Genomic DNA, 57671 nt, shown 5'->3' with positions numbered 1-57671 from the left:
CGCTGCGAAGCGATAATGCGTTGCGCGGCAGGCTTTTCGCGCTGATCGGATCGTCGAGTGCTTTCTCCGATCATCTGGTCGCCGATCCCGCAGCATGGCGAATTCTGCGGCGAGACAAGCTACCCGCGCGCGAGGAGTTGATCGCGGATCTGCTGGCCTCGGTGCGGGGCGTGCCCGCGCAGAGTCCGAATCCGGATGCGCTGCTGTACTCGGCCGAAGTCTCCGGTCCGGAGGCAATCCCGCTGCTGCGCAAGCGATATCGCGATCAGCTCATGCTGCTGGCCGCACTGGATCTGGCGGCCACCGTCGAGAACGAACCGGTGCTGCCGTATCAGGTGGTCGGCCGCCATCTCACCGATCTCGCCGATGCCGCGTTGACCGCCGCCCTCGCGGTGGCGGTGGCGCGGGTCTGCAAGGACGCGCCGGTTCCGGTGCGACTGGCCGTGATCGCGATGGGTAAGAGCGGTGCGCGCGAACTCAACTATGTCAGCGATGTGGACGTGGTCTTCGTCGCTGAACCCGCCGATGCCACCGCCACCCGATTGGCCGCCGAGCTGATGACCGTGGGCAGCGCGGCATTCTTCGAGGTCGATGCGGCACTGCGGCCCGAGGGTAAGGCGGGCGCGCTGGTACGCACCCTGGACTCGCACATTGCCTACTACAAGCGGTGGGCCAGGACCTGGGAGTTCCAGGCACTGCTCAAGGCCCGGCCGATGACCGGCGATCTGGCGCTGGGGGAGCGGTACCGCGACGCCCTGATGCCGATGGTGTGGACCGCGTCCGAACGCCCCGATTTCGTCGCCGATGTGCAGGCTATGCGGCGCCGGGTGGAGAATCTGGTCCCCGCCGATCTGCGCGAACGCGAACTCAAACTCGGCCACGGCAGCCTGCGCGATGTCGAATTCGCCGTGCAGCTGCTGCAATTGGTGCACGGACGGGTGGATGAGACACTGCACGTGCAGGGCACCGTCGAAGCGCTGACGGCCTTGGCCGCAGGCGGTTACATCGGCCGCGACGACGCCGCGAATCTCACGGCCTCGTATGAATTCCTGCGACTGCTCGAGCACCGGCTGCAATTGCAGCGGCTCAAGCGCACCCACACCCTGCCCGCCGGCGATGACGAGGAGGGCATGCGCTGGCTGGCCCGCGCCGCCCATATCCGGCCCGACGGCCGACAGGACGCGGTGGGTGTGCTCGGCACTGAGATTCGGCGTAATGCGGTGCGGGTGCGGCGATTACACGCCAAACTCTTCTATCGGCCGCTGCTCGAATCGGTGGTCAAGATGGAGCCCGCCGCGCTGCGGCTGAGTCCGGACGCGGCGATCCGGCAGCTGGCGGCGCTGGGCTATGCGGCCCCGGAAAACGCACTGGGACATCTGAAGGCGCTCACCGGCGGGGTGTCACGCAAGGGCCGGATTCAGGCGCTGCTGTTGCCGACGCTGCTCGAATGGCTCGGGGACACCCCGAATCCCGATGCCGGACTGCTCGCCTACCGGCGGGTGTCGGAGGGGCTCGACGACCAGATCTGGTTCCTGCGCGAATTGCGCGATGAGGGCGCGATCGCGCAGCGGTTGATGATCGTGCTCGGCTCCTCGGAATATCTGCCGGATCTGCTGATCAATGCGCCGGACACGATCCGGATGTACGCCGACGGCCCCGGCGGGCCGCTGCTGCTCAGCCCGCAGCCGGAAGATGTCGCGCGCGGGATCCTGACCGCGTCGGCACGCTACGACGATCCGAAACGTGCGGTGGCGGCGGCTCGTTCGCTGCGCCGACACGAATTGGCGCGGGTCGCCTCGGCCGATCTGCTCGGCATGCTGGACGTGCCGCAGGTGTGCCGGGCGCTGTCCGCGGTCTGGGTCGCGGTGCTGGAAGCCGCACTGCGCGCGGTGGTTCGGGCCAGTGCGGCCGAACTCGGCGCACCGGCACCGGCCGATATCGCGGTGATCGGCATGGGCCGTCTCGGCGGTATGGAACTGGGCTACGGTTCCGACGCCGATGTGCTGTTCGTCTGTGATCCGCGGCCCGGCCAGGACGAGACCAAGGCCGTGAAATGGGCGATCGGCATTGCGGAAAAGGTGCAGCGGTTGCTCGGCGCGCCGAGCACCGACCCGCCGCTGCAGGTCGATGCCGGATTGCGGCCGGAGGGGCGCAACGGGGCGCTGGTGCGCACGCTGGCCGCCTACGCCGCCTATTACCAGCAGTGGGCCCAGCCGTGGGAGGTACAGGCGCTGCTGCGCGCCCATCAGGTGGCCGGAGATCAGGACCTCGGTGTCCGGTTTCTGCACATCATCGACAAGGTGCGTTATCCGGATGGCGGGGTGTCGGCGGAGGCGGTGCGCGAGATCCGCCGGATCAAGGCCCGGGTGGACGCCGAACGCCTGCCGCGCGGTGCGAACCCGGCGACCCACACCAAACTCGGTCGCGGCGGCCTTGCCGATATCGAATGGACCGTGCAGCTGATGCAGCTGCGCTACGCCCACGATGTGCTCGGACTGCACAACACCTCGACGCTGCAATCGCTGGATATCATTCAGGAAACCAAATTGCTTGCGGCCGAGGATGTTTCGTTGCTGCGCGAGGCCTGGCTCACGGCCACCAAGGCGCGCAACGCCCTGGTGCTGGTGCGCGGTAAGCCCGCCGATCAACTCCCCGGCCCGGGCCGTCTACTATCGGCCGTCGCGCGCGTGGCGGGCTGGCCCAATGATGACGGCAGCGAGTTCCTCGACAACTACATGCGCGTGACCAGGCGTGCAAAAGCGGTGGTGGAGCGCGTCTTCGGCGGCTGACGCCGCAGCCGAATTCGACGGCTGCCGCCGTTCAGGGCAGGGTGATGCCGACGCGGTCGGCGCGCTTGCGCCCCCATTCGTAGAGGGCGGTGAGGACCGGGACCAAACTCCAGCCCTCCTCGGTCAGGTCGTATTCGACCTGGGGCGGCACGGTGTCGAAGATGGTGCGGCGGATCAGTCCGTCGGTCTCCAGATCGCGCAGCTGCTGGACGAGCATCTTCTCGCTGGTGCTCGGCATCAGGCGGCGGAGTTCGCCGTAGCGGCGCACGCCCTCCTTGAGATGGGCCAGGATGACCGGCTTCCACTTGCCGTCGATGAGGTCGACGGTCACCTCCACCGCGCAGTAGTAGCGCTTGTCCGGCATTGCTCGCCTCCCGGTACTCACCAAAAAGTGCGTTCTTGTAACACTGTAATCATCGGGCTTTCATGGAACTCGTCCTGCGGCGCGGCCGCACCACATTCTGCACATGGAGCGCGATTCCCATGAAAGTCATTGTTTTCGACAGCTTCAAGCCCGGCGTGACGATGGAGACCATCACCCCGTATCTCCCCGAAGAGGTCGCCAATGTGTGGCGGCTGTGGAAGGCGGGCATCGTCCGCGAGAACTACGCGCGTGCCGATGAGCCCGGCGTGGTGATCGTCTTCGAGGTCGACAGCGTCGAGGAGGCCAAACGCTACGTCGCCGATTTCCCGCTGACCAAGGCCGGGCATCTGGAATGGACCTATGTTCCGGTGCAGGCGCCGCTGCCGCTCGAGGCGCTGATGGATCCGTCCGTCGATGTCGCCGAGCCCTACGACCGGACGAAGGTGGGGTCGGCCTGATGCAATACGCGTACGGCCTCAGCATTCCGCAGACCCTCGCGGATGCCTGCGACCCGACCAGGATGGCGCTGATCATCTACGACATGCAGGTCGGCATCGTGCGGCAGTTGCCCGACGGCGACAAGATCGTCGAAGCCTGCCTGCAACTGCGGGATGCGGCGCGGGAGAACGGATTTCGCGTCTTCTACACCCGGCACATGTCGCTGCCGCCGGCGGCCTCCGGTGTCTCGCAACTGCGCACGGCCATGGAGTGGCAGCGGGTCGACAATCCGAACGAGGTGCACTCCAGCTTTCCGCAGGGCTCGCCCCAGTACGAGCTCGTCCCCGAGTTGACGCCGGGGCCGAACGAGGTGGTCATCGACAAGATCACCATGTCGGCCTTCGCGGCCACCCCGCTGGATTTCGCGTTGCGCGACTTGGGTATCGACACCTACGCCATTGCGGGCATTGCCCTGGAGGTCGGCATCGAACCCACCGTCCGGCACAGCCTGGACCTGGGCTACCTGCCCATTCTGGTGACCGACGCGTGCGGCGCGGGGCACCCCGCCGCGGCCGAACGCTCCTTGGCCACACTGGCTTTCGCGGGTGGCTCGCTCACCACGGACGCCGCCGTCCTCGCCGAGCAGATGAACCGCCACTGAGCGCGAGCCGCACCGGACCGACCGCGGTCAGCACCTGAAAGCGCCGCACGAAAGCGCGCAGTGCCATGCGGTCCTCATCGTCGGGCGGGCGGTACCCCCGCTCGGCGGTGACGGATACGGTGCTCCCGTTGCGCACCCGCAACTGGTCCCAACACACCGGCAGCACCGGCGCGTGCACACTGTGCCCATTGCACGTCACCGTGATCCGTGAGGTGAACCGGCCCGCGGTATGCGCAAGATCCTCCGCGGCGTCGGCGGTCAGCACCCCGGTCGCTGTGAACTCCTCGACATACATCGTGACCACCTCACTCTCTGCTGGCGAGTGTACGAGGGGCACGGCGTCCACGGAATCTCCACAATCGCCGCACCTCGTCTCCACGGCCGCCGGTTAGGGTCGGAGCATGCGTAAATGGGTGGACCGGGTGCTGCTCGGGCTGGGGTGGTGCGCCCTCGGGGCGGGAGTTCTGGGGATCGTATTGCATTTCGGAACGTGGCGACGGCAGGTCTCGGTGCTGTTGGCGGCGGGAGCGTCGTATTTGATGCTCGGTGCGGTGCTGGGGCTGGTGTTGCTGCTGATCGCGCGGGGATGGAAGAGTGCGGCGGCGGCCGGGGTGATCGTCGCGGCGGTGTTGTGGACGCAGGTGCCGATGTTCGTGCCGGAGGGGCGGGCGGCGAGTGGGCCGGAAGTTTCGGTCATGCAGTCGAATCTGCTATTAGGGGAGGCGGATGCGGCGGCGGTGGTTCGGGCGGTGCGGGAGAACCGCGTCGAGGTGCTCACCGTCGACGAGCTGACATCGGAGGTCGCACAGCGACTCGCGGCGGCCGGAATCGAGGAGTTGCTGCCACATCAGTTCCTACAGCCCCGTAGCCTCGGCAACGGTACCGGGATCTACAGCCGATATCCGTTACGGGACACCAAGAAATACGACGACTTCTGGATGAACAATCTGTCCGCCACCATGGAGCATCCACAGCGCGGGCCGGTCGCGGTGTTCGCATTCCATCCGGTCCCGCCGTCGGTCGACTTCGCGGCGTGGAGTTCGGAGCTCGACCGGATTCGCGAAATACTGGACGCGCAACAGGGTCCTGCGATCGTCGGTGCGGATTTCAATGCCACACGCGATCATTCGGCATTCCGTGATCTGCTGCGCGGACGGTTCGTCGCGGCGGCGGATCAGGCGGGGGCCGGGCCGCTGCTCACCTATCCGGCCGACCGCCGGTGGGGTCCGGTGATCGGCATCGACCACATCCTGGTCGCCGACGGCACGGCAGCGCAGGTGCGCTCGCTCACCATTCCCGGATCGGATCACCGCGCGATACTGGCCCAGGTGCAGTTGAACGCCTGACGGAGCGAATGCGCCCAGACGTATACGCGCGCAGCGGTTTCTGCGATTACCATGTGATCGCTCGACGGGCAGGCGGATGCGTCGCCGACGCCATCGGGTCAGGGGCCGCTGAGGATGGGCCCGCGGTGAGTTCGGGGAGGAAAGACCTGATGAGGACTAGACGGCTGCGGTTCGGGGTGGTCGCGGCAGTGCTGCTGGTCGGCGCTGCGCTGGTCGGATGCGACAGCAAGGCGGGTCAGCCGGGGGCGAGCGCGGTGACCGCGGACAATCCGTGGAATGTCACCGGCGCGGTCTCCAACAACGGTCCGAGCGGCCCGCGCAAGGGTGTGCCGGATGCCGCGCTCACCGCGGAGAACGGTGACGGTGGTGCGGTCGACAAACTCGCCCTCAACACCATCGCCGATCTAGAGGATTTCTGGAAGACCGAGTACGGCAAGAACTTTCCCGGCACCTTCAAGCCGGTGAGCCGGTATATCTCCTGGAATGCCAAGGCACCCAGGGAGCAGGCGGTCTCGTTCTGCAAATCCAGCACCTATCACCTGGTCAATGCCGCCTACTGCAGTCTGGACCACACCATCGGCTGGGATCGCGGCGTGCTGCTGCCGCTGCTGCAGGAGAAGTACAGCGATATGGCGGTCGTGATGGTGCTCGCGCACGAGTACGGTCACTCCATCCAGGGGCAGGCCAAGATCGCCGGATTCTTCAGCGGGGCGCTGGTGAAGGAACAGCAGGCCGACTGCCTGGCCGGAGTCTTCCTTCGGCATGTGGCGGAAGGGAATTCGGCGCACTTCACGCTGAATATGACCGACGGGCTCAACGCGGTGCTCGGCGCGACCATCGCCGTGCGCGATACCGATCCGGACAACCCGAAGAATGTGCACGGTTCCGCCTTCGAGCGGACGACCGCGGTGCAGATCGGCTACACCGACGGTGCACAGGGCTGCAAGAAGATCAGCAAGAAGGAGATCGAGCAGCGCAGGGGCACCCTCCCCACGACATACGAGGACGGCGAACAGGATGCCCAGCTTCCGGTCGACGTGCCCGCGCTGACCAGCCTGAGCCAGGCGCTGGCGAAGATCTTCCCGCTGCGCCAGCCACCGCAGTACGACTACACCGGGATCGTCAAGAACTGCGCCAAGGTGACCGCCACCGAGCCGGTCTCCTACTGCCCGAGTTCGAACAAGATCGGCACCGATGTGCCGGAACTCGCCAAACGCGGCGGGAAGATGAACGGCGATGACGAACCGCTCTCGGCGGTGGTGGACGGCGATTACAACGCCTTCGCCGTCTTCATCTCCCGCTATGTGCTCGCGGCGCAGCAGGAACGCAAGCTCTCGATCACCGGATCCGAAACCGCCGGACTGCGCACCGCATGTCTGACCGGAGTCGTGACGACCAAGTTGAGCGAGCCCGGCAGCGATCCGCGACTATCGGCCAATGACCTCGACGAGGCCGTTTCCGGACTGCTCGCCGACGGTCTGGTCGCCAGCGATGTGGACGGCAAGGTGGTGGCGAGCGGCTTCCAGCGGTTGGAGGCGTTCCGCACCGGTGTACTCGACGGCGAGCAGGCCTGTCTGACGAACTACCGCTAGTTCACCGGCAGCGAACGCAGGGAGCTGAGCGTGGTCGCCAGCGCACGGGCCGCCTCGGCTCCCTTCGTCACGAAGTGCTCGGTGAAGAAGGTGACGTGTTCGCTGTGCTCGTGGAAGTGATGCGGGGTGAGCACCACCGAGAACACCGGCACATCGGTATCGAGCTGCACCCGCATCAGACCGTCGATCACCGCGGACGCGACGAAATCGTGCCGGTAGATGCCGCCGTCGACGACCAGTGCGGCCGCCACGATCGCCGAGTACTCGCCGCTGCGCGCCAATCGCTTGGCGTGCAGCGGGATCTCGAATGCGCCGGGCACCTCGAAGACGTCGACGGTGGTCGGGTCGAAGCCGAGCCCGGCGTATTCGGCGGTGAAGCCCTCATACGCCTTGCCGACGATGGAGCTGTGCCAGGTGGCGCGAATGAATGCGACTCTGTCTGCCATGGCCAGAGCCTACTTTCCTGGATCAGCGGTGATGTGTGCCTCCAGCCACTCCACCACGTCGGAGAGCACCTTGTCCTGTTCGGGTTCGTTGAAGACCTCGTGGTAGAGACCCTCGTAGCGGATCACCGTGAGATCCTTGGCAGCCGCGGAGCGCTCGATCAGATCGGTGCTCGACGGTGCCGCGATGGCGTCGGCGGTGCCGTGCAGCACCAGCAGCGGCACGGTCAGCTTGTCCAAGCGGTTCTTGACGAACTGGGTGGCGTTCAGCATCTCCATGCCGGTGCGGGCCGGGAGTTTGCCGCGGAAGACCAGCGGATCGTTGTCGTAGGCGCGAATCACCTCGGGATCGCGGCTGATCATCGACGAATCCAGTTTCAGCACACCGAAATTCGGGGCGAACCGGGACAGCAGCGGACCGAGCAGCCGCTGTAGCGGATTGCCGACGGCGATATCCAGCGGCGGCGCCGAGACCACGATGCCATCGACATCGATCGGTGCGCGGGTGGCCAGATACAGCGTGATCAGGCTGCCCATCGAATGCGCGACCAGGAACCGCGGCACATCCGGATGTTCGCGCTCGGCGATCTTCAGCATCTCCGCGACATTGTCGGCGGCACCCGACATCGAGTCGATATTGGCGTTGCTGCCCGCGGACTTGCCATGGCCGAGGTGGTCGAGTGCGTAGACTGCGAAACCGCTGTCCGCCAAGCGCTTTCCGATATGGGCATAGCGGCCCGAATGCTCGGCGACGCCGTGTACGAGCACGATCACCGCGCGCGCCGAGGTCTCGGGAAGCCATGCGCGCCAAGCGATCCGGCTGCCGATGCCGTCGAATTCGCCGGTCTCGGTGCCCGGTCCCGGTTCGGAGGACGCGCTGGCCTTCGGATCGGTTGTCATGCATCGGCTCCTGGGGTCGGTGGCGGCGCAGCAAGCTGATCGATCAGCCGCCGGTTGAACTCGATGAGCCGAGCGTAGTTCACCAGCGAGATGCGCTCGTCGGTTCCGTGGATCGTTTCCACATCGGCCTGGGTCAGCATGATGGGCGCGAAGTTGCACCGAGTCGCCGCGAGGTCGTCGTAATGTCGCGAATCGGTGGCGCCGGGGACGATTCCGCTGGTCACGGCGATACCGGGGACGACGGCCTTGGCGAGGTCGGCGATCAGGCCGAAGGCGGGGCCGGGCGGGCGGTCCGCGGACGGCTCCGAGGTCATGCCGACGAGTTCGATCCGCACGCCCGCGTCACGCACCACCTTGCGGCAGTGTTCGAGCACCGCCGCGACCGAATCGCCGGGCAGGATGCGGAAATTCACCAGGGCCTCGGCCTGCTGCGGCAGCACATTGGGTTTGACGCCGCCGCGGATGACCGTCGGCGCGGTTGTTGTGCGCACCAGTGCCTCCGTCTGGGGACGGGCCGCCAGCATCCGGGTGATCACGGGGGCGGCCAGCCGGGCGAAGCCGAGCAGGTGGCGGCGATAGTCCGGCACGACGCGGCGCAGTCGCGCGACCATGTCCGCCACCACCGGCGTCATGCGCAACGGCATCGGATGGTCTTGGATCCGGCCCACCGCGCGCGCGATCCGGCCGACCGCGGTCTGCGCACCGGGCATGGACGAATGCCCGCCCACCGCCGATGCCGAAAGCCGAACGGTCGCATAGCCTTTCTCGCCGACCATGATCGAGGCGACCGGCCGGTCGACACCGTCGGCGACGCCGTCGAGGATTACCCCACCCTCATCGAGCAGCAGATCCGCGCGCACACCGGATTCGCGCAGCCACTGCGCCATCCGGACCGCACCGTCATCCCCGAACACCTCTTCGTCGTGCCCGAAGGCCAGGTAGATGGTGTGCTGCGGTCGAACTCCCGCCGCGAGCGCGGATTCGACCGCCTCCAGAATGGCGATCAGCCGACTCTTGTCATCGATCGCCCCACGGCCCCAGATGAATTCGTCGTCCACCACGCCCGCGAACGGCGGGTGCGTCCACCGCCGTGGCTCATCGACCGGCACCACGTCCTGATGTGCGAGCAGAATCGCCGACACCTGCTCCGGCTCGACGCCCGGCCAGCGGTACAGCCGGCTGTGCCCGAACCGCCGCAGCTCCAGTTCGGCGTGCACCAGTGGGAACGACCGCTCGAGGTGTGCGGCGAGACGAATGAATTCGGCGTCGCTGTCGGGGGTGTCGAGCCGCTCGGCGGACGCCTCGGGCTCGGCATCGCGCCGCGCGACGGATTTGGCGGACACGGCGCCGTTGCGCGCGGTGTCGGCCGGTTCGCCCGACGCGGCACCCGCCTGTCCTGCGGACCCGGCACCCTGGCGCGTTGTCGATGCGATATCCGGCGGCTCATGCGAAATCGTCGCGCATCGCAGGGCGTAGGCGAGGCGTTCGGCGATCTGGGCGTCGACCACCACGGCGGTCGGGCGGGTCTGTGCGGCGCTACCTGTCATCGAGGGCTGGACGCGTTCGGCAAATTCATGGGCATCTCTGCATTCTTCAACACATCGGCGCCGAGGGTGCGAACCTTCTGGTCGCGCCATTTCGCCCAGGCCTCACTGGTACCGCCGGTGAGGTCGGGGGTGCGCGGGGTGGTGAGCAGCGGCAGCTCCAAACGGGCCGCGAGCACGGTGACCTGGCTATTGGCGGCGGCATGGGACCAGACATCGTCGACGACGTCGGTAATGCGGACACCCAGGCGGTCCCCGGCGCGCATGGGCCAGTCCTGGGCCAGGAGTCTGATGTCGGCGGTGTCGGCGACCGGGGCTATGCCACGGGTGATGACCGTGGCGCGGCCGTCGGGCGCGATATCGAACAGTTCGACCGCGACCGTCGCAGCGGACGGACCGGACAGCCGCAGCGCTGCCGTCGGGATACCGGAGATGTGCTGGTCGGTGGTCAGCGGTTCGGAGATGGACCAGATTTCGCGGTCGGGTCCGGGGAGCAGGCCGCGGTCGGTGTAGACACCGGTCCGCAGGTCGATCGGGACCCGGCGGGCATCCGCGGGTGGCCAGGCGGTCTCGGAGCGCCAGCCACCGTCGAACTGGCCGACGGTGATGCGTGGCCCCGGCACGTCGACATCGCGACCGGCGACGTGCTTGTCGAAGAAGGCGAGCAGTTCGGCATCGAAATCCGGTGTGCCGCATTTGCTCTCGCAGTCGCTGTGGCCCCATTCACCGAAGAACGCCCGGTGATCGCCGGGGCCGAGCGCGTTCCAGACGTCGAACACCCGATAGGCGCGGGTGTTGTAGTCGAGGAAGCCCTGGCCGAGGAACAACGGAATCGTATTGCCGCGCAACTGTTCCACCAGATCGCGTGCGCGCCAGAACGCGGTGCCGCCATCGTGATTCGTGGTGTTCGCCGCGAATTGCGCGTAGCACTCGGGGGATATCTGGACCGCATTGGACTGGTATTCGGGCGAGTCGTCGGGTCGGCCCGGTGTGGAGGCGATGAGCAGATGCTCCATACCCGTCATATCCGAGGGCCGAATGCCCTGCTCGGTCACCGGCTTACCGGAGAACTTCCAGGAAACGCCCTGCATGTACACATAGGAATACGGGTCGACAACCGGTCCGAACGATACGACGGCGGCCAGGCCCGCAGGTTTGGCCGCCAAGCCCATCATCCCGGTCCAGCCCTCATAGGAGGTGCCGATCATGCCCACCCGGCCGGTCGACCATGGTTGCTCCGCCGCCCACGTCACTGCGGTGGCCACATCCGAACGTTCGCCCGGCCCACCGAAATCCGGGCAGCCGGAGGAGCCGCCGTATCCGCGCAGGTCGACAATGACGTACGTATAGCCCGCGTTCAGGAACATCGCCACATGCAGGTCGTCGGTGGACGGACCGCCCTCCAGCCGCGGCATGCTCAGATAGGCGGCATGCGAGCGATACGGGCTGACGGTGAGCACCACCGGCGTGCGGGTGTCCTCGGCCACGCCCTCCGGCCGCAGGATATCGGCGTGCAGCCGGGTGCCGTCAGCGGCAGTGATATAGCTCTGCGACCACTGATATGGCACGCCGACCGGCTCTGCCGCCGTCACCGGCGCCGAAATCCCGAGTATCAGCAAAACCCCGGCCAACCCACGCCACAACACCGAACCCACAGTCACCCGAGAACTATCGACCGCTGCTGGTCGATAGTCCAGCCCCCGGAACCGGGGGTATCACTCATCGCTCCTCGGCCGAACCGAGGACCGGCTTCAGGTCCAGTACCGGGGTGCCGTCGATCGCTTCCAGACCGTGCACGGTGAGGATGTGCCCATCGCTCTCGGCGATCGTGACCCGATGCAGTCCAATGGGGTTCGGCCGATCGGGTGAGCGCGTCGCGAAAACTCCGGTCTCCGGACGTGCGCGGTCCCCGCGCGGATGCACCGCGAGCACCGCCCGATCCGCCTGATGCAGCCAGGTCAGCACGATGACCTCATCGCCGGGACCCAGGTCCTTCGCCGCCGCCGCCACCTCCGAATCCAACACAATTTCCGCCGGTGGAGCTCCTTCGTCACCTTGCCGAGGCGCATCCGCCCGACTACTCAACGGCGAGCGCACCCACCCAATAGCCCGCACCTGATACGAACTCATACCTGCCCCTCTGCTCTGCGCATCGACACATGACTTCCTCCGCCGACGCGTCCATCCTGTCCTTCTTACCGCCTGCGGCGGCGGTAGTTCCCCGCACGCCGAGCCGAACTGTCCTGGACGGCCGTTCACATGCGCTCACGTAGGTCCACTCTCGACTTTTGCCGTCCTGAGCGCATGGTGATCAATGGTCCAACTCCGGGGATTACGGCTGGAGCAGGCCGATGACGTTGTTGTCGGCGTCGGTGAGGGTGGCGATCAGTTTGCCGCCGCCGACGTCGTGGGGCTCGTCCTGCACGGTGGCGCCCGCCTCGATCATGGCGGCGATCTGCGGCGGCACCGCGGCGGGCATGACGGAATTGGGTTATCCGACCTATGTCATGACCATCCTCGGATTCTGGAAAGTGCTCGGCGCCATGGCCATTGCCGCACCGCGTTTTCCACTGGTGAAGGAATGGGCCTATGCCGGCGCGTTTTTCGATCTGACCGGTGGACTCGCATCGCATATCGGACACCATTCAGCCGTAAATCATCTGGTCTACACCGGCTTTTTCGCGATATGCGTGGTGGCGTCGTGGGCCTTGCGGCCCGCCAGCCGCAAACTCGGTGTTCCGGTTTTCCACGGGCTCGGCCGTGCTCCGGAATCGGCAGCACGCCAGCACTGGACGATGCCATCGGGATCGGTCGGCGCCGCCGCGTGACCCGCGGCCGTGGGTGGCCCGTCGTTCGAGGAAACGGCGGACTATTCGCTTTTGCTATCGCAGATGCGAGGGTCGTGCTGAGCCAACAAGATTCGGCTGGTGTCTCAGGTGGTGCGGCGTAAGATCGGGCCGGTGCGCGTCCCCGGGGGAAGTATGAGTGAGCCGGTGACCACGGATTGGGAAAGATTCGTGCGGGCACTGGCGCAATGCCTATCCGAACTACCATCTCGGGCAACGCTGATCATCGCCGCGCCCGGCAATAAATACGTCCAATTCGTGCAATACGACATCAAGCTGTCCGTCGAACTGGCGGGCAATTCCTATCTCATCCAGCCCATCTCGCCGACCGCTGAGCACACCCTGCGCGATCTCGGCTGGCGCGAACCGGTCGCGCGGCGCGGGATCGACAATTGGACCCGCACCCTGCTGTGGCCCCTTTCCATGGACACCCTGGTCGGACTCGCCCGCTCGGTCGCCATCGGCCTGCGCGACGCGCTCGGTGTCGGCGCCCCGGTGGAACTGCGCGCCATGGGCTGGACCGAGACCTCGGGTGATCTGGATCTCACCGCACTGGGGCCGATCGCACACCGCGGCGTGCACTGACGCGGTGCGGAGACCCGCCCGACGTGGCACTATCCTGTGAAGCATGGCAGTAGGCAAGGGCGGCACGCCGTCGAAGGAAGCGAAGGCCGCGGCTAAGGCGGCGCGCAAGCAGCAGTCGAAAGAACGCCGCCAGCAGCTCTGGCAGGCCTTCCAGATGCAGCGCAAGGAAGACAAGCTGCTGCTGCCTTTGATGATCGGCGCCGTTGTCGGCATCACGGCCGTTTTCCTGGTGATCGGCCTGATCGTCGGCCTGCAGTGGTTCCTGCTGCCGCTCGGTCTGCTGCTCGGTGTGCTGGTCGCGTTCATCATCTTCGGGCGTCGGGTGCAGCGCAACGTCTACGCGAAGGCCGAGGGTCAGGCGGGCGCGGCGGCGTGGGTGCTGGAGAATCTGCAGGGCAAGTGGCGGGTCAGCAATGGCGTCGCCGCGACCACCCAGCTGGACGCCGTGCACCGGGTGATCGGCCTGCCGGGCGTCATCCTGATCGGCGAGGGTGCCCCGCAGCGGCTGAAATCGCTACTGGCCCAGGAGAAGAAGCGCACCGCCCGGCTCATCGGCGACACCCCGATCTACGACATCATCATCGGCAACGACGAGGGCCAGATCCCGCTCAAGGAGCTGCAGAAGCACCTCACCAAGCTGCCCCGCAATATCGACGCCAAGCGCATGGACCTCATCGAGGGCCGCCTCACCGCGCTGAGCTCGCGCAGCGGACCCGCACTGCCCAAGGGCCCGATGCCCGCGGGCGCCAAGATGCGCGGTGTGCAGCGCAGCATCCGTCGGCGCTGATTCGATTCGAAAGGCCCGCATCCCCTGAGTTGGGATGCGGGCCTTTTCTGTCAGGCCGCCGGGGCGGTGGTGAGCAGCCAGGTGATCCTGTCGTATGCGAGCACGTGGTAGATCACCAGCACCGCGGTGCAGATCAGCGCCCACTGGGGCAGCCCGGCGATCCACAGCGCGGCCGCGCCGCCGAACAGGACGATCAGTTCGACCACCAGCCGCACCGGCCCCGGCACCGCGACCGGCGCCGCACCGCTGCGGCTCGGATCGCCGGGAACGGCGAAGGTTCCCCACAGCGTGGCGGCGGCGACCGGCAGCACCACGACCAGGATGAAGCGCCATGGTGAGTCGAACGCCCGCCATCCGCAGACTCCGAACGAGGAAATGGCGGTGAGTTCGAGCACTAGGCGCAGCGCCAGCATGGCCGGATTCAGAGACACCGCCGGAGCCTAACGGGCAGTGCCCCAGCCGTCGTCCCGGTGAAAGTCGGGTCTTTTTGCTGTCGGAAGGTTCGTGCGGGCGGGCTATCGCGAGCGGACGATGGCGGTGCCGGTGGCGCGGTCGTGCATACCGCGGCCGTCGGCGTCGGTGAACAAGGCCGGGACCACGAAGACCAGCAGCACCTGCCGGGCCAGCGCGCGCACGAAACCGACGGCCACCGGCGCATCGACGCGGATCACCCGCAGGCGCAGGAAGTACTGACCGGGGGTGAAGCCGAACAACGACACCGCGACGACACCGATCACGAACCAAACCAGCAGGTTGGGCGTGGTGAGCGCGCTCACGATCACCTCGAAGTTGGTGGGGCGGGGTTTCCCGGCGGGGATATCCATTCCGGCGATGATCTTGTCCGGATTCGGCCGGATGATGATCGCGGTAATACCGAGCGCGATGAACCAGTCCACCACCAGCGCGGCAATGCGCCGCAACATACCGACGAGCGAACCCGCGCCCGAGCGCGGCAGGCCGAGGTTCTGGCCGGGGAACTCGGGGGTTGCCGGATCGCCCGAGTCCGCCGAAGGGCCGGAGAGCCAGGATCCGCTGATGCGTGCCATGAACCCCAGAATAGGCCCCTACGACCGGTTGTAGGACACCGCACTAAATCGGAGCTGACCTCGGTGAGCAGCGCCGATGATGGCAGGACTACCATGCTGTTCGAGCCCGGTTGGCTTTCACTACCCGTCCAGCCGCACGTGTAACACTGGCGAAACACAGCCTTGACTACTGGGAAACACCGCGTCCATACCGTCGGGACGCGACGAACCCATGCAATCGACACTGGCTGGGAACCGATCCGTAAGGAGAACAAGTGACGTTCAGCACGGCCGACGAGGTCATCAAGTACATCAAAGAAGAGGACGTCGAATACGTCGACATTCGCTTCAGCGATCTTCCGGGTGTGCAGCAGCACTTCTCGATCCCCGCGAAGGCCTTCACCGCTGACCTCGCTGAGGAAGGGCTAGCGTTCGACGGCTCCTCCGTCCGTGGCTTCCAGTCCATCGACGAGTCGGACATGCTACTGCTCCCCGACTTCAGCACCGCGCGTCTGGACCCGTTCCGCGCCGCCAAGACGCTGAACCTCAACTTCTTCGTGCACGACCCGTTCACCCGCGAGGCCTACAGCCGCGACCCGCGTAACATCGCGCGCAAGGCGGAGGAGTACCTGAAGAGCACCGGCATCGCCGACACCGCCTACTTCGGTGCCGAGGCCGAGTTCTACATCTTCGACTCCATCCGTTACGACTCGGGCATGAACGGCGCCTTCTACGAGATCGAGTCGATCTCCGGCTCCTGGAACACCGGTAAAGAGTTCAACCCGGACGGCACCCGCAACCGCGGCTACAAGGTCCGCAACAAGGGCGGTTACTTCCCGGTCGCCCCGTACGACCACTACGTCGACCTGCGCGACAAGATCTCGACCAACCTGCAGAACGCGGGCTTCGAGCTCGAGCGCGGCCACCACGAGGTCGGCACCGCCGGTCAGGCCGAGATCAACTACCGCTTCAACACCCTGTTGCACGCCGCCGACGACCTGCAGCTGTTCAAGTACATCGTCAAGAACACCGCGTGGGCCGAGGGCAAGACCGTCACCTTCATGCCGAAGCCGCTCTTCGGTGACAACGGCTCGGGCATGCATGTGCACCAGTCGCTGTGGAAGGACGGCAAGCCGCTGTTCCACGACGAGGCCGGTTACGCGGGCCTGTCGGATCTGGCGCGCCACTACATCGGCGGCATCCTGCACCACGCGCCGTCGCTGCTGGCGTTCACCAACCCGACCGTGAACTCCTACCACCGCCTGGTCCCGGGCTACGAGGCCCCGATCAACCTGGTGTACTCGCAGCGCAACCGCTCCGCCGCGGTCCGCATCCCGGTCACCGGCAACAACCCGAAGGCCAAGCGCATCGAGTTCCGCGCGCCCGACTCCTCGGGTAACCCGTACCTGGCCTTCGCCGCCATGATGATGGCCGGTCTGGACGGCATCAAGAAGAAGATCGAGCCGAAGGCCCCGGTCGACAAGGACCTCTACGAGCTCCCGCCGGAGGAGGCCAAGGGTATCCCGCAGGCCCCCACCAGCCTGGCCTCGGTCATCGACCGCCTCGAGCAGGACCACGACTACCTGACCGAAGGCAACGTCTTCACCTCGGACCTCATCGAGACCTGGATCAGCCTGAAGCGCGAAAACGAAATCGCGCCCGTGAACCTGCGTCCGCACCCGTACGAATTCGAGCTGTACTTCGACGTGTAAGTCGGTAGGTCGCCGCGCAGGCTTCGCTCCTGCGTTGTAAGACATGGAGCCCCATCCGTTTCGACGGGTGGGGCTCCGCCGTTTCTCGTGCGCACCAGCATGACCCGCGCACTGGCTATGGTGGGTATTCGCGCGCCACACCGGTTCGATCGCGAGGCAATTCGGAACCGGGATGTACGAGGGGGGTAGATGAGCGAAGTCTCGGTAGATCCGGAGAAGCTTCGGACACACGCTACGAATGTGGCGAAGCTCGGCCAGGTGGCCTCGATCTTTACTCGTCTCGACGGGTGTTCGTCAGTGCTGATCGCCGGGGCCGGTGGTGGGTTCGACGTGTATGCCGGGCTGCCGCTGGCCTTTACGTTGCGCGATGCCGGGGTCGCCGTACATTTTGCGAATCTCTCCTTCGCGCGGCTGGAGAGGCTTGGTGCTGATGCCTGGTTGAACGAGTATGTGGCTGCCATTACTCCGGATGCCATGGGGCCGCCGGACACCTACTTTCCGGAGCGGGCTTTGGCGAGATGGTTTGCGCTGCAGAACGAGCCATCGACGGTCTTTGCCTTTCCGCGGGTTGGGGTGGTGGGTTTGCGCGCTGGCTACGAGACGCTCGTCGAACGGCTGGGGGTTGATGCGATCGTGCTGGTCGACGGTGGTACCGACATTCTGTTGCGTGGGGACGAATATCTGTTGGGTACGCCGCAGGAAGATGCGGCGAGTTTGGCTGCGGTCGCTGGAATCGATTACGTGCCAGTGCGATTGGTGGCGAGCATCGGCTTCGGGATCGATGCGTACCACGGCGTCAACCATGTGCATGTCCTGGAGAACATCGCGGAGCTCGATGCGCGGGGTGCCTACCTCGGCGCCTTCTCGATATCGAGCCGTTCGACCGAGGCGCAGCGGTACCGAGCTGCCGTCGAGCACGCCGCGGACTTGACGCCGAAGCGGCCCAGCCTGGTCAATGGTCAGATAGCCGCAGCATTGTCCGGTCAGCATGGGAATGTGCCGATCCGTGGACGTAGTCGAGCTGACGATCTGTTCGTAAATCCTTTGATGGCAATGTATTTCACGTTCGATCTGCCGGGGCTGGCGGCGTACAACGCGTATCTGCCGAGTCTGGAGGGCACGACCGATATCTCCGAGGTATCGCTGCGGATCGGACAATATCGCGCTGGAGCGACCCTGAGGCCGTCTCGCTCGTTTCCGCATTGACTGTGGTGTCCCTTCAGTTCTTGGAGGACGGTCGCGGCCCGGCTACCGACCAATCGGCCGCGGCAGTGTGCGAGCGACTTTCAACCGGCTCGACGAACTCGGCCCAGGTGGAGAGGGATTCTGGATGTCGGCGTCCAATTCGATGATGCTGCGGGTTGAAGTGCTGTCCGGTAGTCGGTTTCGAGCGTCTTACGTTGGCAGGCTTCGATGGGTACGTCGATGGCCAACTGGGTGAGCCCTCTCATCGAAGCGCAGCAGTGCCGCAAACCGCGCGGAAGGCGAGCGAGAGCTGTTGCGGCGCAAAGCGTCTGCTGTGTACGGGTGCACGCAACCGCTAGCGCGTCGGCGGGGTGAGGCCGAGGCTCGTCAGGGTGGCTGGAGCGGAGTTGTCACCCATCAGACTCAGGGTTCGGGCTCGCTGGTAAGGGCAGTGGGCCGTCTCGAAGGCAATTGCGATGGCGGGTAGGCGTTCGGGGGTATGGTCGAGCAGAGCCGTGGCTCGGTCGACCATGGCGGTGGCGATCGGGTTGCCGGACACTGTGGTTCGGGCGGTTGTGACGTAGTCGCGGGCGTTCGGATGAGCGGCGAGGACGGCTGCTTCGGCACGCAGTGCGAGGTACCAGTGGCGCCAGATCCAGATGATCTGCTCGTCCATTTCGTCGGGGTCGGCCGACAGGCTTGCCAGGGCACGGTCGGGTTGTCCGTGGTGGAGCAGGACGATGGCTTCGAATACGGCACTGTAGGCGGCCTTCTGGTCGGGCGCCACACCGAGATTGTCGACGATGGCCAGCCATTCGGCTCTAGCATCGCCGTCGCCGCGCAGGCCATGGATCAGAGCCACCGCGGCCGCCGCCGTGGCGAGGTTGGGTGCGTGCAGGCGACCGGAGAGCTCCCACGCGTCGATGAATCGCCTACTGTCGGTGAGCACGTTGTCGGCATTGCCCGCGAGTGCGTCCGCCACCAGCCGCCGCGAGGTGGCGAAGTCACCCCGTTCGGCCAGCAATGGCAGGTCGCGGAGCTGGTCGGCCCAACGGCGGGCCCCATCAAGGTCACCCACGCCGATACAGGTATCGGACGCCTCCGCGAGTGCGTTGACCCGTTCGAGCGCGCTGGCCGGTGTCACCGGAACCGCGGCGAGCAGCTCGACTCGCCGCTGGGTCGTCGCCGCGGTGGCGAAGGTATCACCCGCCCAGCACTGGGCCGCGGCAAGCGCGTCGAGGGCCGCGCTCTCGGCCAGCGGATCGCCGGTCCGGTAGGCCAGGTCGACCGCCCGCTCGGCGCGCGTAATCGGCTCGGGTACCGGCGATTCCGATGCGCTCGGCGCAGAATCGGCAGTGTGGGGGAGTACTCCACACTCGGCCAGGGCGACCGCGGCCAGGGCGGCCGGGTCGTCGTCGGTCAACTCGCGCGCCTCGGACAGCAGCGCCGCGGCCGCATTCGACGGCGGCGGCTCGGAGAAGGTTTCGGACATCCGATAGACGGTGATTGCGGCCGTGGCCAGGTCGCGGGCGGCCCCGGCGGTGTCCCCGGCGTTGCGTGCGGTGTCCGCGGCACTGCGGTAGAGGCGGCACATGTCTGCACCGCGCATCCGGCATCCGGCGACCTCGGCGGCGTGCCGTAGTGCGGATACCGCGTCGATCGGGTCCTCGGCGAGCGCTGCCGCCTGCTCGTACCGCTGCTGGGACTCGCCGACCAGATTTCGGGTAAAGGTCAGTTGAGCCAGGGACAAGGCCAGATCGTATGCGTCGGCACGAAGTTCGGATTGTTCGCCCGCCCAGGCCAGGGCTGCCCGGATGTCGTCGACGGCCGCGTCGAATCGGGTGCGCCAGTCGGGGGCGGGCGGCAGGTCCCCGGTCAGCGCCGCGGCGGTTTTCGAGCACCAATGTAGATGGCGCGCAAGCACTTCGGGCAGCTCACCGGTCTCGAGGAGTTGTTCCGTCTCATACTGGCGGATCGTCTCCAGTGCCCGGTAGCGGGTGCCGCCCGCGGACGGCGCGGCGGTGAGCAGGCTCTGCTCGGCGAGCCGGGCCAGACCGTCCGCGACCGAGTTCGGTTCCAGCGGTTGATATCCGGCCACCTCGGCGGCGTCGGCGGCGGTAAACGGTGCGACGAAGACCGAGACCCGTCGGAGCACGCACCGGTCCGAGTTGGTCAGCAGGGCCTGGCTCCAGTCGAGCATGGCCCGCACGGACCGATGTCGGTCGTCGGCACGGCGTCCACCGACCAGGAGGCGCAGCGGATCGGCGAGGCTCGCGGTCAGACCGTCGAGACCGAGGGTGGGCAGCCTGGCGGCCGCGAGCTCGATCGGCAGCGCCAGACCGTCGAGCCGCTGGCAGACCTCGGTGACCTGATCCAATTGTTCCGGTTCGACGGGCCAGCCCAGGGCGGCGGCTCGGTCCAGGAACAACGCAATGGCATCCGCGGTGGCGGCATCGTCGCCGAGAGATAGCGGTGGCACCGCATAGACCTGCTCGAAGGGCACCATGAGCCGAGCGCGGCTGGTGGCCAGTACGGTCACGCGCGGGCAGTGCGCGAGCAGGCGCTCGATGAACGGTGCCGCGCCCTCGCGCAGATGCTCGCAGTTGTCGAGGACGAGCAGGGTGTGGCGGTCGGCGAGGGCGCTCAGCACCGAATCGTCGAGGCTGCGGCCCTGCTGTTCGCCGAGGCCGAGCGCACGGGCCACCGCGGATCCGGTCATCGCCGGATCGGTTACCGGGACGAGGTCGACGAACCATGCACCGTCGGCGAATTCACCGGCAAGATCTGCGGCAACGGCCAAGGCCAGCCGCGTTTTGCCGACACCGCCGGGGCCGAGTGCGGTCACGTGGCGCTGCACCGCGACGGCCCGACGCAATTCGGCCCGCTCCCGGGCCCGGCCGACGAACGACGTCAATGGTGCGGGCAGGACGGCCACCGCCTCGCTCCGCTCGGCCCGGGTGAGCTCGGCCGCGCGCTGGGCGAGCGCCCGCCGGTCGGGGACGCCGACCTTGCGCAGCAGCGAGGACACATGGGTCTCCACGGTGCGCACCGAGATGTACAGCTGCGCGCCGATCTCGGCATTGCTGCGATGCTGCCCGATCAGAGTCAGGACTTCGGCCTCGCGGTCGGAGATCCCGGCAGCCACCTTCTGCGTTGACACGTCTCCATTCTCACGCACCGGTCCCGTAGCTCGTGCGGGCATCGACCCGTGCTCACTCAGTGGTGCTTTCCGTGGTCGGCACGGATGTCGCGCCGCCGAGCGCTGCCTACCGTAATTCTCATCGCCGCAAGACGATCCGGACCACATCGCAGAAGGAGTACTCATGACCGCCGCCTCGGCCGGGGGAATCAAGACCGTACTGCATCCCGTCTCCGACCTGGCGACGGCCAAGGAGGTCTACACCGCCCTGATCGGTGCGCCGCCGCAGATCGACGGAACCTACTACGTCGGTTTCGACGTCGCGGGTCAGCACATCGGGCTGGTACCGGGCGGTGGACCGCAGCGCATGACCGCACCGGTGGCGTACTGGCACGTGCCCGATATCGAGGCGAAGCTGGCCGAGGTCACGGCCGCGGGCGCCACTGTGCGCGAGCCCGTGCGCGATGTCGGTGCAGGTCGCCTGGTCGCCACCGTCACCGATCCCGACGGCAATGTCCTTGGGCTGCTTCAGGACCGGTGAGCGCCCCCCGACGTTTTCAACCGAACCGACATCACGATCGACACCACAACGGAGGAACCGCAATGACCACAACCCGCACCACGAAGCGCAAGTCCACGGTGGGATTCTCGGAAGAAGAGCGCGCCGCGATGAAGGAGCACGCTCAGGAGCTCAAGACGGCCGCACGCCGCGGCGCGCGCGCAGCCAAGGCGGACGGCGAGTCCGATGTGCTCGCGAAGATCGCCGAAATGGCGGATTCGGATCGCGTCATGGCCGAGCGAATCCACGCCATCGTCAAGGCCAACGCGCCCGAGCTCAGCCCGAAGCTCTGGTACGGCATGCCCTCCTACGCCAGGGACGGCAAGGTCGTCTGCTTCTTCCAGACGGCGGAGAAGTTCAAGGCGCGGTACGCCACCCTCGGCTTCAACGACTCGGCGAGCCTCGACGACGGCGCCATGTGGTCCACCGCCTTCGCTCTGACCGAATTGACCGCCGCCGATGAGAACCGGATCGGGGAGCTCGTCAAGAGAGCGGCGAGCTGAGAACTACGGCCTGCCACCGCGTCTGGTGGCAGGCCGTATGTATGGCTGGGATACTTCTGCGGTGGATGGTGCAGGGGGAAACACGACGCATGACTGGGCGAGCGCGGTGGACTTCGCCCACCTCGCCGAGATCCGTCGACAATGCCCCCCATGCGGTGTTCGGCACTTGATCCTCGAAGTCATCGCGTACGTGGCCGAGGAAGCCGAGTGCAACAACGGGGGACGACCGCCCGGACCGCAATTTGCCCGCGATGGATCGGGCGGCAGCCGAACAGCTGATGCGGTTGACGTCGGCGTGGCAGCGCCTATCCGTCGACATCGACGATGCACGCTGAGGAGCACTGGATGGAGTTCGAAGCGCGGGTCTATTTCACATGACCTGGCCTGAAGACGAGTACCTGCGAAACCTGCGGGAAGCGCGGGGCGACTATGCCTGGTTGATGCGGCGGTATGGCGGGCGCACGTGGCAGGAGGCTGATGCGGAGGCGCGGGAGGCGTATCCGTATGAGTCGAGTGATCGGCCGTTTCGTGGCATCGAATTCCATGAAGACGCTTGGCATTGGGCGATGTTGGCGATTCACGGCGCCATGTACTGGCGCGAACATCCGGAGCTATTGGAGCCGTCTGTCGAGTATCTGAGGTGCCGAGGGGAGTAGCGGAAGTCTCGGTGGACGGTATGTGGGTCTCGGTGAGTGGGGTAGTAGCGGTGGGATCGGTGGGAAAGTCAGCAGGAGGCGGGTAAGCGGCTCTACTGTCCCGCGCCATGAAGAATTCAGTTGTTGCTCTAATTGGTTCTGTCCTAGCGACATTCGCGTTGACCGCTACTGGTACGCCGCCGATGGCGACGGCCGAGCCGACCGTGGACAGTGCTGCGGCGCGGATCGAATTGCAGGGCGCGGTCAATGTTCGGGATATCGGCGGGTATCGGACGTATGACGGTGCGAAGGTCAAGTCCGGCAAGGCCATTCGGTCCGATTCGCTGGAGAAATTGACCGACTCCGATGTGCAGAAGCTAGGTGGATTGAATCTGAAGGCGGTCGTTGATCTGCGGACGCCCGCGGAGGTGCAGTTCATGGGCGCCGATAAGGTGCCCGCTGGGGTGCAGACGGTGGCGCGGCCGATCGATGACACCGGATTGTTCCAGCAGATGATGGCGGCCATTCAGTCGCGAGACCCACAGAAGCAGGAGGAACTGCTGGGGAACGGGAAGGCCGAGGAGATCATGGGCCGTGTCTATACCAGCTTCCTCAGCGCGGATTCGCGCGCGAAGTTCGGGCAGACGATTCGGGATCTGGCGGCCACCGACCGCGCGACGCTGTATCACTGCACCTCGGGTAAGGATCGAACCGGCTGGCTGACATATGTGGTGCTCCGGGCGGTCGGAGTACCGGAATCGACTGCGCGCCAGGACTATCTGCTGTCGAATCAGTATCGAGCCGCCGCAGATGCCAAGCTGCGCGAGCAGGTGAAGCAGGCCGGACTGATGCAGAACCCCGATCTGCTCATCCCCCTGCAAGAGGTTCGTGACCAGTACCTGGATACCGCGATCGATGCATTGGAACAGGCGTACGGCGACTTCGGAAAGTTCCTGACCCAGGGCCTCGGCCTCGATGGCGGCACCCTCGTACAGCTTAGAAAGAACCTGGTCGCCTAGCGAAAACATCTCGGGCCCACCCCATTCCGTGGGGTGGGCCCCAACCCCTCCCAGCTCATGCGTCACGGTCCATGGTGACCGCGCGCACCTCGGTCACGGTGGTCGCGGTCGAGGTACGCGGACCCGGGTACTGCCGCACCCTGGACAAGCGATCACCATGCGCTCATGCAGGTAAACATCGAGAGCACATCTGCACCAGCGCATTCTCGGCCGTTGTGGTTGCGTTTCTGCTTATCGAGTCTTGGTCGCGCACAGTGTGTGGCCTGTGTTGAGTTGGCGGTTCTTGTGCGGCGGTGGGGGTTTAGATCGGGAGCAGCATGTGGACGAGTTCGCCTAGTGAGACGCCGCCAGTGCCGAAGGCTGCTACTAGGGCGTAGGCGATTAGTGCGTCCTCGATGGTGGGGTGTTGAAACGGGGGTGGTGCGGTTGGTGGTGGTGCCCACACTGTGTCGATGTGGTGGGTTCCGGTCAGTGTGAATTGGGCGAGGACGTGATCGCCTTGGTTCTTTTGTCCGAGAACCAATGTGCTGGAGTGCAGGTTCGTTGGCATCAGGCGGAAAATCCTGCCGTGGATCTCGGCGACTGCTCGGTAGGTCCAGCGGCGGTAGAAGAGTCCGCGACCGACGGTCAGTCTGATGGGGCGATCGTTGATCGATGCCCGTAGCCGTTTGGCGTTGCGCGTGCCGATGGGGACGCGCTCGCGAGTGCGCGGGCCGATGCGCTCGATGGTCACCATGGTGGCATCGTCGAATACTGGTGTGGTGACCACTCTTTCGTCGGTCCGCGTGATCACGATCTTGCCGAAATGTTCGGTGTCGACTACGAAACGCTCTGGACTGCTCAACAGGCTCCTTCGACGGTAACGAAACATCCTGCGGCGCTGGGGATCAGCCCGTCTTTTTGGCCTGCTCGCGGACCGAACCCGCCAATGCATTGGGCATCGGTTCGTGCCGCGCGTACGAGCGGGTGAAGTCACCGGTGCCGTGCGAGAGCGAGCGCAGATCTATGGCGTAGCGGGTGAGTTCGAGTTCGGGCACCTCGGCATGGATGCGCGTGCGGCCGGTGCCGTGCGGTTCGGTGCCCAGTACCCGTCCGCGGCGTCCGGACAGATCGCTGAGCACCGGACCGACATAGTCGTCGGTTACCACTACCCACACTTCGGCGATCGGCTCGAGCAGGTCGATACCCGCGGCGGCCGCGGCCTCACGCAGTGCGAGTGCGCCAGCGGTCTGGAATGCGGCATCGGAAGAGTCGACCGAATGCGCCTTGCCGTCGAAGAGCGTCACGCGCATGTCGACCAGCGGATAACCGGCCGCCACCCCGCGCGCGGCCTGGGCGCGCACACCCTTCTCCACCGACGGAATGAATTGCCGCGGAACGACTCCGCCCACCACGCGGTCGACGAATTCGATGCCCGACCCGCCCGGCAGCGGCTCCACCTCGATCTCGCACACCGCGTATTGCCCGTGCCCGCCGGACTGTTTCACGTGCCTGCCCTTACCGGTTGCCTTGCCCGCGAACGTTTCCCGCAGCGCGACCTTGTGATCGACGACATCCACCTGCACACCGAACCTGGTGCGCAACCGCTCCAGCGCGACATCGCGGTGCGCCTCGCCCAGACACCACAGCACGATCTGATGGGTATCCGGATTCTGTTCCAGCCGCACCGCGGGATCCTCGGCCGCCAGTCGGGACAGACCAGTAGAGAGTTTGTCCTCATCCGCCTTGCTGCGCGCGCGAATGGCAATGGGCAGCAGGGGATCCGGCATCCGCCAGGGTTCGATCAACAGCGGCGCGGCAGTGCCGGAGAGGGTGTCGCCGGTTTCCGCGCGACTCAGCTTGGTCACATAGGCGATATCGCCGGCAATGGCCTGGCCGAGCGGGCGCTGCAGTTTGCCGAACGGTGCGGTGATGGCGCCGATGCGCTCGTCCACGTCATGGCTTTCATGGCCGCGGTCCTCCAGTCCGTGACCGCAGACATGCACCGTATCGTCGGGGTGCAGGGTGCCGGAGAAGACGCGAACCAGCGAGACGCGCCCGACATACGGATCCGACGCCGTGCGGATCACCTCGGCCGCCAGCGCGCCGTCCGGATCGCAGTGCAGGGGGGTCGATGCGGAACCGTTGGTGGTGGTGATGGCCGAGACCGCGTGCTCGGACGGGGTGGGAAAGCCGCCGATGATCAGCTCCAGCAGTTCGATGGTGCCGAGGCCCTGCTTGGCGCCCTCCGGGGCGGGCGCGCCGAACAGCACGGGATGGAAGCTGCCCCGGGCGACCGCCCGCTCGAGGTCCGCCACCAGCGCGGCCAACTCGATCTCCTCGCCGCCGAGATAGCGCTCCATCAGGGTTTCGTCTTCGCTCTCGGCGATAATGCCCTCGATCAGCCGGTTGCGCGCCTCTTCGAGCAGCGGCAGCTGATCCGAAGACGGTTCGCACTCGACCTCCTCCCCGGTGGAGTAGTCCGCCACGCAGTGCGGCAGCAGCTCGACCAGACCGGTGACCGGGCGGTGGCCGTCCGGCCCCTTCGGCCCGTACACCGGAAGGTGCAGCGGGAGGATATTTTCCGAGGAGCCACCGCCGAGCACGATGCGGCAGGTCTCGGTCATCTCTTCGAAATCGGCGCGCGCGGTATCGAGATGGGTGATCACGATCGCCCGCGGCATCCCGACCGCCGCGCACTCCTCCCACAGCGCGCGCGTGGCACCGCTCACGCCCTCCGCACCCTCCGCCGCCGAGATGACGAACAGCGCCGCATCCGCCGCCCGCAGACCTGCCCGCAGCTCACCGACGAAATCGGCGTATCCGGGAGTATCCAGCAGATTGACCTTGATCCCGCGCCAGGCCATCGGCACCACCGACAGCTGCACCGATCGGTGCTGGCGGTGCTCGATCTCGTCATAATCCGATAGCGACGTCCCGTCCTCCACCCGGCCCGCGCGATTGACCGCGCCCGCCGTGAGCGCCAACGCCTCTACCAACGTGGTCTTACCCGACCCGCTGTGCCCGACCAGCACCACATTCCGGATGTCCTCCGGCCGCTGCGCCGTCACAGCCTTACCGTTGGTCCCTGCAGACGCACTCGCTTTCTCGACCATGTGTCTCGCTTTCTCGGTCGACACCTACGGTCCTTCGAGCTTCCCACCAGCGGTCGCCTCGCGTGCACAGATCGAGCGATCCGGTGTGTTCAGGTGCACGTTGGGACGCGTGCACGTGCGGTTCAGCTCGGGGTTAGGCGGATCCAAGGTTGTCAGGTGCGGCAGATGCCGTTTCGGTGCTCGGTTGCTCACGGCCTGGCGCCGGTTTCATGCGGGAACGGCGGATAGTGCGCTCGGATCGTCATCCTCGATTGACCGTGCCCGGCAGCGGGCCACCGCGCGGTCGTGCCTTCAGGTGGAAAGGTGAGCGGGCGATGGTCCGGCGTCGCTGCGATGCGAGGCGCAGCGATGGCCATCACGCCACTTGTCGGCGGGGTTATCTACTATTCCGCTGGTACCGCGCCGATCACCGCCGAAAGCTCTCTCCCATGCAGTTCGACCATGTGGATTCACTGCGTAAACACCACCCCGCCTGGCGCCTCTTGCGGGCGGATAACGCCCCGCTGGTGCTCTCTTTCCTGGGGAAGGTGTTCATGGACGACAATGTTCGTGCGATCTTGGCGACCGAGTTGGCAGGCCGACTCGACGACGAGTTGTACGCACTCAACGAACGGCTCGGTGCGGGTACCTTCCCCAAATCGCCGATGGCCTATCTCAACGACTGGTCGACGCCGGAGGCCGGTTGGTTGCGCAAGTACTACCCGCCGGGGTCCGATGAGGTGCATTTCGACGCGACCCCGGCCGTGGAGAAGGCACTGGCCTGGGTGAAGACACTGCAGGACCGGGCGTTTGTCGGCACCGAGTCCCGGCTGAACACTCTGTTCGAACTGTTACAGCAGATGGCGTTCGGTGCGGAGACCGATCCCGAGGTGCGGTTGGCGGAGCTGCGGCGCCGCCGCGCCGCGATCGACGAGGAGATCAATGCGGTCGCCAACGGCCGCTTCGCGCCACTGGATTCGGCCGCACTGCGCGACCGCTACCAGCAGTTCACTGCGACCGCATGGGAGTTACTCGCCGACTTCCGCGAGGTAGAGGCCAACTTCCGGCAGCTGGACCGGGATCTGCGCGCACAGATCGCGACTTGGGCGGGTTCCAAGGGGGAACTGCTCGATGACATGCTCGGCAGCAGAAATTCGATCACCGATTCCGATCAGGGACGCAGCTTCCAGGCGTTCTACGATTTTCTGCTCTCACACGACAGGCAGGTGGAATTCACCGAAATGCTGGCCAAGGTGCAGGACCTCGAGGCCATCGGCGAACCGGACCCGCGGATGCGTCGTATCCACCACGACTGGCTGGATGCGGGCAGCCGGACCCAGTCGACGGTCCGCCTGCTCTCGGAGCAGTTGCGCCGGTTCCTCGATGACCAGGTGTGGCTGGAAAACCGTCGGGTGATGGATATCCTGCGCAGCATCGAATCGAATGCGTTGCGGCTGTGCGAGATTCGCGACCCGACGGTCGAGGTCGAGATCGATTCCACCGCACCGCTGGTCGCATTGCCGATGGAGCGTCCGCTGTACCGGCCACGGGACACACAGCTGTTGGACAGTGCGGGCATTACCGACGCGTCCGAGGACGTGGATGCGGATCTGCTGTTCCAACAGGTTTTCGTCGATCCGGCGCGGCTGGCGGACAATGTGCGCGGTGCGCTGCGCAGCCGGGCTCAGATCGGATTGGCCAGCCTGCTGGATGAGCGACCACTCGAACAGGGCTTGTCGGAGTTGGTCACCTATTTCTCGTTGACCGACCCGGCCTTCGACGTGATATTCGATGACACGAACCGCCAGCGGGTGCGGTGGAGTGATGAGGCGGGCACCGAGCGCAGCGCCGAGATCCCCCGGGTCACCTTCGCACGCAGCGCCGGCAAGGAGGTGTGATGTCGGCATCGGGTGCAACCGAACCGGATCTGTCGCTGGTGGTCGTTCAACTGATGAAGGGCGTGCTGTATCGCGAAACCCATGACAAGCAGTGGCGGCACCTGCTGGCATTGCAGGCACAGGTCCGTGACTACATGCGGGTCATCGGGTTGACCGTGATCATCGACGAATCCGAAGGCTACGCGTACCTGCGTTCCCGCCCGGAGGACGATGACGCACCCGCGGTGCCGAGGCTGATCCCACGCCGAGCCCTGTCGTTCCACGTGAGCCTCTTACTGGCCCTGCTGCGTAAGAAGCTGGCCGAACACGATGCGAAAGACGGTGCTGCGCGGGTGATTCTGACCCGCGAGCAGATCGTGGAGATGGTGCGCCTGTTCCAGCCGGAGAGCAGCAATGAGGCCAGGCTGGTCGAGCAGCAGTCCCCAGTGCCACGTATCCTGTCTCGCAAGGGCAGCGGCGGGTCTTGGTCGATGGTGTCCCCGCTATGGAGAGCATTTGGGCAACGACTACCTGTCTTACTATCGGAACCCTGTCTCGTCAGCCCATACCGGAGCTGGACAAACTGTGATCCGCCTATTCGGAGTAAAGGAACTGTACCGGTTCGGCGAGCACGGTGCTGGCACCGTCGAGATCTGCCAGTCGCGCCGAAACCGTTGCTGTGGAAAGACTTTCAGGTAGTACGTCGGAGAACTTCAGTCCCTTGACGGCGCGTTTGTCGACTACGGGGAGGATCAGGTTCGGGCGGTTACTCGCGGCGGCGTGTGCGGCGCGCCAGATATCTCGGGTGAGGTCCGATCGCAATCGAATCGAAAAATCAGTGGGGCGTTGGCCCGGTTCTGCAGCTTCGGCCAACGTGGCGGCGAGGGTGGCATTAGCGCGATAGCCAGCCCAGGTCCACCAGCGAACCTGTTCGTTGACGCAGGTGATGACGGTCGTCGATGATGTTCCGACTTCGCCCTTCCGCCCTTGTCTTAATTCGGCGAGCTGTGCTGTTGCACGCTTTGTCAGCGAAACAGGCGGATCTGCGTCGAGCAGCACATCGCGCATCGCGCGAGCAAGTTCAAATGACAGCCCGCGTAGTCCGATGCTGGACCACTTGGCAATTCCGCCGCTGTCGGTCGATTCAACGAACACGCGCTTGCGATTCCAGTCGATGTACGTGACGCGCCAGCTACGGCCGGCCAGCAGCAGTAGCCGCGGACCTGGTTTGTCATCGGTAAGAACCGAACTGTCGGCATGTCCGATTTCTTGCCGTCCGGCCAGGACGGTGAACTGGGGTGGCGCCGTGAATGCGGCGGTTAGTTCGAGGAAGTGACGGCGTCCGAAGCGCTTCTCGGCTTCCGGACCGATGTGCAACAGACCGCCATCATCATTGAGATAACCGGCGTCGACCAGGTAGCGCAGGATCGGTGCAGCCGAAGAATCGAAGGGGGCGAGCCCGTTCCACTCCTGCTGCCACAGCCGGTCACCAAGAGTGCGTTGCTGCAAGGTGACGGCTAGTAGCTGCTGGGCAACGAGATGGCGCGGCTGTGGCGGTGCGGTCACCGGTTCGACCCAACCACGGCCCCACAACAGCAGCAAGCCCGCGGCTTGTACAAGGGCATCCACGCTAGTGGTCAGGAACAGGCAATTGCGGATGCTGCCAGATCGGCGGCCGGTACGGCCGATACGTTGCAGGAAGGACGCGACAGTCGTGGGGGAATCGATCTGGATGACCCGGTCCAGGTCGCCGACGTCGATACCCAGCTCGAGCGTCGACGTCGAGACGATCACACAGTCGCGCGCTTCTGCAAAGGCTTGCTCGGCCCGGGCACGTTCGTCGGTCGAGAGCGACGCATGCGAGAGAAAGACGGTGACTTCGCGTTCCCGCAATGCCGCGCCCAATTGCTCGACCTGTCGACGGGAATCACAGAACACCAGACGCTTTTCGCCTCGGTGTAGTGCCGCGATGACCTTGGCGGCGTTTTCGAGTGAGCCGACATAGTCCAGCTCGACCTCACCGGGTGGCGTCGCAGCGGCCGCGCCACGGGAGGGGGGCGAGGTCGTCAGATCCGGGGCGACGACTCGACCGGGGCGTGACCCGGCGCCGGAACCTTGCAGCCAGGTGAGCAGATCCTGCGGATTGCCCACGGTGGCCGAGAGACCAACCCGCTGGATCGGATAGCCGGTGACCCGCTGCAGGCGCTCCAGTACCGCCAGCAAATGCCAGCCTCGGTCGTCTCCGGCAAAAGCGTGCACCTCGTCGACCACGACAGCTCGGATACCTCCGAGCAGATCGGCGTGGTCGGTCTTCACCCCGATGAGCATGGCTTCCAATGACTCTGGGGTAGTGAGCAGGACGTTCGGCGGCTCTCTGCGGATGCGGTTGCGCTGGGCTTCGGTGGTGTCGCCATGCCAGAGCGCCGCGCGACGCCCTAGCCACTGCGCGTAGGCGTCCACACGATTGACAAGATTGTTCAGCAACGCCTTGAGCGGGCATAAATACAGGACTGATACACCGGTCCACTCGTACCGCGTCATTGCGGATAACAGTGGGAAGCACGCTGCTTCGGTCTTGCCGCCCGCGGTGGGGGCGAGCAGCACAGCGTCCTCACCGTCGAGTAATGGAGCGATCGCAGCCTTCTGCAGAGGTCGCAGATCGGGCCAGCCCAGAGTGTTGACGATGTGATGCACTACGACCGGGTCCAGGCGGTCCAGCGGGGCGATGTCGTGCTTCACTGGGGGAGTCCACTTGGCGCCGGAAATGGGTTGCACTGCAAGCCCATTGGACCTGCATGGCCATTTAGCACTCGGGTCGACATTGGGTCCGACGTGCCGCCCACCGGTGTGATCACAGGTCGAGAACGATGTCGTCGGCCGTCGCGCCGGGCCGTACGGCGGCCAGATTGCGTTCGGTGTCGGTGAGTTCGGTCGAGTTCACGGTCAGCCGGTAATGATGTCGTGGGTCGAAGTCCGGGAACTGATCGATCCGATCGAGCACATCGCCGACGAGTTTCTTCAAGAAGAGCCGTGGTGCGACGCCAACCTTGCCTCCGAGCGCGCCGCCTACCGCATGCGCCAGATCCGCGACATAGGCGTCATCGGCTACCTGCTGGATCCGGGGGCCGGCCTCGGCGCCTGCCGCATACAGGTCTCGAATGGTGATGCCGAGTGCGGTCAGCGAGTCGAAGGTGAAGCCGGGCAAACGCAGCTGCACGGCTCGTGGATTGTCGAATCGCGGGTCGGTGGTGAAATCGGTTGCCAGTCGCTGGGCGAGCGGCGCAAGGCGCTGCACTCCCTGCTGCCCGTCGTAGAACGCCGGTGTTCCGGTGATCAACAGATAGAGGCCCGGGAAGCGACCGGAGTACACCTCGTCGATGAGTTGACGCAGGGCATTGAGCGCCTTGTCTCGGGCATCGGAGCGGACGCGCTGCAGGGTTTCCACCTCGTCCAGGACAACCAGCAGGCCACGGTGCCCACTGTCGTGTAAAACAGTGAGCAGACCCTGCAGGAAACCGAGGGCGCCGAAATGGTCGAGGTCGCCGCGCACTCCGGCCGCACGGCGCGCCGAGGCCGCGACGTTCGGTTGCCCACCGAGCCAGGCGAGTACTGCGGCCGCGGTGGAATCGTCGCCCTGTACCAGCGCGGCACGATAGCCGCGCAATGCGGTCGCGAAAGACGGGGCATGCCTGGACACATCGGTCAGCCGAGCCGCCATCAGCTCGTCGACTGCCGCCGACAGGTGCTCGTCGTCGTTGCCATCGGCGAGTGCGTCCTCTTCCAACGCGTAGAACCAGGCGTCAACAACCGAGCGCAGCGCGCTGGGCGGAAAGCTGGAGGTGGTGAGACGTTCGGTGAGCCGCCGGTACACGGTCTCCAGCTTTTGCAGTGGAGTCTCGGTTTCGGAGATCTGCACCTCGGCGACTGCGAAGTTGCGTCGTTTGGCGCGTTCGGCGAGCCAACGGGCAAAGAAGGTCTTGCCGGATCCGTACTCGCCGCGCACCGCCTTGAACACCGATCCACCGGCTGCGACGGCATCCAACTCTGCGTCGATCGCGGACTCGAACCGATCGAGTCCGCTTGCGAGCAGGTCGAGTCCGCTTTCGGGCACGGCTCCGCGGCGCAGCGCATCGATCACCGCGCGGCGACGGACCGCACTCACCGGGGCCGGTTGAACTGTGCTCATCCGATCAAGTCTCCCATGTGCGTTCATGCTGGCCTGATCTCTGCTCGATGCGATTCGAGGCCGAGCTACGCGATTGTTTCGGACTCACGTCAGATCGAACTGCTCGCGAAGCCATTGGACGGACAGCTTCAGGGTCCGTCCGTCGGCATCGGTCTTGAGTACTTCTATCCCGTCGTAGTTGAGTAGTTGGCGCAGCGTGGCGGCGAAGCCGTTGGCTCGGTCGGGACGTTCACCGATGCGTTGGACCAACGCGGTAGCCGACAGCGGAGTTTCGAGTAGCGCGCGAATGGCCTTCTCCAGCTTCTGTTCCTGTGGCGGACGAGCCAACAGCAGCCGTTGGGCCTGGAATGCTTCAGAGGCGAGCAAACGGGTCGCAAGATCGGCACGGTCGGACGCATCGGCTGGTCCGAGCGCAGCGGTTGTGGGCGGCGCGGGAAGCTCAAACATAGGGACCGTGCCGTCCAGGCTTTCCTTGGCCGCGCGGCTGACCTGCTGTTGACGCGCGGTCGATTGGATCGCGGGCGCCATGGCGGCCGGTGCCGATCGGTCCGGATCCCACCAGCTCGGTGCCTGTGGGCCCAGTTCCCGCCAGACCTTGGGCGGCACGGTACCGAGTCGCAGAAACGCCAGCACCGGGATGGTGACTTCGGCGAGCGCAGCGCCTCCGTGGTAACCAGCCTTCTGGGTTGTGTAGCGAGAGTCGTTGTCCCACAGTGCGATAATCGATGCGCCGGGCTCCGGCGCCACCACCCGCGGCCCGGAGAGCGTTATCTCGACGTCAGCGAGCTGATTGGCTCCCGGTCCTGGCAGCCGGTGCCGAGCCGATTTGGCGGTGCCGTGGTCGTCCACCTGGACACCGTGTCGATCCACCACGTGGCCGTGATCGCTGGTGATTAGCACGGCCATCTCGTGGTCGGCGGCCGCCCGGAGCAGGGCACGCAGATCGCCGATTTCAGTGAGCTGCCACTGTGGATCACCCAGTTTGAGTTCCTTGCCGAGCCGGTCATCGATGGTGTTGAGCACAACGGCGATATGCGTATCCGGCTGATCTAGAGCAGTGGTGAGTTCGACGCCGAACGGATGCCCGGGTTCGGCCCGCAGATCGTTTTTGTGGAATACGGCCGCGCGTTTGCCACCCCAGAACCGGTGTCGTGGGAACAGCTGACGCTCGTCTTTCTGGTCTCCCTGCATGAGCCGACCCGCGAACAGTGAGGTACGTGACACTGCGGTCCAGCTGGGCAACGCCGCCGCCATCCCTCGTCGCTGCTCCTTGAGTCCGTCGGACACCGGGTCGTATTCGGTCCAGCCTGTGCTGTGCAGCTGATCGCCGATCGCGGCGGCGATTGCCGCACTCATACCGTCCAGCACGATCAGCAGTATTCGGTGCTGTCCGGCGATCGGTGCCACCACCCGGGTAAGGAAGGATTCGACGGTGAGCATCCGCCCGGGATCGGTGCCTGCTTCGGTCCAGTTGCGCAGTGTGACTGCGAATTCGAAGTCGAACTCGCGGCGACGTTCGCGGACTCGGTCGGCGATCGTCTTGTACGGCACCTTCAGTGCCGGATCAGTGTCGCCACCGGCCTCGACGAAGTCCAGTGCGCGATCCACCCAGCAGGTCTCGGCGATGTGCCGTTGCAGCGCGTGGGCCACGGATTCTGTAGTGGGGTCCGGCTCAGTTGCCAGCCACCGAGCCAACCGGTGGGCCATCTCGATGCGCTGAATTCGGACCGTGTAATCGTCGTCGGCGGCCAATCGGTGCGCGCCCAACTCCGTGAACGCCGTCTCGACCGCAGCGAGATCACCTCGGCCGAGTGCGTTTCCGACCGCCGTGAATCGTGCCTCGAGGCCCACCTTCAGAATTGGGCTGGTCTCGATCGCAGTCTCCGCGCCGAATTCCCGTGCGAGTGCGGCGGCGCGATCTATCGCCGGATAGGCCACTTTGCGCGCATCCAGGGCTGCTGCCGACCAGGGTGTGTGCTCGGAGCGGGCCCGTGGATCATTGACCCGGTCGACCAGGTTTCCGACGTAATCCGCGCAGGTCCGGCCGAACACGGTCATCCGCCGGTCGAGTTCCTCCCCGGCGACCGGCGGATGGTCGCCGAGCCGACGTTCGGCGCGGCCCCGCGCTTGGTACACGCTGCGGTCCGGGTTCGGGTGCAGCCACAGTGCCGCACAGACCAGACCGTAAGCGAGAGCATCGGCACCATGACCCGCCAGCACGAGGTCGAGCAGAACCTTGCCTGCGGAACCGGCCTGCGCACCACGGCCGAGGAACTCGCGCAGCCCGACTCGTTCCGGCTCCCGCAGTGCGCGCAACAGCTCCGGGCCGCCGGGAGTATGCGACCAACGCAGTAGCACCTCGGGGTCTAATCGACTCGCGCCGGGCTCGACACCGGACAGCCGCAGTCGTCGTACTGCGAGCGCCACCAATGCTTCATCTTGCGATAGCACGCCACCGGTAACCCGGGGCCAGCCGTCCGTTCCCGCCGCGTCGAGTAGCGGCTCCGCTGCCCAGGTCTGGCGTCGAAGCCATTCGTCGATCTCGGTGGCGCCGAATGCCTGTCGCACGACCTCCCATTGATCCACCTGGTTGATGCGCTGTCGGAAGGTGCGTGCCAGGATCGCGGGGTCCAGCTCATCGTGCTCGCGATCGGTGAGCACCACGAGCATGCTGGGTTCGCTGCCATCATTGTTGTGCAGGTGGGCGAGCACCTGTTCGTGTACCGCCAGGACCGATGGTGCCGCGACGACACGCACCCGACACGTTCCAATCGTGAGCTCGGTTGTGTCCTCCCACACCGGTGCGCCCCGCAAGAGCACCACGGTCCGGCCGTCGCATCGGGTCGCGGCGTGCACCGAAAGATACTGCGCCACTACAGCCTTCGACAGCTTCAAAGTGCTTGCCGAAGCGGTGGCCGATGTCATGATTCGATCACCCGCCAGGTGATCTCGATTTCGGCGCCGGGATTTAGATCGACAATGTCGGCCAACTCCGCGGTGAGATCGGTGATCGCGGTGCGCGCCGTGGTCCGACGACGTCCGGCCCGTCGCAGGCCGTTGCCGTCCGGCGGCGGCGCGTCATCCGGTATCGGCGGGTTACTAGTGTCGGTACCGAGCGAGATGTCGTCGGGCCGTGGGGCCGGTGGTGGGGTCGGAGTCGGGTCTTGCGGCTGTCGGGCTCGGATCAGCGCTGTGACCTTGCGCGGCGTCTCGGCCAGCACGGCAACCAAGTCGGTCGTGAACTGGTCTGCACGAGCGGCATTGCGCAGCGACTCCAGCAGGCTCTCGCCCTCGACGCCCAGGCCAGTGGCTACCTCGAGGTGGTCCCACGGGGTGCGCGCGAGCGCGTCCGCCACGGCGTGCGCCTGTTTGATGGCGGCGCCGTACCTTTCCGGGGTCGGCGCACCGAGGTCGAACTGTGCGAATTTTTCGATGGTCTGCTTGGCTGCTGCCGAGCCGGTTCCGGTGGATTCCATCGCGGTCAGCAGAGCGACGGCATGACGAGCGATGGTCAGCCGACCGGTGTCACCATTGTCGGCTAGGCCGAGAAATTCCGAGTGCTGCTCCAACTGTCGCACCAGATCCGCTGCCGCCTCTTTGTATCCGCGCGCGAAGGCGATGATCTGGCGGGCGAACTGCTGTACCAATCGACCGCGGCGCAGCGTCGGCGCCTTATCGCCGGCGATCGCCTCGAAACGCTGTCGGGCAGTCTCCCAATCCTGTTCGGACGGCGGCGGTTGGGTACGCAGTGCGTCACCGGATTTGATCTGGTGCAGATCCGGCGCCGGGTCGAGCGGCATACCTGCCCGCACCCAGACCCGGTCGTCCATCTCGGCGAACGCGGCGACAACCAGGTTCGCCAGGAAGGTATCCAGGCCACGGGGATTCGGCAGATTCGTCCATTCGATGAGGGTGTGCACCGGCAGATCGCCGGTGACCCCATCGATGCGGGCGGTGCGCTTGAAGTGGTCGGCCCAGGAGCGCGACAACTCGAAGTACGCCTCACTCTGCTCGCCCAACCCGAGGGGAACCGCCAATCGCCGCATGATCTTGTGGTCCCTGGCCGCATCCACCCGCCCGTCGCGTGCCTCCGCGGCCGTGCGCACGTGGGCGAATACGGTTTTCGCATCGGCGGGCTTGATCGCTATCCCAGTGTTGTCGGGGTCGAAGTCCGGGTGGTCCGGGTACTGGTGGGCCAGCAGAGTGCCTGCGACGTGGCGGATCGCCTCGGCCATCGGCTGCCCGAGCGGGAGCGTCAGTCCCTCGATATCGGGCAGCGGCTGCAGGTGTTCCTCGAAGGACTTCTGCACGTCCGCGTCCTGCTTGTCGGCGAGGCCATAGGCCTGCTTGAAGGCCGCCTTCAGTTGAGCCATCAGCGTTTCGCGCTGATCGGTCAGTAGATTGCGGGCCATTGCCCGGTGGTCGGCATTGAGATGGGCTGCGTATTGGGTGTCGAAGCGGCCTGGATCGGCCAGCGCCTTGTCGATCTTCACCAGCCGCTGGAAGCTGTCCCAGCGTGGTTTGGCCAGATGATCCGGCAGCCATGCCAGTGTCTGGGTCGGGTGCCCCTGCTGGCGTTGGCGCAGCTCGCGGATTCGGGTCGCATCCTCGCGTGCGGAATGGTCGTCCTCATCGAACGGCAGGTCGATAATGATCCGCCACAGAGTAGGGGAGGACGGGTCCATATCGTGGTTGGGCAGCTCGTTCTCATCGCGGACGTTGCCGAACAGCACTTCGACGCTGCGAACCGAGCCGCGCCAGACGAACCGCAGCTCATCGACGCCCAGCCGGTCGTCGGCTGGCTGAATATCGAACTCCTCCAGCAGAATTCGCCGGGCCAGTGCGGCGCGGTTACCACGGGTGTTGTTGACATCGGCATTGGCGAGTACCGACTCCAGATTCACACCGGAAAGTTCCAGCCGCACGCTGGGATCGACGCCGTCGCCGATCTTGATCTCGGCGAACCGCCCCGCCCATTCCCGCACCTTCGAGGCAATCGTGCCGTCCTCCAGCCCGGGAATAGGTGCAGTCACCGATCCGTAATTGAGTGCGCCGAGCCGCCGGACGGTTAGCTCATGCAATGCGGGCGCGCCCGGCGCCAACGCCGAGAGGAGCAGCGTGCTCACCAGCTGGTTGTCGCCGACGAACTGCTTGCAGCGCCCGGCCAGATTCTTATCGGTGATCGTCTCTGGCCGGTGCAGATACTGTTCGATGTCGTCTTCGCTGATCTCGTACTGCGCCAACAGGTATGGGCGCAATCCGGTCTTGTACAGCCGGTCGGCGGCCTCGAACATCACCTTCTTGTCCGCCACGAACGGGCGGTCACCGCCCGCGGTGATGACCGAGTACAGGTCGCCGAGCGGAATCAGTTGGCCCAGCCGCAGATTGGCGCGTCGGTCGGCGAGCAGTTGGCCCATCAGTTTCAGGCCGGTGCGGGCGCGCTGCAGATCCGACGAAATCTGTACGAGCGTGGACAGGAAGGCGGGAGAGAAGGGGTAGGAGCGCTTGAACGATGCCTCGTCGGCACCGGTGCTGTCTTGTTCCGAGCCGAGCAGGGTATCCCACACCTGGGGGCGCAGTCGTTTGGTTTCGGCGAACGCGTCTTCGATCTGCTTACGCGCCGCGTCGTCCGTTGGTTTCAGCAGCCGTTCGTGCGCGATCTCCGGCAGGTTGCGGTCCTCCAGCTCGATCAGATCGAACCGGCCCGATGCCAAGTTGAGGTTGTCGTGGATCGCCGCTTCATAGGCGCCTGATGCCTCGCCGCCGAGCAGCTCGCGCGGATCGCGTTGGCGCGCAATGAAAGACACGATCGGGATGGCCCGCCGCTGATCGCCGCCCTCCCGGAAGTTGGTCATCTTCTCGGTTTCTCTGGCGATGAAAGGCAGGTCGTGCATCTTCTGGTGCAGCCAGAGGATCAGCTCGTCCAGGAACAGGATCAGGCCGTCGTATCCGAGGGATTTCGCATGGTCGGCGATCACCGACAGCCCCGCATCGAGTGAGATGAATCCGTGCTCGTTCTCGGCGGCATCACGAGTGAAACCGGTGATCAGTGTTTCGGCGGCATCATTGACGAGTTTTGCGCGCAGCTCGGCCGGAGTCGTCGGGTCGACCAGGTTCAGCTTGGCGCCGGGTTCATGCGCCTCGGCGGCAGACATGGCAGTGTCGAGCAGATCCGCGGTCCAGAACGACGAATCGCCCCATTCGTTGTCCTCGTCCGCATAGCTTGAGTTCAGTGCATTGAGTACGGCCTCGTCGCCCATGGTCTTGCGCAGGTTGCCCAGGCTGTCGAACATCGCGTCGGTGCGATACACCTGGGGTAACGATGCTTCCGGATGCAGTGCGCGCACGTGGTCGACGTAGCCGCCGAGCACGCGCTGCTCCATCGCCTTCGCGCCGATCATGTGATACGGCACCAGCAGGAACTTCTTGCCGTTGGTCTGCAACCAGCCATGCTTGGCCAGCACCGGCTCGAACTCGATGCGGCTGCGCGCGGCGGGATTGCCCGACAGCAGCGCATACAGCACCGCCATGAAATGCGACTTACCGGAACCGAACGAGCCGTGCAGATAGGTGGGCTTGGACGTGTGTCCATCCATCGCCGCTTTGATCAGGCTCAGCGCCTGATCAAAGTTGCCGAGCAGGCGCTCCGTGACCACATAGTCGCGCACGGCCTGGGTGGCGTCGTCCTCGGACACCGCCTCGACCAGACCCTGCACGAAGTCGGAGGTGGAGATCGTCTCCTTGATGTCGATCAGCTCGGCCAGCAATGGTTTCGGTGCCATCTCAATCCTCCCCACGGGTGGTACGGGTACGCCGACCACGCGCGGCGGCGGTCGGGCGCCAGGCGCGCAGATCATCGTCGGACAGACCATGCTCGCCCTGGAGCTGTCTGCGGTAACCGGCGAAGAAGGCGGCCGGAGTACCGCTGTAGTTCTCGTCGAACTCGTTGTGCCACTGGTCGAGCCACGGTTGCAGCTCGAGCAGGCCCGCCAGCAGCGGTTGGAGCTCAGGGGTCTCCAGGCTCTGTGCCGTGAAGTACGTGGCGAGGGCCTGGGCCTGTTCTCGATGATCCCAGCCAGCCCAGCCGTAGAGCGCCGGGGTCGCGGAGTTGGTGTCGCCGTAGGAGATGAAGCGCTCCTTCGGCACGTCCAGTTTGCCGCGCGCCTGCCAGTAGGAGGCGCGCAGGAAGTCCGCCGAGGTGTACTTGGGCGGGATCGGGATCGAGTCGCGGACCTTACGTTTCGCCGCCTCGTCGGGCGCGGCGTCTTCCTGGCGTTGCAGATCCCAGACGTGCTCCCAGTCCGCGCGCTTCTTCAAGCCGGATGGCTTGTAGCGCAATGCCGCTAGGAACGGGACATGCTCGTTGGTGATGAGATCGGCTACGACGCGGGACAATTCGACACGTGGGGCGTAGAGGGCGGCGACTGAGGTCAAATCTTCGTCCTCGGACAGGAGGTCGGTCAGGCGAGGGAGGGTGCGGATCACTGGGCGGTCGTCTTCGAACCAGAGATCGCGGGATTCCATGCGGTCCAAGAGCCAGGAACAGAGTGCCCTCTTCTGCAAGACATCCCAGCTCTCAGACTTCCACCGCCGCTTGTACTCCGGGCTCTCGATCATGGCGATGGCGCGGTTCGACTCGATCGTGTCAATGCGCCTCTGGACGACCCTCTTGTAGGAGTCGGGCCAGTGTGCGGGGATCTCGGTGATGGGGGTGGAGTTATGCCGAGTGAACCACTCCGCCGATGCTTCACCAACTGCGACCCTGCGAGCGAGGGCAATCTCGAAAGCTCGCTCGCCTAAATGGAGTGCGGGCATTTCGGACTCATGTGTGCGTAGATCTTCTGGGAAGAGGCTGTACAGCGAGTATACCTGCCAGTCCATTTCCTCCTGGAGGGCAATCATCTTGCTGCGGAGCAGTTTCCACCTCCGCTCAGCCTCTTTTAGGGAGGTGGCAACGGGGGTTGTGGCCGCTATGACATTCGAGGGGCTGGTTTTCGCGAGATCGGACGCCAACGCATCCAGCTCCGAGGCGATCTCGGTGGGGAACTTGGTTGGTAGAGGAAATTCCTCCAACTTCGTTCCCGTAAACTCGAAGAAGTCTTCGAATGGAATACGTGATTGTCGAGCACCCTTGGAGTCGACGGTGCTCCCTCGGCTGTGGCTGACCATCTTGAGCCAGAAGCATGCGGTGGAGCTGTTGAGCACCCCGAGCAGCCGCAGATGCTCCATCTCGCTTGCATCCTCTGGCAATTTGATCACCGGAGAAGTGCGGTTAAAAACCTTCCCACCGCGGTCCAATGCGAAGTGGTTGTGCGTTGCCACAAACGCAAACGTGATAGACAAAGGTGTGCGGTGCCGATCAGGAAAGTAAATCCCTAAGTCGAACCATCGCAGACCTCGGTCGGCGGGGATCTTTCCGAAGTACAAGCGGCGACTCAGATTTGTTCTGTACGGCCAAAAGTATGCCGCAGTGGAGGATTGAAGTGATCGCTTCGCTCCATTCCACTCGTTTGGCATGACCGTATGTTGAGGCGAGTCGATGATGTAGTCGCGAACCTCGTCGCCGTTGACCAGAAATACGCAGTCCTTGTCGACTCCGATGCGTTTAGAGAAGGCAGTGGGGAGGAGAAATGCATCGTCCTCGAGGGTCAGGGCTGTCATACCAATCGCGCTGGTCGTGGCTTCGAGTGTTCCGGCAGAGTCCTGTTCGAGGAGCTGTACCATCTCCAGACCGCCGTCGAGCAGGATCCACGGCTGCTTGCTGAAGTACCGTTCTCGGTCCAGGTCATCGACTGAGACCCACTGGCTCACCGTGCCGGGTCGGTCGATCTGGTCCACGATTGCACTCCATACGAACCCTTTTTCGGGCTGATCAGGAGCTTTCGGTTCACCTTGCACGCTTCGGATCGTCCGTACGGCGGCGCTACGGTTCTTCCCCGCACGACATGTGCCGACGAGGATCACGGTAGGGGTGCCATGCCCGGGAATATATGCCCCCGACGTGTCGATCACTTCGGTGAGTTCGACCTTGTGCCCGAAATATTCCTCGATGAGCTTCGTACCAAACTCGCGTTTCATGAACGAGTTGGCAGTGATCTGCCCGACCCGCCCGTATCCGCGCCCATCGTCATCACCACGCTTTGCCAGCTCGAAGAACCGCTGAGCGAACGGAACCGAGAGTGCGTACTTGCCCGAGCACGCGTCGTACAGCTCCCGGTACAGCCCATTGAGCGTCTTGTCCTTCACCGTGATGTATGGCGGGTTTCCCACGACCACGTGATACCGTCCCGCCTCCAGGATCCGCGGGTGCTCGTGCACATCTTCAGTCGCGTAGGAGAATTCGGCGACCGGATCACCGGGCTCGACGTCGTCGATGGTGAGTTCCATTAGCTCCAGCTGCCGCGCCTTAATGAGCGAGTCGCCGATGGCCAAATGGATCGGCCATTCGTAGTTCGCGGCTTGGGCGAGGGTGTGGATCTTGGCTGCCGCCATTGCTGCTACTAGCAGACGGAAGCGTGCGATGGCGATGGCGAACGGGTTGACATCCACGCCGTGCACGGAATCGAGTGCGGCGCGGACTCGTTCGTGCCGGTCTCGGGTGGACTCCTTTTCGGCCCACAGGCGAGTGAGTCGCTTGAACGCGCCCAACACGAAGTGCCCGGAGCCGCAGGTGGGATCAATCAGTTTCAGATCCCGGTAGCCGAATTCCTGCAGGGCAGGCGTGAGCGTGCGATCGAGGATGAATTCCTCGACGAACTCCGGGGTTTGGAGCAGAGCATAGGTTTTCCGGGCGTTCTCGGAGAGATCTTGGTAGAGGTCACCGAGGAATCGAGTATCCCAGCCCTCGGTCCCGTCTTCCCTCAGCGGGTCGGTGAAATCGTGGACGAGACCGCCGGATTCGTCACGGGCCCGCCAGAAGTCGATTAGCTGCTGGGCTCCCGCGTGCGACAGCGGCACCTGGTACAGCGGGTTGTGTGCGGGATCGAACAGCAGCTTTCCGGCTTGTCCGGTGCCGAGTTCGGCGAAGGCACGTTCCAGCCAACCGCGGTAGGTCGGGTCGTCCACGGTAGCGACGTAGTCGTCGTAGCGAGCTTGGGCCAGTTCACGTCGATCGTCGGTGGGGCCGGTGAGGTATGGCTCGTCAATGAGCTGGTTGTCCTCGCAGAACCGGACGAATACGGTGCCGAGCACCCAGGCCGCGGCGACCTGGGTAACGCGTTCGTCGCGCCACGACGCCCAGGTGGCTGCGGTGCGGCCAACCTTCTTGGCTCGGTCGTATTCGGCGCGCAATTGCGTGGCCGCGCGGCGGGCCTGGTCGGTCTCCGGCCGGTCCAGCTGGCGACCCAGATCGCTTTCCATCGCACCGACCTGCTTCTTCAGATCGGTGAGCAGTGCGTTGCGATCGATCATGCGCGTACTCCTGTGTTGTCGAGTGGCTGGTGGTCGCCGCTACGAAGTCGCGCGGCGTGAGCCAAGCGATCCGAGTACTCCGCAGTGCTCATACTTGTTTTCCTGCAGCGGTTTTCGTCGGCGCGGCCCGGTGCTCGTTGAGCACCCAATTGTCGGGCAGTGATATCCATTCGCCGAAACCAGCCTGGAAGGGCACGGTGACGGTGCCGAGTCGTGGTTCACGGGCCGGGTCGTCCTGCGGGCACAGCAGCCATAGGCCGCGGCCGCTGTGCCGAGCGGCTTCCGCCAACTGCTCCAAAACCCCCATCGCGTCGTAGCGTGCGTAGGCGAGGGTCTCGGTCATCAACACCGGTCCCGCCGCAGCGGCGAGCCGGTCCCGGATCTGTGGTTCGACCAGGCCCCATGCGGTGCGTGCGTATTCGGCAAATCGGCGGGCCGGTTGGGTGCCCGCTGCGGCGACGTCAGCCCGCAGAATTGTCTCCCATGTCGGTTTGCCGTTCGCAGGTATCAGGCGGTGTAACGCTGCCAGCAACAGCTCGGTCACAGATATCGGCTCGGCCGAGAACCGCGCGGTCAGCTCCGCGACCGCTTTGGTGCTCAGCCCAGCCCGCACTGTCAGGACCCGGTAGCCGTCTCGGCGCGCCGCACCCTCGAGTTTTTCCTCAGCAGTTGCCGCGGCCGCCAGCATCGGATCTTCGGCGTAGCGGGTGACCCGCGTCGCCGTAGCGCGTCGCCCCAACTGCTCGGACAAATAGCTGGACGGATCGGCAGACCTGGCAGGCAAGAAGCGCAGCTCGTTGTCGTAGCCACGCAGCTCGAGTTTCAGGTCGAAGCCGGCGTCGCGCAGCGCTGATTCCAGCCGCGAGTCAGTGGGCAGGGACTCGGCCAGCTCCGGAAATCGGGACCGGATCCGCTCATGTACCTCTTTTTGCAGCAGGCCGGGTTGTTTGGCGCGGGGAACACCGGGAGTCCAACTGACCAGACCCGCTTGGGTCAGGCGTGCTGCGCGCACCACGGGCAGATCACGGGGATAGATCTCCAATCGAGGTGTCGCCGCTGCATGCTGTGAGGCGCCCACCGCGATCTGCACGGTGCGGCGCCCATCCCAGTCGAGGGCGCCCCCGGGCGGATCGATCGCCGCCATGCGGTCCAATACCGTGCGCGCCGTCGGCAGCGTCTCCAGTTCGGCTAGGCGGTCGGCGACCTTGCCCAGCCGCACCGCGTAGTCGAGCAGCGCAGGTGCGGATGGAGTGTCCTGCCCGGAGTTGTCATCCGCCTCTAACGCCAGGACGACGACCATTGCCGCGTCATCGGACTCGCGTTTCGCGGTGTGCCGGAACCTCGCATCTTCCGGCGTCATCTGCTCCACCTCGACAACGGCTCGCAGTGCGGCCAATGCCAGGGCACGGCGCTGTTCCCGGCCGTCCAGGCGGGTGCCGCGCAGCCGAACCAGTGCATCGGCGAGCTCGGTCGCGGCAGCGACACGTCCGAGATCCTCCATCAGCTCCACGATTTGGCTTCGCACCGCCTGGAACGCCGGGTTCTTCTTCCATTGCTGGCGCTGCTTTTTCAGATTCTGTGAGATCGCCGCCGGGGTGACGCCGAACGACGCGGCAACGCTCTTCTGGCTGGGCCATGCCCCCAGGTCGGGGACGTCCGGTACCCCCGGGACTTGGAGCAATCTGGTCACGACGTCGACTTGCCTGGCGTTGGATCCGTTGTTGTTGCGCTCAGGAACCAGCTGTGCGACAACGGCATCCAGGCTGAGCGTGCGCATGGCTTCTTCACCGAGATCGCCCGCCGAATCGGACCTGGCTTCGCTCATTTCCGCGTTCGACGCCTTGCGGTCGTCGCGCGTGAGCGGGCCCGCGGTGCCGAGCAGTTTGCCCCATTGGCGTTGGCGGTCCTGGATCTCCGTGCGGGTACGCGCCCCCAATCCGGGGGCATTGATCAGGCTGCGGCGACTGTAATCCAGTAGCTGGCCAACCGTCGTGATATCCAGTCCGTACAGGAATTGCTCTGCCGTCGAGGTCAATCCGGCCGTCGACAGATGGGTGTCGCGGGTGACCTGGGCGGCGATCCGGTCCCGCTCCTGGCTCGCGGTGTCATCCTCTACGGGGTCGATCCCCGGCGTCGCATTCTCGTCTGTCGATGTGATCGGCGGACGATTGGACGGGCGTGACGGTACCTCGCGCGCCAAATCCAGGAAGATGCGACGCCACGCGTCACGCATCGGCTTGAGGTCGTCGAATCGCTCACTAGTGTTGCGGTGCAACGCTTTTCGGAAGAACTCGACGAGTCCGTCTCGAACCGATGGATCGAATGCGTCCGCAGCGATATCGGGGTACGGATACTCCGTGGGATCGGTCTGACGTGGCGACATCGATCCGTCGCCCCAGCGGGGCAGTTCCGCGGAGGCCATCTCGTGCAGTGTGACGGCTAGGGCATACCGTTCGGCGTGCGCGTCGTAGGGTGTCCGGACGTAATCGCCGACGAAGGGGTCCAGATATCCGTCGGTGCCCGCGCCCGGCTCCTGGCCCTGATACCAGGCGAGGGAGAAGTCGATCAGCACCAACTGCCGGGTCCGGTTGGGCCGCACCCGGATTGCGATGTTGTCCGGTTTCAGGTCGCGGTGCCAAATGCCCTCGCCCTCGAGGAACTCCACAGCGCCGAACAGATATTCGCCGTAGGCCTCCAGTTGATCCACCGACAGCCGGCCACTGTCACGCAGTTGACGCGCTACGGTCTCCTCCGCGCGGCGACGCTTTGATACCGTGGCACCGGCATCGGGGGATGTATCCAAATCCCGTTCGTCGCCGACGTATTCGATCAGCAGCGCAGTACGGGGACCTATCGTCATCAGGCCGGGTTCGACCACCTGGATGATGCGGGCGTCCTTGCGGAGCCTGGCGAGCACTTCGGCTTCGCGAGTCAGACTCTCGACCCGATCGTCGGACAGCGCCACCTTCATGACAGCGAACAGTCGAGCCTTCGGTTCGGCCTGCAAATCGCGGACGAGGAAGGCCCGGCTTGTCGAGCCCGTGCCGAGCCGACGCCGAACTTCCCACCGGCCGTTCAGCACGTCACCGGCGACCGACTCCAGCGGATCCTTCTCCGACACCGAAGGTTCGGGTTCCGACACCGTTGGGGCGGTGAGCTCTTCCTCGACTATTTCCAGCAGTTCGAGGAACTCGTCCGCGGTCGCCAGCCTGCGGGTCGGCTGATACGCGGTCGCGGCGTCCACCAGGTCGTCGATATTGTCCGACACCCCGTCCACCATCGCGCCCGGCCGCAGTCCCTTGCCCGCGTCGAAGCGGGCCAGCAGCTCGGCCTGGCTCCCCGCCGGTGGCTGCCCGGCCACCAGCAAGTACGTGAGCGTGCCCAGTCCGTAAACGTCCATGGTGATCGGGTCGGCCTTCGCCGCCGTCAACTCGGGCGCGAGGTATACGTCGGTCCCCGGTGCGAGGTGCGTCGCGGACAGGGCAGTCGGTGCGTAGCGAGTGAGGCCGCGCAGGCGGCTCGAGCTGCGCTGAGTGGCAATCTGCCAGTCCGAGATCTGTAGGTGCGGATGTTGCCAGCGTTCAGGTCCGTGCAATTCTCGGCCTGTACTGTTACGCACCCGCGGCAGCACATGGATCGCGTGCGCGGCCAGACCACGGTGATAGACGCGGGACTTGTGCGCGGCCCGTATCGTCTCGGCCAGCTGCCGTACCATCTCGATCCGGTCCTGGATATCGAGATTCGCGCCATACTCGGCCAGGTAGTCGTCCAGACGCATTGTGTCCGGGTTATATTCGAAGATCAACGCCGGGCCGGCCGGATGTCCGCCGGAGTCGATGTCGACGAATCGCACCACTCCTTGGTGACGGAATCGGCGCAGGACCGCCGCCTCTCGCTTGGCCGCCTCGTACACCGACGTACGGGTAGCCTGGTCGGCGCCGCGTTCGCTCAGGTAGATCCGAATCCGAGCGGGGGTACTCAGATCGGTGTGCTCGGCCTGGTAATCGGTCCACGTCGGGCCGGTGCTGATCGGTTCGATCAATTTGTAAGCGCCGACCATTCGGTCCGCTTCACTACGACCGATTCCGATTCGCTGCAGCGCGGCCGCGATCTTTTCGGCACGCCCCGGGCTTATCCGATTCTGACGGTCCTGCGGTGGTTGCCCCAGTACTTCGACCAGCTCACGGATCGTGTGCGTGTGGAGCCGGTCGCCTTCCGGTACCTCGAACCGCAAGTCGGGGTGAGTGAGGCATAGCCTGCTGTCAACGAATACCGGAGCACCGGCCTCACCGAGCAGACTCGCGAGTTCCTTGGCCTTTTGATTGACCAAGTGCAGTGGATTCCGGTGCAGCTTGCGCCGCCGTCCATTGTCGAAACCTCGCACCCAGTCGCCGTTCTCGACCGTCAACCGGCCGCGCCAATCCTTCAGCTCGATCAGGTGCACCCCATTAGGGGCGATCACGAGTAGATCGACTTCACGGATGTGGCCGTAGCGCTCGGTGAACGTGAAATTGGACCAGGCGAGCCAGGGTTCAGCGTTCGGCAGCTTGGCCCGAATCGCCTCGAGTCCGCGACGCTCGTGATCGAAGTTGGACTCGGTGACAGTTGTCCACCGGTCTTCGTCCATGCGCCTGTCCCCACCATTCTTCGGTCGACTCGAATCCGACGGCTGCACTCCGAGCAGCCGACAACCTGCCAGCGTCTCATGCTATCGGTGCCGCCGGGTAAACCGTGACACCTTTACTGACGGGTCGACCTGGCAACTCTCTCGGTTGGCCGCACCGAATCTGCTGACCAGCTGATCACGATTGACCAGTTCGGCGACCGCTCGGGTGTGTAGCTGCCAGCGTGTCGACGCCGATCAACGCCCTACCAACGACGTCATTCGACAGCGCGTGGATCTGACAGTCGCGATGTGCGTGGCGATGGATGCCGATCTCGACAGCGGCGTTGTGGTTTCTGTGTGGATCCACACCGCTGCGTGGCTGAAGTAGGCACGCGCTACCCCCAGATCAACCGGCAGCGGCTCGCGATTGACCTGTATCGTCGGCTAGGAACTCGGCGTCTTGCGCGGCCGCCCACGCTTCGGCGCCGGCGGCCGCCACGTCACTAGCTCTTCGTCCGTCAAGCCAAACTTGCTCTGCACCGAGCAAAGGAACTCCTGGTATCTGAGGTGGAACCCGTTGTGCCACTGTGCTACCCAGGGGTGCAATTCCAACAATCCGGCTAGTAGAGGCATCAGCTGCTCGCTTGTCGATGCCTGGTCGAGAAGTTTCTCGATATGAACCATTAATGCCGCTGCTTGTTCGCGATGGTCCCAGCCGGCCCACCCGAACAGGGTTGGGGCACGGTTATCCACCGGATAGGAGATGAAGCGCTCGTTCGGAACATCGAGTTTGCCGCGCGCTCGCCAATACGACTGCCGAGCGAAGTCTGCCGACTTGTACTTCGGAGGCACTGGTATCGGTTCGGTGGGCGGACTTGCCTCAGCTTTTGCAGCGTCCGCCTCGCGTTGCAGAGTCCACACTCGCTCCCAATCCTTCCGCTTCCGGTAACCGGACTCCTTGTACCGGAACGCCGCGAGGAACGGTACATGCTCGTCTTCAATCAGCCTGCGGACGGTCTCACGGCATTCGGTGTCGGGATCGTAGAATGCCGCAGCTGACGCGAAATCTTCATCCCTCGAAAGAGTTTCAATCAGCTCCTGGATGGTGCGCAGCCATGGTTGTTCGGTACCGCGGCTGTCCTCGCGGAACCAGAGGTTGCGGTCCTCCATCCGATCGAGCAGCCACGATCGCAACGAATCGTTTTGCAGCGTGTCCCATTCGACGGTTGACCAGCGCCGCTTGAATTCTGGCTGCTCGACTCGGTTGAGGCTGGGGTGTAGTTCGATGGCATCGATTCTGGCCTCGACAATCTGCCGATACGCTGCGGGCCACTGCCGGGGCAGCGTCGTAATGGGTACCACGCCGTTTCGCTCGAACCAGTTGCTGTGTGTTTCCCCTTGGGCCATGCGACGCGCCAGAACGATCTCGAAGGCACGTTCCCCCATCCGCAATTCAGGAATGAGATCGGCCGGTGCGAGAAGTCCGTCGGCAGCTATCAGTCCATACTTTTCATAGATCTCCCAATCCAGTTCTTCCTGGAGCCCGATCAACCTGCCGCGTGCCGCACGCCATCGCATGCGTGCAAAACCGAGATTTCCGCCATCAAAGGAGGCGCCGGGCTGGAGGACGGATCGTGGATCGGTGTGCGCAAGCTCCTGTGCCAGTTCGTCCATCCTCTTGGCGTGCACACTCCACCGGGCCTCGGGCCATGGGCCGGGGGGAACTGGCACTTCGCCGAGTCGTTGACCGGCGAATTCGTAGAAGAATGACCACGGTTCGCCGATTCCGGTCTGACCGACGCCCGGCTGGCCTTTGCTGTTGCTGTTGTGCTTCAGCCAGAAACACAGCAATGAGCTGTTGAGTAGCGCCGTCAACTGGAGAACGTCCGAGTTCGCCACCGACTTCGGCAGACGAATGACAGGTGCCGAAGTCAATGGTGCTGCTCGCTCGCGAAGGACGGCGAAGTGGTTATGTGTACTTACCCATGCGAGCACAACCCACCACGGATGAGCGTCCTGAACCTCGGTGACGTGATGCCACTGGTACCACGGTCGGTCCTCGTCGAAAAATGTACGTCCCGAGTTGCCTCGACGATGTTCGAGGATTGTTCGGAGCGGCCACAAGAGCTTAAACACATGAGGGTAGTTCTCGATCTTCGGTGTATCGCTGCTCCCTGCGGTGAGCATGACTCCCGTGTCCTCTGGGATGGCGGTCCAATCGCGAATCTCGGATCCTCTGAGCATGGGAATCAGAATTGTGGATTCTGCCTTCTTGCGCCGGAATGACGCTGCGGGTGCGATGAACGCATCGTCCAGGCCAGTATTGGCGTAGTATCCGATTCGCGCGACAATCTTTTCGAGCCTGACATCGCCTGCCTTCATCGCGTCGAGGACACTGGCGCTCGCGCTATCGGTGAGGTTCCATGGGAAGATATGCAGCATAGATTGATCGAAATCGATTCGCTGCGTCCATTTGTCTTGGTACACTCCGCCGCGATTGACCCCATCAACAATCGACTTCCAGACGTTTCCCTGCCGGGGATCAACGGGCTTTTCGGATTCCGCCAGAATCCCGATCGTTACCTTCGTGCGAGAGTGGGAGGGCGGTCGATTGCGGCCGAAGAGTAGAACGGTCGGGATCCCGTGCCCTGGAATGAAAGCGCCTGACGTGTCGATCACATCGGTCAGATCCACGGTCGGGAGGAACTCTTCGATGAGGCTTCGGCCGAATTCTCGCTTCATAAAGCTGTTCGCCGATAGCAGACCGACGAACCCTGCGCCTTCGGAGTTCGGCTTGGCGAGGCTGAAGAATCGCTGGATAAACGGGACGGTCAAGGCGTATGTACCTCGGCAAATCGGATAGGCACGGCGGTAGGTCTCGCTCAGCGCCTTGTCCTTCATTGTGATGTACGGGGGGTTTCCAACCACGACGTGGTAGCTGCCGGCACCGAGGAGATCGTCAGTGTCTGCCATGCCCGCTGAATCCTCATCGCGCGATGTGTTACTTCCCGTGGGGCGACTGACCTTGCTGGTCATTGCATTGCGTCCGTTCAGCAGCGAATCGCCAACGACTAGGACGAGCTCGAGGTGTGGTTGGTCGGACAGGCACCGGGCTCCGCCTGCCTTCATTGCCGCGATGTGCAACCGGAAACGGGCGATGGAAACAGCGTTCGGATTCCTGTCGACGCCGTGGACCGACGCCAACGCTCTGTGCACCGACTCCCAAGGGGTCGCGTCGGGTTCCTGTTTACGCCAGCGTGTCAGCAGACGATCGAACGCTCCCAGTATGAATGTTCCTGAGCCGCAGACGGGATCGACAACCCGGAGTCCATCCAGTCCGAACTCGTCGATCGCCCGGGCGAGTACTTGGTCCAAGACGAAATCCACGACGAACTCTGGGGTTTGTAACAGCGCATATGCCTGTCGTTCCTGATCCGAGAGATCTTGATAGAGATCGCCCAAAAAGCGGGTATCCAACCCGACGTCCGTGAAGTCGTGGACGATCATCCCTCCTGCGTCGGATGAGCGCCAGAACGCGATGAGGTTGGTTGCTGCATCCACAGAGATTGGGATCTGCGCGAGTGGACCGTGGTCGATATCCATCGTTGGATCGATCGGGTACGTGTCTGCCAACCCCTGAAGCAGCCAGTCGCGATCGGTCGCAGAGGGAGACATTCGCGAGAATTCGGACTGTCGGTTCTGGGCCAGCTTGCATCGGGTGCCAGGACCCGATAAATAGGGCGCCGCGATCAGATGGTTGTCCTCGCAGAACCTGAGGAAGACAGTGCCAAGCAGCCAGGCAAGTGCAGCCTGGGTTACCTGTTCGGCCAGCCATGATGAGTAGGTAGCCGACGAGCGGCCCGCTGCGCACACGGCGCTCCATTTTGAGCGGAGCATGTTGTCGGTGACGTCTTGGGCGGTCTGCGTCATGAGATCGGACTCGAGTACTGCTAGCTGCCTTCTGAGGTCGGTCAGCAGCGACGGGCCATGGATCATCGACTCTCCTCATGTCGTAGCTTCGGCGTGGTGCCATGGCTTGTTGTCGAGCGTGGCGCTCGAAAAAAAATCTACCACGTCTTGTGGATGCTGCTACTCTTGCGGCAGAGCGCTGAGTCTGGCGGCGCATCAGCTGGTGGTTGGTGCAATGAACGACCTCTGGGTTCTCGCTCGCGCGCTGGACCTTCGATAGAAAATGATAATCACGTGTTACAGAAGTTCGGGAGGAAACTCGTGGCGCACAGTGACAATAGGCGAGCCGAGGGGCGCGATGGGTTGGCCTAGATACACGGCGATCATCGCGAGCAGTGGCGTTGCATACACCGTGATGCCCTGGTGGGCCGCTCTGACAATGGGGCTAGCTCTCGTTCTGTCCGGCGCGTACGAGCGAAAGTGGCGATATCAGTTCGGAAAGCACGCGCTGGACAAGGCTCAGAGCCGATATGTCGGGGAGGTGACGAAGGCGATCGTGCAGGACTCTGCCGATGGTCGCTGGCACCAACGGACCGATGGGCGCCGGTTGGTTACTGAGCACGTGGATCGGCAGACTTCCGCAGTCGATCCGACAGCCGGGCCTGCCAGGAACTCTGAGTCCGGAGACCTGGATATCTGCAATGGCAGCTGAATCCCGCTAGTACCAAAACGTGTTAGTTGTTCGCGCCGATCAACCTCGGCCGAGGGTACCCGTTGCAGCTGTGGCATCGTCCTGTCACCTCGCACAACAAAAGCGGGCTCTCGCATATCCAGCCGGTGTTCGGCAGACGTGTGAGAACCCGCTTGGGTGTGTGAAGCAGACCGTTGTCCTGGGCGCGACTAGCTGCCGAAGCGAGCGAGTACCGCGCTGGCTTCTTGGGAGGCGGTGCCTTCGGCGGCGAGGTGGGCCATGGTGGCGGGGACTTCGCGGCCGTGGTGGGCCATCGCCTGGGCGTATAAGCGGCCCGCGCGGTAGGAGGAGCGGACGAGAGGTCCGGCCATCACACCCGCGAAGCCGATCTCCTCGGCCATCCGGGAGTGCTCAACGAACTCCTCCGGCTTGACCCAGCGGTCGACCGGGTGGTGGCGGGGGGAGGGGCGCAGGTACTGGGTGATGGTGAGGATGTCGCAGCCCGCCTCGTGCAGGTCACGCATTGCCTGGGTGACCTCTTCGGGGGTCTCGCCCATGCCGAGGATCAGGTTGGACTTGGTGACCAGGCCGTCTTCGCGGGCCGCGGTGAGCACCGCGAGCGAGCGCTCGTAGCGGAATGCCGGACGGATCCGCTTGAAGATGCGCGGCACCGTCTCCACATTGTGCGCGAGCACCTCCGGGCGCGTGGAGAAGACCTCGGCCAACTGCTCGGGGACCGCGTTGAAGTCGGGAATGAGCAGTTCGATGCCGGTGTTCGGGTTCAAAGCCTTTATGGCACGGACGGTTTCGGCGTAGAGCCAGGCGCCGCCGTCCTCGAGATCGTCGCGCGCGACACCGGTGATGGTGGAGTAGCGCAGGCCCATTGCCTGGACGCTCTCGGCGACCCTGCGCGGCTCGTCGCGATCGAGTGCGGCGGGTTTGCCGGTGTCGATCTGGCAGAAGTCGCAGCGGCGGGTGCACTGCTCGCCGCCGATCAGGAAGGTGGCCTCACGGTCTTCCCAGCATTCGAAGATATTGGGACAGCCCGCCTCCTCACACACCGTGTGCAGGCCCTCGCGTTTCACCAGGCCCTTGAGTTCGGTGTACTCGGGGCCCATCTTCGCTCGGGTCCGAATCCATTGAGGCTTGCGCTCGATCGGGGTCTCCGCGTTGCGCGCCTCGATGCGTAGCAGTTTGCGTCCTGCCGGTGCTGAAGCTGAGGTCACTCGATCGACCTTACGCCTTGCCCGATAGCGCAGCCCGACGCAGTCCGCCCATAGCCGGCGCGGGGCCCACCCACTCGCTCATTCGGAGGTAGCGGGCGGTCCGGCCGGTGTGACGCGGGCGATATCGCGGGCGGTCACCGGGAGTTCGCCACTGAGCGCGCGGACGATCGCATCGGTCACGAGCGGCTTTACCTCGGCTACCGTCACCTCACGGCCGAGCTCCCGAGTCAGGGTGGTGACACCAGCGTCGCGGATGCCGCAGGGGACGATCGCCTGGAAGCCGTCGAGGGCGGAATTGCAGTTGAGCGAAATGCCGTGCAACGCGACGCCCTGCTGGACCCGCACGCCGATCTGGGCGACCTTGCGTTCGGAGAAGAGTTCGGTGGCGGGCAGCCAGACACCGGAACGCCCTTCGACACGGCCGCAGTCCAGGCCGAGATCGGTGCATACGGTGATCAGGGCCTCTTCTAGCCTGCGCACATACTGGACGACATCCACCGGCTCGGCCAGCCGCACGATCGGATAGCCGACGAGCTGGCCCGGACCGTGCCAGGTGATCTTGCCGCCGCGATCGACCTGCACCACCGGACTGCCATCGATCGGCAGATCCTCGGCCTCGGTGCGGCGGCCAGCCGTGTACACCGACGGATGCTCCAGCAGGAGCAGATGGTCCGATCCCTGACCCTGGGCCCGCTGCGCGGCGATCGACCGCTGCAGTTCCCAGGCGCTGTGGTAATCGATGAGTCCGAGATCCTCGACCACGATCGGGGTCGTATCGAATCGGGCGGACCAGGTGGTGCGCGTGTCGTTCACACCGTTGACGGTACGCCCAGAGTTACATCCGAGTGAATCGGCCTGGTTGTGTTGGATGCCACAGGGTAGCCAGGTTTACTTTCGAGAACCTGAGCATCGCCGCAGGATTCAGTCGCCCTCGACCGGCAGTGTCAGCTGCATCAGCGTCAGATCCATCCAGCGGCCGAATTTGCGGCCCACTTCCGGCAGTTCGCCAACCGTGCGGAAGTCGAAGCGCTCGTGCAGTGCGATCGAACCGGTATTGCTGGATTCGATGGCGGCGACCATGGCGTGCACCGTGCCCGTCCGGCGTGCACGCTCGATCAACTCGGTGAGCAGGGCGCTCGCGATGCCGCGACGCTGGAATCGATCGGCGATATAGACCGAATTCTCCACGGTGAAGCGGAAGCCCGAGCGGGTCCGCCACGGACCGTAGCTGGCGTAACCGGCGACCTCGCCCTCGACTTCGGCGACCAGGATGGGTAATCCGGCGGACGTGCGGTCGCGGAACCAGGCGAGTCGATCGTCGAGATCGACCTGCTCATGGTCCCAGATGGCGGTGGAGGTGGCGATATTCGCGTTGTGGATGTCGAGGACCTCCGGCAGATCGCCTTCGTGCGCGTCACGAATGACTGTGGCAGGCCGGGTTTCTAGCTCGGTCATCGATCTACTCCATTGCGGCGCTGGACAATTGGGGGCGCTGGGTATTTGTGGGCGCGAGGTATTCGACGGCGCTGGATCGTGGGCACATCGGCTCACCGTGGTAGTCGGTGCGGTCGCCGCGCCTGCCCGGCCTCATCGGTCCCCATCGTGGCCGAGGGAAGCCGCGAGCGCGGCACCGATGGTCTGATGTTGGAACGGATAACCCGCTTCCTCCAGCACAGTCGGAATCGCCCGCGGCCCGTGCAAAATCGCCTCTTCGGCGAATTCACCGATCAGCGCGCGCAATGCGAACGCGGGCACCACAAATGGCGTCGGCCGGTGCAGAATGCGGCCGAGCGCGCGATTGAATTCGGCATTGGTGACCGGCGCCGGGCCGACCGCATTGATCGGCCCGGAAATGCTGTCGTTGGTGATCGCGAAGACGATCGCGCCGATCTCGTCGGCCATCGAGATCCACGGCGTGTACTGGCGACCGTTACCCAGTCGGCCGCCGAGACCGAGCGAGTACAGCGGCTGCAGCATGCCGAGCATGCCGCCGCCGTGGGACAGCACCACGGCACTGCGCAGCAATACCGTGCGCACGCCCGCGTCGACGGCGGGCTTGGTGGCGGCCTCCCAATCCCGGCACAGGGTGGCGAGGAAACCCGTTCCCGCCGGGGCGGTTTCGTCGACCACTCGACTGCCGGTCGCGCCGCCGTAGAAGTGCACGCCGCTGGCATTCACCAGTACCGGCACGCCCGCGGCGGCGACCGCGTTGGACAGGACGTCGGTCGGGGTGATTCGGCTGTCGCGCAACTCCTGTTTGTAGCTGCCGTTCCAGCGCCGTCGTCCGATGCCCGCCCCGCAGAGGTTGACCACCGCGTCGGCGCCCCGCAGGGCCCGCTCGTCCAGATCGGCGCGAGCGGGATCCCAGCGGTATTCGTCCGGCGCGTTGGGGGAACGGCGTACCAATCGGGCGACATCGTGCCCGTCGCGGCGCAATGCCGCGACGAGTGCCGTTCCGATCAGCCCGGACGAACCGGCGACCACCACCTTCATACGGGACAGACGACCTTCCGATTACAGGCCGAGATCGGCCTCGAACGCCGCTTCCTCGAGCCGGTGCCGGATCGTGGTCAGGAAGCGACCGGCGTCCGCGCCGTCGATGAGGCGGTGATCGTAGGTGAGCGGCAGGTAGCACATCGACCGCACACCGATGGACTCGTTGCCGGTCTCATCGGTGACCACCACCGGACGCTTGACGATCGCACCCGTGCCGAGCATGCCCACCTGCGGCGGAAGCAGGATCGGGGTGTCGAACAGCGCGCCCTGGCTGCCGATATTGGTAATGGTGAAGGTGCCACCGGCCAGCTCGTCCGGCTTGAGGCCGCCGGTGCGGGCGCGGTTGGCGATATCGGCGATGGCGCGGGCCAGTCCGGCCAGCGACAGATCGCTGGCGTTGTGGATCACCGGGGAAAGCAGACCCTGCTCGGTGTCGACGGCGATACCGAGGTGCACCGAGGCGTGGTAGGTGATCTCCTTGGTGGCCTCGTTGTAGCTGGCGTTCACATTCGGGTGCACGCCGAGCGCCTCGACGACCGCCTTGGCGAAGAACGGCAGGAACGTCAGGTTCACGCCCTCGCGGTCCTTGAACGCGGCCTTGGCCTGGCTGCGCAGGGCCGCGATCTTGGTGACATCCGCCTCGTGCACCTGGGTCAGCTGCGCGGTGGTCTGCAGCGATTCCCTGGTCTTGGTCGCGGTGATCTGCCGGATGCGGCTCGCCTTCTGCACGGTGCCGCGCAGATGCGCGAGCTGCGAAACGGCGGGCGCGGGGGCCTTTGCGACCGGTGCGGCGGCCGCGGCAGGGGCGGGTGCGGCGGCGGGAGCCTGCCTGGCCTCCACGGCGGCGAGCACATCCTGCTTGCGGATGCGCCCACCGACACCGGAACCGGTGATGCTGGCGAGGTTGACGCTGTTCTCCTCGGCCAGCTTGCGCACCAGCGGAGTGACGTACGGGGTCGCGCCATTGCCGGAGGGCTCCTGAGCCGGAGCAGTCGCGACCGGAGCCGGTGCGGGCTTGGGCGCAGGGGCGGGTGCGGCAGGGGCCGGTGCGGCGGGCGCCGGCACGCCGAATATTCGGTCGCCGTACGGATCACCCCGGATCGGCTGCGCGGCTTCTGAGCCCG

Annotated in this window: 39 protein-coding genes and 2 pseudogenes (1 of these 41 running past the window's edge); 15 read left to right on the top strand and 26 right to left on the bottom strand. The window is 65.0% G+C overall.

What is annotated here, in order from left to right; all coding sequences use genetic code 11:
• Positions 1-2789, top strand: partial view of a bifunctional [glutamine synthetase] adenylyltransferase/[glutamine synthetase]-adenylyl-L-tyrosine phosphorylase gene (locus tag ACWEO2_RS22130; protein WP_452407043.1) — the 3' portion only. 223 nt of this gene lie to the left of the window's left edge; 2789 of the gene's 3012 nt are visible here — the last part of the coding sequence; its start codon lies beyond the left edge, outside the window; the stop codon is at positions 2787-2789.
• A 31-nt stretch (positions 2790-2820) separates the two neighbouring features.
• Here ACWEO2_RS22130 and ACWEO2_RS22125 read toward each other — a convergent pair whose 3' ends face one another.
• Entirely contained in the window at positions 2821-3153 is a 333-nt protein-coding gene (locus ACWEO2_RS22125; protein ID WP_355189491.1) for a winged helix-turn-helix transcriptional regulator, read from the bottom strand.
• A 119-nt stretch (positions 3154-3272) separates the two neighbouring features.
• Here ACWEO2_RS22125 and ACWEO2_RS22120 point away from each other — a divergent pair, with 119 nt between their 5' ends.
• Both ACWEO2_RS22120 and ACWEO2_RS22115 read left to right on the top strand, forming a co-directional pair.
• On the top strand, positions 3273-3611 hold the full coding sequence (locus tag ACWEO2_RS22120) for a YciI family protein (RefSeq protein WP_327096773.1): 339 nt from the start codon (positions 3273-3275) through the stop codon (positions 3609-3611).
• Positions 3611-4252: a cysteine hydrolase family protein gene (locus ACWEO2_RS22115; protein WP_452407042.1), complete on the top strand. Its 642-nt coding sequence runs from the start codon at positions 3611-3613 to the stop codon at positions 4250-4252. The genes ACWEO2_RS22120 and ACWEO2_RS22115 overlap by 1 nt, the downstream gene beginning before the upstream one ends.
• On the opposite strand, the gene ACWEO2_RS22110 is transcribed toward ACWEO2_RS22115, so the two are convergent.
• Positions 4206-4547 (bottom strand): hypothetical protein, encoded by a 342-nt coding sequence (locus ACWEO2_RS22110; RefSeq protein WP_452407041.1) that lies wholly within the window; start codon positions 4545-4547, stop codon positions 4206-4208. The two genes, ACWEO2_RS22115 and ACWEO2_RS22110, sit on opposite strands and share 47 nt — an antisense overlap.
• A 106-nt stretch (positions 4548-4653) precedes the next feature.
• On the opposite strand from ACWEO2_RS22110, the gene ACWEO2_RS22105 reads away from it, so the two are divergent.
• Positions 4654-5598: an endonuclease/exonuclease/phosphatase family protein gene (locus tag ACWEO2_RS22105; RefSeq protein WP_452407040.1), complete on the top strand. Its 945-nt coding sequence runs from the start codon at positions 4654-4656 to the stop codon at positions 5596-5598.
• Positions 5599-5747: 149 nt separating this feature from the next.
• Complete coding sequence (locus tag ACWEO2_RS22100) at positions 5748-7190, top strand: metallopeptidase (protein ID WP_452407039.1); 1443 nt, start codon at positions 5748-5750, stop codon at positions 7188-7190.
• Here the strand turns inward: ACWEO2_RS22100 and ACWEO2_RS22095 are convergent.
• From ACWEO2_RS22095 to ACWEO2_RS22070, 6 genes are all read right to left on the bottom strand, one after another.
• Positions 7187-7636, bottom strand: coding sequence for a 6,7-dimethyl-8-ribityllumazine synthase (locus ACWEO2_RS22095; RefSeq protein ID WP_452407038.1), 450 nt, complete (start codon positions 7634-7636; stop codon positions 7187-7189). The two genes, ACWEO2_RS22100 and ACWEO2_RS22095, sit on opposite strands and share 4 nt — an antisense overlap.
• Before the next feature lie 9 nt (positions 7637-7645).
• Positions 7646-8533 carry an alpha/beta hydrolase gene (locus ACWEO2_RS22090; RefSeq protein ID WP_452407037.1) on the bottom strand — a complete coding sequence of 296 codons (888 nt, stop codon included), beginning with the start codon at positions 8531-8533 and terminating at the stop codon, positions 7646-7648.
• Positions 8530-10080 carry a M20/M25/M40 family metallo-hydrolase gene (locus ACWEO2_RS22085; RefSeq protein ID WP_452407036.1) on the bottom strand — a complete coding sequence of 517 codons (1551 nt, stop codon included), beginning with the start codon at positions 10078-10080 and terminating at the stop codon, positions 8530-8532. The genes ACWEO2_RS22090 and ACWEO2_RS22085 overlap by 4 nt, the downstream gene beginning before the upstream one ends.
• Positions 10077-11738, bottom strand: a complete 1662-nt coding sequence (locus ACWEO2_RS22080; RefSeq protein WP_452407035.1) for a CocE/NonD family hydrolase — start codon at positions 11736-11738, stop codon at positions 10077-10079. The genes ACWEO2_RS22085 and ACWEO2_RS22080 overlap by 4 nt, the downstream gene beginning before the upstream one ends.
• 58 nt (positions 11739-11796) lie before the next feature.
• Positions 11797-12207: a tRNA (N6-threonylcarbamoyladenosine(37)-N6)-methyltransferase TrmO gene (tsaA, locus tag ACWEO2_RS22075; RefSeq protein ID WP_452407034.1), complete on the bottom strand. Its 411-nt coding sequence runs from the start codon at positions 12205-12207 to the stop codon at positions 11797-11799.
• 202 nt (positions 12208-12409) lie between these two features.
• The gene (locus ACWEO2_RS22070; RefSeq protein WP_452407033.1) at positions 12410-12556 is read right to left on the bottom strand and encodes a VOC family protein; all 147 of its coding nucleotides are present in this window, start codon (positions 12554-12556) and stop codon (positions 12410-12412) included.
• Between ACWEO2_RS22070 and ACWEO2_RS22065 the strand changes: the two genes are divergently transcribed.
• From ACWEO2_RS22065 to ACWEO2_RS22055, 3 genes are all read left to right on the top strand, one after another.
• The gene (locus ACWEO2_RS22065; protein WP_452407032.1) at positions 12555-12905 is read left to right on the top strand and encodes a DoxX family protein; all 351 of its coding nucleotides are present in this window, start codon (positions 12555-12557) and stop codon (positions 12903-12905) included. The genes ACWEO2_RS22070 and ACWEO2_RS22065 overlap by 2 nt on opposite strands.
• Positions 12906-13058: 153 nt before the next feature.
• Complete coding sequence (locus tag ACWEO2_RS22060) at positions 13059-13508, top strand: TY-Chap domain-containing protein (RefSeq protein WP_452407031.1); 450 nt, start codon at positions 13059-13061, stop codon at positions 13506-13508.
• Positions 13509-13551: 43 nt separating this feature from the next.
• A complete protein-coding gene (locus tag ACWEO2_RS22055; protein WP_452407030.1) occupies positions 13552-14295 on the top strand; it encodes a DUF4191 domain-containing protein in 744 nt (247 codons plus the stop codon).
• A gap of 50 nt (positions 14296-14345) precedes the next feature.
• On the opposite strand, the gene ACWEO2_RS22050 is transcribed toward ACWEO2_RS22055, so the two are convergent.
• Together ACWEO2_RS22050 and ACWEO2_RS22045 are read right to left on the bottom strand one after the other, a co-directional pair.
• A complete protein-coding gene (locus ACWEO2_RS22050) occupies positions 14346-14726 on the bottom strand; it encodes a YrdB family protein (protein ID WP_354952431.1) in 381 nt (126 codons plus the stop codon).
• A gap of 84 nt (positions 14727-14810) precedes the next feature.
• Entirely contained in the window at positions 14811-15341 is a 531-nt protein-coding gene (locus tag ACWEO2_RS22045) for an RDD family protein (protein WP_452407029.1), read from the bottom strand.
• Between the two features lie 254 nt (positions 15342-15595).
• On the opposite strand from ACWEO2_RS22045, the gene glnA reads away from it, so the two are divergent.
• Both glnA and ACWEO2_RS22035 read left to right on the top strand, forming a co-directional pair.
• Positions 15596-17032, top strand: coding sequence for a type I glutamate--ammonia ligase (gene glnA / locus ACWEO2_RS22040; protein ID WP_452407028.1), 1437 nt, complete (start codon positions 15596-15598; stop codon positions 17030-17032).
• Positions 17033-17221: 189 nt separating this feature from the next.
• On the top strand, positions 17222-18238 hold the full coding sequence (locus ACWEO2_RS22035; RefSeq protein WP_452407027.1) for a DUF1152 domain-containing protein: 1017 nt from the start codon (positions 17222-17224) through the stop codon (positions 18236-18238).
• Positions 18239-18572: 334 nt separating this feature from the next.
• On the opposite strand, the gene ACWEO2_RS22030 is transcribed toward ACWEO2_RS22035, so the two are convergent.
• Entirely contained in the window at positions 18573-21377 is a 2805-nt protein-coding gene (locus tag ACWEO2_RS22030; protein ID WP_452407026.1) for a LuxR C-terminal-related transcriptional regulator, read from the bottom strand.
• A gap of 163 nt (positions 21378-21540) precedes the next feature.
• Between ACWEO2_RS22030 and ACWEO2_RS22025 the strand changes: the two genes are divergently transcribed.
• The 3 genes from ACWEO2_RS22025 (at position 21541) to ACWEO2_RS22015 (ending at position 24072) form a co-directional block, all read left to right on the top strand.
• Positions 21541-21897, top strand: a complete 357-nt coding sequence (locus ACWEO2_RS22025; protein ID WP_452407025.1) for a VOC family protein — start codon at positions 21541-21543, stop codon at positions 21895-21897.
• A 62-nt stretch (positions 21898-21959) separates the two neighbouring features.
• Positions 21960-22418, top strand: coding sequence for an iron chaperone (locus tag ACWEO2_RS22020; protein ID WP_452407024.1), 459 nt, complete (start codon positions 21960-21962; stop codon positions 22416-22418).
• Positions 22419-23232: 814 nt separating this feature from the next.
• Positions 23233-24072 (top strand): tyrosine-protein phosphatase, encoded by an 840-nt coding sequence (locus ACWEO2_RS22015; RefSeq protein WP_452407023.1) that lies wholly within the window; start codon positions 23233-23235, stop codon positions 24070-24072.
• Between the two features lie 58 nt (positions 24073-24130).
• On the opposite strand, the pseudogene ACWEO2_RS22010 reads toward ACWEO2_RS22015, so the two are convergent.
• The 3 genes and pseudogenes from ACWEO2_RS22010 to ACWEO2_RS22000 all read right to left on the bottom strand — a co-directional run.
• A pseudogene (locus ACWEO2_RS22010) lies at positions 24131-24199 on the bottom strand (Crp/Fnr family transcriptional regulator); the annotation flags it as partial.
• 174 nt (positions 24200-24373) lie between these two features.
• Entirely contained in the window at positions 24374-24916 is a 543-nt protein-coding gene (locus ACWEO2_RS22005) for a hypothetical protein (protein ID WP_452407022.1), read from the bottom strand.
• A gap of 43 nt (positions 24917-24959) precedes the next feature.
• The gene (locus ACWEO2_RS22000) at positions 24960-27167 is read right to left on the bottom strand and encodes an elongation factor G-like protein EF-G2 (protein ID WP_452407021.1); all 2208 of its coding nucleotides are present in this window, start codon (positions 27165-27167) and stop codon (positions 24960-24962) included.
• Positions 27168-27595: 428 nt separating this feature from the next.
• Between ACWEO2_RS22000 and ACWEO2_RS21995 the strand changes: the two genes are divergently transcribed.
• Both ACWEO2_RS21995 and ACWEO2_RS21990 read left to right on the top strand, forming a co-directional pair.
• On the top strand, positions 27596-29044 hold the full coding sequence (locus tag ACWEO2_RS21995; protein ID WP_452407020.1) for a DUF3375 domain-containing protein: 1449 nt from the start codon (positions 27596-27598) through the stop codon (positions 29042-29044).
• Positions 29044-29445 (top strand): annotated as a pseudogene (locus ACWEO2_RS21990) (DUF4194 domain-containing protein); the annotation flags it as partial. The gene ACWEO2_RS21995 and the pseudogene ACWEO2_RS21990, both read left to right, overlap by 1 nt.
• Positions 29446-29617: 172 nt before the next feature.
• On the opposite strand, the gene ACWEO2_RS21985 reads toward ACWEO2_RS21990, so the two are convergent.
• From ACWEO2_RS21985 to sucB, 12 genes are all read right to left on the bottom strand, one after another.
• Positions 29618-31762 carry a DEAD/DEAH box helicase gene (locus ACWEO2_RS21985; RefSeq protein ID WP_452407019.1) on the bottom strand — a complete coding sequence of 715 codons (2145 nt, stop codon included), beginning with the start codon at positions 31760-31762 and terminating at the stop codon, positions 29618-29620.
• Between the two features lie 112 nt (positions 31763-31874).
• Complete coding sequence (gene brxD, locus ACWEO2_RS21980; protein WP_452407018.1) at positions 31875-33209, bottom strand: BREX system ATP-binding protein BrxD; 1335 nt, start codon at positions 33207-33209, stop codon at positions 31875-31877.
• An 84-nt stretch (positions 33210-33293) separates the two neighbouring features.
• Positions 33294-36134, bottom strand: coding sequence for a BREX-2 system phosphatase PglZ (pglZ, locus tag ACWEO2_RS21975; RefSeq protein WP_452407017.1), 2841 nt, complete (start codon positions 36132-36134; stop codon positions 33294-33296).
• On the bottom strand, positions 36131-39991 hold the full coding sequence (gene pglY, locus ACWEO2_RS21970; protein ID WP_452407016.1) for a BREX-2 system ATPase PglY: 3861 nt from the start codon (positions 39989-39991) through the stop codon (positions 36131-36133). The genes pglZ and pglY overlap by 4 nt, the downstream gene beginning before the upstream one ends.
• A 1-nt stretch (position 39992) precedes the next feature.
• Positions 39993-43619 carry a BREX-2 system adenine-specific DNA-methyltransferase PglX gene (gene pglX, locus ACWEO2_RS21965; RefSeq protein WP_452407015.1) on the bottom strand — a complete coding sequence of 1209 codons (3627 nt, stop codon included), beginning with the start codon at positions 43617-43619 and terminating at the stop codon, positions 39993-39995.
• A gap of 88 nt (positions 43620-43707) precedes the next feature.
• Positions 43708-48246 carry a BREX system serine/threonine kinase PglW gene (pglW, locus tag ACWEO2_RS21960; protein WP_452407014.1) on the bottom strand — a complete coding sequence of 1513 codons (4539 nt, stop codon included), beginning with the start codon at positions 48244-48246 and terminating at the stop codon, positions 43708-43710.
• 423 nt (positions 48247-48669) lie between these two features.
• Complete coding sequence (gene pglX, locus ACWEO2_RS21955) at positions 48670-52221, bottom strand: BREX-2 system adenine-specific DNA-methyltransferase PglX (protein WP_452407013.1); 3552 nt, start codon at positions 52219-52221, stop codon at positions 48670-48672.
• Between the two features lie 813 nt (positions 52222-53034).
• Positions 53035-54051, bottom strand: a complete 1017-nt coding sequence (gene lipA / locus ACWEO2_RS21950; RefSeq protein ID WP_452407012.1) for a lipoyl synthase — start codon at positions 54049-54051, stop codon at positions 53035-53037.
• Positions 54052-54129: 78 nt separating this feature from the next.
• The gene (gene lipB / locus ACWEO2_RS21945) at positions 54130-54864 is read right to left on the bottom strand and encodes a lipoyl(octanoyl) transferase LipB (protein ID WP_452407011.1); all 735 of its coding nucleotides are present in this window, start codon (positions 54862-54864) and stop codon (positions 54130-54132) included.
• Between the two features lie 108 nt (positions 54865-54972).
• Positions 54973-55506, bottom strand: a complete 534-nt coding sequence (locus ACWEO2_RS21940) for an N-acetyltransferase family protein (RefSeq protein WP_452407010.1) — start codon at positions 55504-55506, stop codon at positions 54973-54975.
• Between the two features lie 132 nt (positions 55507-55638).
• Positions 55639-56544: a TIGR01777 family oxidoreductase gene (locus tag ACWEO2_RS21935; RefSeq protein WP_452407009.1), complete on the bottom strand. Its 906-nt coding sequence runs from the start codon at positions 56542-56544 to the stop codon at positions 55639-55641.
• Positions 56545-56565: 21 nt separating this feature from the next.
• A partial coding sequence (sucB, locus tag ACWEO2_RS21930) for a 2-oxoglutarate dehydrogenase, E2 component, dihydrolipoamide succinyltransferase (RefSeq protein ID WP_452407008.1) occupies positions 56566-57671 on the bottom strand: 1106 nt, incomplete at its 5' end.

Source organism: Nocardia sp. NPDC004278 (assembly GCF_053602975.1).
Note: the sequence above shows the minus strand (reverse complement) of the source record. Positions and strands in the feature narration are given on the sequence as shown.

Excerpts from the sequence above, each read along its gene's own strand:
- ACWEO2_RS22125 (WP_355189491.1), bottom strand. The coding sequence starts at position 3,153 with ATGCCGGACAAGCGCTACTACTGCGCGGTGGAGGTGACCGTCGACCTC.
- ACWEO2_RS22120 (WP_327096773.1), top strand. The coding sequence starts at position 3,273 with ATGAAAGTCATTGTTTTCGACAGCTTCAAGCCCGGCGTGACGATGGAG.
- ACWEO2_RS22115 (WP_452407042.1), top strand. The coding sequence starts at position 3,611 with ATGCAATACGCGTACGGCCTCAGCATTCCGCAGACCCTCGCGGATGCC.
- ACWEO2_RS22110 (WP_452407041.1), bottom strand. The coding sequence starts at position 4,547 with ATGTATGTCGAGGAGTTCACAGCGACCGGGGTGCTGACCGCCGACGCC.
- ACWEO2_RS22105 (WP_452407040.1), top strand. The coding sequence starts at position 4,654 with ATGCGTAAATGGGTGGACCGGGTGCTGCTCGGGCTGGGGTGGTGCGCC.
- ACWEO2_RS22100 (WP_452407039.1), top strand. The coding sequence starts at position 5,748 with ATGAGGACTAGACGGCTGCGGTTCGGGGTGGTCGCGGCAGTGCTGCTG.
- ACWEO2_RS22095 (WP_452407038.1), bottom strand. The coding sequence starts at position 7,636 with ATGGCAGACAGAGTCGCATTCATTCGCGCCACCTGGCACAGCTCCATC.
- ACWEO2_RS22090 (WP_452407037.1), bottom strand. The coding sequence starts at position 8,533 with ATGACAACCGATCCGAAGGCCAGCGCGTCCTCCGAACCGGGACCGGGC.
- ACWEO2_RS22085 (WP_452407036.1), bottom strand. The coding sequence starts at position 10,080 with ATGACAGGTAGCGCCGCACAGACCCGCCCGACCGCCGTGGTGGTCGAC.
- tsaA (WP_452407034.1), bottom strand. The coding sequence starts at position 12,207 with ATGAGTTCGTATCAGGTGCGGGCTATTGGGTGGGTGCGCTCGCCGTTG.
- ACWEO2_RS22065 (WP_452407032.1), top strand. The coding sequence starts at position 12,555 with ATGACGGAATTGGGTTATCCGACCTATGTCATGACCATCCTCGGATTC.
- ACWEO2_RS22070 (WP_452407033.1), bottom strand. The coding sequence starts at position 12,556 with ATGCCCGCCGCGGTGCCGCCGCAGATCGCCGCCATGATCGAGGCGGGC.
- ACWEO2_RS22060 (WP_452407031.1), top strand. The coding sequence starts at position 13,059 with ATGAGTGAGCCGGTGACCACGGATTGGGAAAGATTCGTGCGGGCACTG.
- ACWEO2_RS22055 (WP_452407030.1), top strand. The coding sequence starts at position 13,552 with ATGGCAGTAGGCAAGGGCGGCACGCCGTCGAAGGAAGCGAAGGCCGCG.
- ACWEO2_RS22045 (WP_452407029.1), bottom strand. The coding sequence starts at position 15,341 with ATGGCACGCATCAGCGGATCCTGGCTCTCCGGCCCTTCGGCGGACTCG.
- ACWEO2_RS22035 (WP_452407027.1), top strand. The coding sequence starts at position 17,222 with ATGAGCGAAGTCTCGGTAGATCCGGAGAAGCTTCGGACACACGCTACG.
- ACWEO2_RS22025 (WP_452407025.1), top strand. The coding sequence starts at position 21,541 with ATGACCGCCGCCTCGGCCGGGGGAATCAAGACCGTACTGCATCCCGTC.
- ACWEO2_RS22020 (WP_452407024.1), top strand. The coding sequence starts at position 21,960 with ATGACCACAACCCGCACCACGAAGCGCAAGTCCACGGTGGGATTCTCG.
- ACWEO2_RS22000 (WP_452407021.1), bottom strand. The coding sequence starts at position 27,167 with ATGGTCGAGAAAGCGAGTGCGTCTGCAGGGACCAACGGTAAGGCTGTG.
- ACWEO2_RS21995 (WP_452407020.1), top strand. The coding sequence starts at position 27,596 with ATGCAGTTCGACCATGTGGATTCACTGCGTAAACACCACCCCGCCTGG.
- brxD (WP_452407018.1), bottom strand. The coding sequence starts at position 33,209 with ATGAGCACAGTTCAACCGGCCCCGGTGAGTGCGGTCCGTCGCCGCGCG.
- pglZ (WP_452407017.1), bottom strand. The coding sequence starts at position 36,134 with ATGACATCGGCCACCGCTTCGGCAAGCACTTTGAAGCTGTCGAAGGCT.
- pglY (WP_452407016.1), bottom strand. The coding sequence starts at position 39,991 with ATGGCACCGAAACCATTGCTGGCCGAGCTGATCGACATCAAGGAGACG.
- pglX (WP_452407015.1), bottom strand. The coding sequence starts at position 43,619 with ATGATCGATCGCAACGCACTGCTCACCGATCTGAAGAAGCAGGTCGGT.
- pglW (WP_452407014.1), bottom strand. The coding sequence starts at position 48,246 with ATGGACGAAGACCGGTGGACAACTGTCACCGAGTCCAACTTCGATCAC.
- pglX (WP_452407013.1), bottom strand. The coding sequence starts at position 52,221 with ATGATCCATGGCCCGTCGCTGCTGACCGACCTCAGAAGGCAGCTAGCA.
- ACWEO2_RS21940 (WP_452407010.1), bottom strand. The coding sequence starts at position 55,506 with ATGACCGAGCTAGAAACCCGGCCTGCCACAGTCATTCGTGACGCGCAC.
- ACWEO2_RS21935 (WP_452407009.1), bottom strand. The coding sequence starts at position 56,544 with ATGAAGGTGGTGGTCGCCGGTTCGTCCGGGCTGATCGGAACGGCACTC.